The sequence below is a fragment of the Streptomyces megasporus genome (assembly GCF_000718985.1).
Lineage (GTDB): Bacteria > Actinomycetota > Actinomycetes > Streptomycetales > Streptomycetaceae > Streptomyces > Streptomyces megasporus.
In genome coordinates, this window is record NZ_JODL01000024.1 from 1 (window position 1) to 55,631 (window position 55,631).

Sequence of the window (55,631 nt, forward strand, 5' to 3'; positions counted from 1 at the left end):
GTGACGATGTCGGGGACGATGCCGGCCTCCTCGAAGGAGAAGAAGGCGCCGGTGCGGCCACAGCCCATCTGGATGTCGTCCACGATCAGCAGCATGTCCCAGCGCCGGCACAGCTCGGCCAGGGCGCGCAGCCACTCGGGGCGGGCCACGTTGATGCCGCCCTCGCCCTGCACGGTCTCCACGATCACCGCGGCCGGTCGACCGAGCCCGGACCCGCGGTCGCCCAACAACCGCTCGAACCAGAGGAAGTCCTCGACCTTGCCGTCGAAGTAGTTGTCGAAGGGCATCGGGGTGCTGTGCACCAGAGGGATGCCGGCGCCGGCCCGCTTGAAGGCGTTGCCGGTGACCGCCAGCGCGCCCAGCGACATGCCGTGGAAGGCGTTGGTGAACGACACCACCGTCTCGCGGCCCTTGACCTTGCGGGCCAGCTTCAGGGCCGCCTCGACGGCGTTGGCCCCGGTCGGGCCGGTGAACATCACCTTGTGGTCCAGCCCGCGCGGCACCAGGACCAGGTCGCGGAAGGTCTCCAGGAAGGCCCGCTTGGCCGTGGTGGACATGTCCAGACCGTGGACGACGCCGTCGCGCTCCAGGTAGTCCAGGAGCGCGCGTTTGAGGACCGCGTTGTTGTGGCCGTAGTTCAGCGATCCGGCGCCCGCGAAGAAGTCCAGGTAGACGTGGCCGTCCTCGTCGTACATGCGGCTGCCCTGGGCCCGGTCGAAGACGGTGGGCCAGCCGCGGCAGTAGCTGCGCACCTCCGACTCCAGGGCTTCGAAGACGGACGTCTCGGCTGGGATGGTGGTCATGGCGTGTCCTCCTCGGTGGGGGAGATCCCCTCCCGGACGGGTGGATCGCTCGCGGCCGTGGCACGGATCAGGGAAGCGGACCGATCCGATACAGCACCTCCGGGTCGTGGACGTCGGGGAAGAGCCCGCCGTCGAACAGCACCTCACGCCTCAGCGTGGCGCCCTGCCGGCGGGCGAAGACGGTGAACAGCCGGTCGGAGGCGGTGTTCATCGGCGTCACGGTGGTCTCCAGGTGCCGCACTCCCCGGGGCCGCAGCCGGACGACCAGGTGGTCCAGCATGGCCCCGGCCAGCCCCTGCCCCCGCCGGCTCTCGTCCACGGCGATCTGCCAGACGACGAGCGTGTCGGGACGTTCGGGCCGGACGTAGCCGGTGGTGAAGGCGACCGGATCGCCGCCGGCGCCGCGCGCCACCACGGAGGTGGCGGCGAAATCCCGGAACCACAGCAGATAGCTGTAGGAGGAGTTCAGGTCGAGGGCCCGGGAATCACGGGCGATGCGCCAGACGGCGGCGCCGTCCTCCACCCCGGGCGGTTCCAACATGATGTCCGTCTGCGTGGCCACGGAATTCACCTCCGCCGCGCTCGATGAACCGGTGTCCCGGCTCTTGTGCCGGGGCCGCCGGGCCGACCTTCCGGGGACGGGGATCGCGGTGGGGATCCCCACGCCGAACGGTCGGCCGTACGGGCGGACGCGGTGCTCTTCCCGTACGCCCGTGACGTTCTCGAACGAAGGTACGTTCGCCCTTTTCGGGCGGCCACCGGAAGGGTTTTCCTCACCGGCGGCGAGAACGGGAGAAATCCCGGAAACCGCTCCCGCTCCGGCCCTCTCCGTCCTCCTCGGGGATTCACCCGGACGGCGGACCTCCCGGCGCCGGGAGGTCCGGCCCGACGGAGTTCCCGCCGCTCTCGGGGGTACCCGCCCGGACCGCCCCGCACGGAGAGGACGAACCCCTCATGTCCGACCAGCCCGACCAGCCCGACCGGCCGGAGAACGACACCACTCGGAAACAGGACCGGAAACAGGACCGGAAGCGGACGCCGGCGAGGCCGATGGAGGAGGACCCGGCGGTGGAGCGGGCCTTCACCGACGACACCACCGCCACGCCCCTCACCACCGAGGACGAGGACGACCGCGGCCCCCTGGCGCCGAGCTTCCGGGAACCGGACGAGTCCGCCGGCCGGGACGAGCGGGACGGCGAGGACGACCGGGACGACCGGGGCTCGTCACGCTGAACGGCCCAAGACGGCCTGAGAAGCGCCGAGTTCGACGGCCACGGAGCCGGGAACACGGAACGCGTACACCTGTTCCCGTCGACGATCGAGGAGAGCCGCATGGCCGTCACGTTCCGCAAGAGCATCCGGATTCTGCCCGGGGTCCGGCTGAACCTCGCCCGCCGCTCCTGGTCGGTCACCCTGGGCGGCGGCAGGGGACCGCGTCGCACGATCAGTTCCACCGGCCGCCGCACCACCTCCATGAACCTCCCCGGCCCCTTCGGCTACCGGCGCAGCAGGAGCCGCAAGCGGCGGTGACGGGCTCGCCCCCAGCCCCCGGCCCCGCCGGTCGCGCGGCACTCTCAGGCGCCGACGGGCACGCGCAGGACCTGCCCGGGGACGAGCAAATCGGGGTCGTGGAGCTGCGGATTGGCCCGCACGAGCCACTCGTACAACCCGGCGTTGCCGTAGTGGAACCTGGCGACGGCCGACAGGGTCTCGCCGCGCGCCACCGTGTGCTCGCGGTAGCCGACGTAGCCCGGCACGATCCGCGGCCCGTGGATCACGGGGACGCTCACCACGTTGATCTCGCTGCCGTCCCCGGGGCTGACCTCGAAGATCTGCACGACGAGCCGGTCCAGTCGGAACGCCGCGCCACCGAGGTCCACCCGGACCTGGAACTGGGTGTGCTCGCCGGTCCCGCCCCCGATGTCGAATGCCCCGCCCACCTCGTCGTGGCCGTCCCCGACGCGGTACCGCAGATCGGCCTCGAACCCGGCTCCGACGCCGGCCACCAGCAGCGGATCGCCGACCAGGTCGAAGGCCCGTGGCTGGTCGATGCGGTTGGTCACGGAAACCTCCCGGAGGGACGTGCACGCCTCCCCTCACCCTGGGAGGCCGGGGACCGGCGGTCAAACGCACCGCCCCGAAGCGGGTGAAAACCCGCCGAACGCCTCCGGTCAGGCCCGTCCGGGCGGCCGAGCCGGCGCGCCGGGCGCCGGGGGAGGAGACTCCAGACCGGGCAGCGCCTCCTGCGCCACCTCCCAGCCCGTCGTCCTCGGAGCGGACCGCACCGCGAGCTTCCCGCGGCACTCCGGCCCCAGACCCCACAACCTGGCCTGCCGGTCCCGCAGCGGCCGGCCGCACAGCCGGCACCGGACGGGCGGGCGCTCCCTCGCCGGGGGTTCGGGACTGTCGGGCAGGGGAGAGGGCTCGGCCATGGCCACCAGGATGCCGGCGCGCCGAACACCACGAGAAGGACACCGCGAGAGGAACACGGACGTCGGGACCGCCGACTCCGCGCGGAACGGCCGTCGGCCGCGCCCACCCCACGGCGCGGCCGACGGCCCGCGGACGGCCCGGGCGGGCGTCCGCTGTGACCCGTGGCGATCTCAGAGGTCGAAGTACAGCTCGAACTCGTGCGGGTGCGGACGGAGCTGGATCGGGGCGATCTCGTTGGTGCGCTTGTAGTCGATCCAGGTCTCGATCAGGTCCTCGGTGAAGACGCCGCCCGCCTGCAGGTACTCGTTGTCCTCCTCCAGGGCGTCGAGGACGGCCGGGAGCGAGGTCGGCACCTGCTGAACGTTCGCGTGCTCCTCCGGGGCCAGCTCGTAGAGGTCCTTGTCGATCGGCTCGGCCGGCTCGATCTTGTTCTTGATGCCGTCCAGGCCGGCCATCAGCAGCGCGGAGAAGGCCAGGTACGGGTTGGAGGACGGGTCCGGGGCGCGGAACTCGACGCGCTTGGCCTTCGGGTTCGAGCCGGTGATCGGGATGCGCATCGCGGCGGAGCGGTTGCGCTGCGAGTACACCAGGTTCACCGGGGCCTCGAAGCCGGGCACCAGGCGGTGGTAGGAGTTCACCGTCGGGTTGGTGAAGGCCAGCAGCGACGGGGCGTGCCGGAGGATGCCGCCGATGTAGTACCGGGCGGTGTCCGACAGGCCCGCGTAGCCCTGCTCGTCGTAGAACAGCGGCTCGCCGCCCTGCCACAGCGACTGGTGGACGTGCATGCCCGAACCGTTGTCACCGAAGATCGGCTTCGGCATGAAGGTCGCGGTCTTGCCGTTGCGCCAGGCGACGTTCTTGATGATGTACTTGAACAGCATCAGGTCGTCGGCGGCGGCCAGCAGCGTGTTGAACTTGTAGTTGATCTCCGCCTGACCGGCGGTGCCGACCTCGTGGTGCTGGCGCTCGACCCGCAGACCGGCCCGCTCCAGCTCCAGCGACATCTCGGCGCGCAGGTCGGCGAAGTGGTCGACCGGCGGGGCCGGGAAGTAGCCGCCCTTGTAGCGGACCTTGTAGCCGCGGTTGTGCTCCACCGCGCCGGTGTTCCAGGCGCCCGCCTCGGAGTCGATGTGGTAGAAGGACTGGTTCGCACCGGTCTCGAAGCGGACGCTGTCGAAGACGTAGAACTCGGCCTCGGGGCCGAAGTAGGCGGTGTCGGCGATGCCGGAGGAGGTGAGGTACGCCTCGGCCTTCTTCGCCACGTTGCGCGGGTCGCGGCTGTACTGCTCGCCGGTGATCGGGTCGTGGATGAAGAAGTTGATGTTGAGCGTCTTGTCGCGCCGGAACGGGTCCAGACGGGCGGTGGACAGGTCCGGCAGCAGCGCCATGTCGGACTCGTGGATCGCCTGGAAGCCGCGGATCGAGGAACCGTCAAAGGCCTGCATCTCGTCCGGCTCGAAGGACGAGGCCGGGATCGTGAAGTGCTGCATGACGCCCGGCAGGTCGCAGAAGCGGATGTCGACGAATTTGACGTCGTTGTCCGCGATGTATTTCTTTGCCTCGTCGGCGTTCTGGAACATCCAAGTCCTCCTAGTCCCGCCGCGAGGGGACGGGTGGCAGCTCGAGTGGCGGTCCGGTGCGGTGTCCCACCGCGCTCGACGATAGGTTTGCCGGATTTCTCGGCCATGACCCGTTCGTTTCGGCGATGTTAACCAGGCGGACGCGAGGGGGAGGCCCGGCGGCGGGACGGGCACGTCCTCGCGCGGTCCGCCAACCCACCCGGATACCCCGCGCGGGCGCGCGTTACCGTGGTCGAGTGGACAACAGGCAAGCAATCGGATCGTGGCTCTCCGGCCCCCGCGCGGCGGCCGAGCAGATGGGCGCGGACTTCGGTTACCGCGGTGAGCGGCTGGGCCTGCCCGAGGAGGGGCCCGGTTCGATCGCCCCGCCCGGCCGGAGGATCGCCGCGATCTGCGTCGACTGGGGTCTGTGCCTCCTGATCGCCTACGGCCTGCTCACGGGCGGTGACTTCCGCTCGGCCGGGAACTGGGCGCTGCTGGTCTTCGTGGTGCTCGGCGTCCTCACCGTCGGCACGGTGGGGTTCACCCCGGGCAAGCGGCTGATGGGCCTGCGCGTGGTCTCGGTGAACGGGGGCCGGCTCACCCTGCCCCGGGCGGTCCTGCGCACGCTTCTGCTGGCGCTCGCCGTCCCGGCCCCGGCCCGGAACCCCTCGGTTCCGGGCCGCACGCCGTTCGTCGTGTACGCCTCAGCGGCGCGTCGGTCCCTTCGGCATCCGCATGCCCTTGGGCATCGGACCCTTGGGGATCGGCAGGTTGTTCATCAGGTCGCCCAGGGCCCGCAGCCGGTCGTTGACCTCCGTGACCTCGTGGCCCTGGAGCACGCGGGGCAGCTTGAGCAGCTTGGTGCGGAGCTTCTTCAGCTCCGTCTGCCCTTCGCCGGTGCCCACGATCACCTCGTGGACCGGGGCGCTGCCGACGATGCGCGCCATGCGCTTCTTCTCGGACGCCATCAGGCCGCGCAGCCGGTTGGAGTTGCCCTCGCCGACGAGCACGATGCCCGCCTTGCCGACCGCCCGGTGGATGACGTCCTGCTGGCGGTTCACGGCCACCGCCGGGGTGACCGTCCAGCCGCGGCCGATGTTCTCCAGCACGGCCGCCGCGGCCCCCGGCTGGCCCTCCATCTGGCTGAAAGCCGCCCGCTCGGCACGGCGCCCGAAGATGATCGCCATCGCGAGGAAGGCCAGGAGGAAGCCCAGGATGCCCAGGTAGATCGGGTGACCGATCCAGAAGCCGATCGCGAGGAGAACACCGAAGGTGACGATGCCCACGCCCGCGATGACGAAGCCGACCTTCTTGTCGACGCGCCGGGTCATCTTGTAGGTCAGGGCGATCTGCTTGAGCCGCCCTGGGGAATTCTCGGTAGTTTCCTTCCTCGCCATACGGCGAAGTCTACGTCGCCCGCCGCGGCCGGGTCGCCGCGGCCTCCAGCACGGCCGCGGCCTCGCCGCGCGCCCGTGCCCGGCGGCGATCCTCCAGGACCGCCGCCCAGGCGTTGCGGCGTGCCGTCCGCTGCCCACCGGGCAGCAGCAGCCTTTCCAGTCTCTCCAGAACCCGCAGAGTCGTGTTCATCGAGGATTCCCTTGGGGTGACGGGCCTCGTGTGGCGTCCGATGTGAGCGATCCGCGCTCACATCGTCACCGTTCGGTGTTACCGAAGGATGACACAACGGTCAAAGGCATCGGAAAGATCCGGCCGCGGGAGAGTGAACGGATGGAGAGTCCACGTCAGGCCGCGGTGGCGCCCCGGCGCTCGATCGCCTGCTGGTACAGCCGGCCGGCGCGGTAGGAGGAACGGACCAGCGGGCCGGACATGACGCCGGCGAAGCCGATCTCCTCCGCCTCCTCCTTCAGCTCCACGAACTCCTGCGGCTTCACCCAGCGCTCCACCGGGTGGTGCCGGGGCGAGGGCCGCAGGTACTGGGTGATGGTGATCAGCTCGCAACCCGCCTCGTGGAGGTCGAGCAGGGCCTGGCTCACCTCCTCGCGGGTCTCGCCCATCCCCAGGATCAGGTTGGACTTGGTGACCAGACCGGCCTCGCGGGCCCGGGTGATCACCTCCAGGGAGCGCTCGTAGCGGAAGGCCGGGCGGATGCGCTTGAAGATCCGCGGGACCGTCTCGACGTTGTGCGCCAACACCTCGGGGCGCGAGGAGAAGACCTCGGCGAGCTGCTCGGGCACCGCGTTGAAGTCGGGGATCAGCAGCTCGACGCCCGTGCCGGGCACCGCGGCGTGGATCTGGCGGACGGTCTCGGCGTACAGCCAGGCGCCGCCGTCGGGCAGGTCGTCACGGGCGACGCCGGTGATCGTGGCGTACCGCAGCTCCATCTGCTTCACGGACTCGGCCACGCGGCGCGGCTCGTCGCGGTCGAGCTCGGCGGGCTTGCCGGTGTCGATCTGGCAGAAGTCGCAGCGCCGGGTGCACTGCTCGCCCCCGATGAGGAAGGTCGCCTCGCGGTCCTCCCAGCACTCGAAGATGTTGGGGCAGCCCGCCTCCTGGCAGACCGTGTGCAGTCCCTCGCGCTTGACCAGTGACTGCAGAGCGTTGTACTCGGGGCCCATTTTCGCCCGGGTCTTGATCCACTCGGGCTTGCGCTCGATGGGGGTCTGGCTGTTCCGGACCTCCAGGCGCAGCAGCTTCCTACCGTCGGGTGCGACAGCGGACACGTCCGGCACTCCCCTTTTGTTGGTCATGGCCTTCGATTCCTCGGCACGCACAAGCGTACGCCTCCGCTTGTCCGGATCAGACGGCGCGGGGGAGCGGCTCCGCGGACTCCAGCACCGCGCGCAGGTGCTTCTCCATCACGGGCAGCACCTCCGCGACCGTCACCGTCCTGCCCAACTCCCGCGAGAGCGAGGTGACACCGGCGTCCCGGATGCCGCACGGCACGATGCGGTCGAACCAGGTGGTGTCCGAGTCGCAGGTGAGGGCGAAGCCGTGCATGGTGACGCCCTTGGCGACGCGGATGCCGATGGCGCCGAGCTTGCGGTCCTCGCCGCGCAGACCGGCGTTGGAGGGGGCGTACTCCGGGCCCCTCAGCCGCGGGTCGTACTCCTCGTCCTCGTCCTCCGGCGAGGAGGGGGCCCGGCCGTGGAGTCCGGGGGCCAGGTCCAGGTCCAGCGCGCCCAGGTCGGGCCGCTCCACCGGGTCCCCCAGCACCCACACCCCGCTGCGGCCCTCGATCCGGGTCGTCTCCAGGCCGAACTCGGCGCAGGTGCGGATCATGGCCTCCTCCAGCCGCCGCACGTGGGCGATGACGTCCACCGGTTGCGGCAGCTTGAGGATCGGGTAGCCGACGAGCTGGCCGGGACCGTGCCAGGTGATCTTGCCGCCGCGGTCCACGTCCACCACGGGCGTGCCGTCCAGCGGACGCTCGCTGTCCTCGGTGCGGCGTCCGGCGGTGTAGACCGGCCGGTGCTCCAGCAGCAGACAGGTGTCGGGGATCTCGTCGGCCAGACGAGCCGCGTGGACCTCGCGCTGCCTCCGCCACGCCTCCAGATACTCCACGGCGTCGTCGCCGAAGCCCAGATGCACAAAGCGCAGCTCGCTCACGCGGCCCCTCCTCGGGTCGGCGCGGGTCTCTCCCACGTCCCGGCAGCCACTGTACGGCGCGGTGGGGCGGGAGCGACGGACGGCCGGGTTCCGCTTCCGCCTCACACGTACGGATGAAACCTGGGCGCAGACCCGCGGAGGAGCCGTCCGGCCCGCTACATTCGCGCCGTTCCGGCAGGGCGCCCCGGCGTCTGTCGTAGGGAAAGCCGTGAGGCAGGAGACCGCAAAGCCGATGTCGACGGAACGACCTGGGAAGGCTTCCCAGCGCACCCCCAACCGCCAGCTCGCAGCCCTCATCGCCGAGGCCGGGTTCTCCAACGCCGGTCTCGCCCGACGGGTCGACCAACTCGGGTTGGAGCACGGGCTGGACCTCCGCTACGACAAGACCTCGGTGACGCGCTGGCTGCGCGGCCAGCAGCCGCGCGGCACGACCCCCGCGCTGATCGCCGAGGTCTTCACCCGTCGCCTGGGCCGCAGATTCACCGCCCAGGACCTGGGGCTGGACGCCTGCGCCCCGGTGTACGCCGGGCTGGAGTTCGCGGCCACCCCCGGCGAGGCGGTGGACATCGTCGGCGGGCTGTGGCGCAAGGACACCGGCAGCCACGCCGAACTGCGGAAGATCGCCTTCACCCCCGCCGGGCTGGTCGTGCCCAGCCGGGACTGGCTGATCGGCCGCCCCGACGAGCGCGTCGCGCGCGGCGAGCCCGCGCCGGATACCCCGCGGGTGCCCCCACAGGGCCGGGGGCCCGCCGCCGTGCCGCCGCCCCGCTCGGGTCGGACGGCCCGAGCCGAGCGGGTCGAGCGCGGCCCCGGCCAGAGGGTGACCGCCGGGGACGTCGCCGCGCTGCGTTCGGTCGGCGAACTGTTCCGCACGCTCGACCACGCCTACGGCGGCGGGCACGCCCGGCAGGCGCTGGTGCGCTACCTGGAGCACGAGGCCGAGCCGATGCTGCGCGGGACGTACGGGGAGCAGACCGGGCGCCGGCTGTTCGCGGCGGTGGCCGACCTGACCCGCCTGGCGGGATGGACGGCGTACGACATCGCGGCGCACGGGCTGGCGCAGCGCTACTTCGTCCAGGCGCTGCGGCTGTCCCAGGCCGCGGGCGACCGGGCGTACGGCAGCTACGTCCTGGCGACGATGAGCCGGCAGGCGGTGTACCTGGGGCACGGCCGGGAGGCGGTGCAACTGGCTCGGGTCGCCCAGCAGGGCGTGGGCTCCACGGTGCCCCCGGTCGTCCAGGCGCTGCTCCACGCGGTGGAGGCGCGCGGACACGGCGTGCTGGGGGAGGTGCGGGCCTGCACGGCGTCGCTGGCCCGCGCCGAGAGGGCGCTGGAGCAGGCGAGGCCGGGCGACGAGGCGCCGCACTGGGCGCGGTTCTTCGACGAGGCGCAGCTCGCCGACGAGTTCGGCCACTGCCACCGGGACCTCCAGCAGTACCGTTCGGCGGCCCAGCACGCGGAGCGCTCCCTGCAACTGCGGGGCGCGGGCTACGTCCGCAGCCGGCTGTTCTGCAGGGTGGTGCTGGCCACGGCCCGGCTGGGGCTGGGCGACGTGGAGCAGGCGTGCGCCCTGGCCGCGGAGGCGGCGCAGCAGGCGGCGGAGATGCGGTCGGTGCGGGCGCACGAGTACGTCAAGGACTTCGAGCGCCGGCTGGAGCCCTACCGGGACGCGATGCCGGTGCGCGCCTACCGGGAGCGTGTGGCCGCCCTGAGCTGACCGCGTCCGACCGCGCCGCCGCGCGGGGTCACGCGGGGTCAGGCGGGGTCAGGCGACGGCGGGCAGCGCGCGGCCCTCGTCCTCCGGGAACGGGCTGATGCCGAAGTCGCGGCGGATCGCGTCCGCGGCGCGACGGGCCGAGCGCAGGGCGCCGGGCGGTCCGGAGGTGTCGCGGTGGTCGCCGCAGACGTACAGGCCGTCCAGGACGCGCACGGGACGCCACGGATCGTGCGGGGCGGGCATCGCGGGGACGGCTCGCGCGTCGTGGTGGGCGCCCAGCAGCCCCCAACGTCGGGTGGGGACCCCGTACAACACGGCGAGCTGGGCACGGGCCGCCCGGTCCAGCTCGCCGACCGGTTCGGCCGCGGCGGCACCGAGCACCACCGAGGTGACCAGCGTGCCGCCCGGTCGGGCACGCGAGGGATCGACGGCACTGGTGACCATGGTGTAGGCCACCGGACCGCGTCGGTCGGCGTCGATCAGCAGGTGGGGCAGCGGTTGGGGGTCGGTCGCCGGGGTCCGTCCGTCCACCGCGTGGTGCAGCACGGTGACCGGGTGGAAGTCCGGCACCCGCAGGCCCGGCAGCAGCTCCGCGGCGTCGTGCGCGCCGGTGGCGATGAGCACCGCGCGGCAGCGGACCGTTCCGTGGTCGCGCGTCACCACGGCGTTCGTGGCCACCGAGACCGCGCGCACCCCGGTGCGGACGGTGCCCGGCGGCAGGCTCGCGGCCAGCAGTTCGGGCACCGTCGCCGCGCCGCCCGCCGGCAGGCACAGGCCGCCGCGGGCGAAGCCGCGCAGCACCAGGTCGCCGACCCGGCTGGAGGTCGTCAGGCCCGGATCGCACAGGAGCGCGCCGAGCAGGGGCCGCAGCAGGCCCTCGACCGTGCGGGACGGGACGCCGCGGGCGCTCAGGGCCTGGGCGACGGACAGCTCGGGCCGGGCCCGCAGCCGTTCCACGGGGGTCGCGGCGAGCCGGGCGAGCTGCGCGCGCAGCCGCGCCAGGTCCAGGGTGTCGCTCAGGGGACGCCGGGCACCGGCCAGGGCGCTCGCCGCGGCACGGGCGCCCGTTCCCGCGCCCGCCCTTCCGCCCCGAATGTTCCGCGGCGCGCGGGGTGGCCCGATCCGCAGCCCGCGGTCGCCGCTGTGGATCAGCACCCCGGAGGTGAAGGGACGCAGGGAGAGCCGCTCCAGGCCGGGGCAGCGGCCCGCCTCGGGCCAGTCGGAGAGGAGCGGCCGGCCGCCCCGGTCCAGCCGGTAGCCGTCCACCTCCTCGGTGGCCATCCGGCCGCCGACCGCCTCGGCCGCCTCCAGGACGGTGACCCGCAGCCCGACGGCGGTCAGGTGGTGCGCGGCGGCCAGCCCCGCCAGGCCCGCTCCGATGACGGCGACGTCGGCGGTGTCCCGGCCGGGACTCGGACGGAGTGCGCTGCCGAGCATGGGCCCTCCCCATGGTTGACGCGTCGGCGCGAGGTGCGCGTCCGGGAGGTTCCTGCCCGCCGAGGGCGCCTTCGATTCGCGCACCGGTTCGACAGTAGGGGGCCTTGAGAGCGCCGGCAGCGCGCATGGACCGGGCGTGGTCGCACAACGGGCGCACAGGGAGGCGCGTGGGGCGCGTGGCGGTTGTGCACGGGCGTGTGCCGGGCGTACGCGCCGCCCGCCGGATGTGGCGCGGGCCGGATGCGGCGCGGGGCCGGGATCAGCGCAGGGCCGCCCGGATGGCGTCCTCGATACCGGGGAAGGCGAACGTGAACCCGGACTCCAGCAGCCGCCGCGGCAGCACCCGTTGACTGCCGAGCACGTCCACGGAGAACTCGCCGAGCACCGTTCGCAGCACGGGCGCGGGCACCGTGAGGAGCGCCGGGCGGTGCAGCACCCGCCCCATCGCGGCGGCCACCTCGCGCTGGGTGACCGGCTCGGGCGCGGTGAGGTTGACGGGCCCGGACAACTCCTCGGTCTCCAACAGGTGCCGCAGCGCGGCGATGTGGTCGTGCAGCGCGATGTGGCTCCAGTACTGGCGACCGCTGCCCAGCCGCCCGCCGAGCCCGGCCTTGAAGACGGGGAACAGCCGCCCCCACGCGCCGCCGTGCCGGGCCACCACCAGACCGGTGCGGGCGTACACCGTCCGGATTCCCGCCTCCTCGGCCGCCGCGGCGGCCTCCTCCCACTCCTGGCAGACGTCCGCGAGGAAACCGTCGCCGGGCGGGGCGCTCTCGTCCACGGCACGGTCGCCGGTGTCGCCGTAGTACCCGACGGCGGTGCCGACCACCAGCGTCCGCGGCCGGGTGTCGAGCGACGCGACGGCCTCGGCGATCGCCGCCGTGCCCAGGACCCGGCTGTCGCGGATCGTCCGCTTGTACTCCCGCGTCCACCGTCTGTCCCCGACGCCCGCGCCCGCCAGGTGCACCACGGCCTCGCAGCCGACGAGCCCGGCGGTGTCCACGTACTGCCGTACCGGATCCCACTCCACCTCGTCGCCGGCGCGGGCCGGACGGCGTACCAGGCGTACGACGTCGTGGCCGTACGCGCGCAGGGAGGTGACGAGGGCCCGGCCGATGAGACCGGACGAACCGGTGACAGCGATGCGCATGGGGCCATCCTGATGGACGCCGCGCCCGATGGCGAGGCACAGTGACCGCATGTCAGCACAGCCCGTCATACGAGCCGCCACGGTCGACGACGGAGCGGCCCTGGGGGAGCTCGACCGGCGCGTCTGGTCGCCGCTGCACGCGGTGACCCCCCGACCCCGGCCGCCCTACGACCCGTTCTTCGACTCCACCCACCGTCCCTGGCAGTTCCTCGTCGCCGAACTGGACGGAGAGCTCGTGGGCTACGTCCGACTGGTGCGGCCCACCCCGCTCGCCTGCAACGCCCACGTCCGCCAGATCCAGGGACTCGCGGTGGACGACCGGGCGCGCGGCAGGGGAGTGGGCCGGGCGCTGCTGCGGGCGGCGATGGACGAGGCGCGACGGCAGGGAGCCTCCCGGATCACCCTGCGGGTACTGGGCCGCAACGCGCCCGCGCGGGCCCTCTACGCCTCGGAGGGCTTCGCGGTGGAGGGCGTGCTGCCCGGGGAGTTCCTGCTGGAGGACGGTTACGCGGACGACGTCCTGATGGGGCGCTCCCTGACGCCCCTCACCCCTCCGGCTCCCTGACCCGCCGCGCGGCGGCCCGGTGGGAACCCCGCCCGGGGCCGGCCGGGAAACCCGTCCGGCCGTCCGGAAACCCGCCGGAAAACCCGACAGAGGATGTCGGGTATCGCCGGCAGCGTGCCCGTCGTACCGATCCGAAGGAGGAGCACGCACGTGAGCACAGCACCGGCGGGAACGGACCTGACGGGCAGGGTGGCCCTGGTGGCGGGGGCGACGCGGGGCGCGGGCCGGGCGATCGCCGTGGAACTGGGGCGGGCGGGCGCGACGGTGTACGTCACCGGCCGCACCACCCGGGAGAGCGTCAGCGAGGTGAACCGCCCGACCGAGACCATCGAGGAGACCGCCGAACTGGTCACGGCGGCCGGGGGCACCGGCGTCGCCGTGCCGACCGACCACCTCGAACCGGAGCGGGTACGCGCCCTGGTGGAGCGGATCGACCGCGACCACGGCCGGCTCGACGTCCTGGTCAACGACGTTTGGGGCGGCGACCACCTGCTCGACTTCGACACCAAGGTGTGGGAGGTGGAGCTGGAGAAGGGGCTGCGGATGCTGCGCCTCGGTGTCGAGACCCACCTCGTCACCAGCCACTTCGCGCTGCCCCTGCTGATCCGGCGGCCGGGCGGCCTGGTGGTGGAGGTCACCGACGGCACCGCCGAGTACAACGGTCCCCGGTACCGCGGCAACCTCTTCTTCGACCTGACCAAGAACGCCCCGATCCGGATGGCCTTCGGCCTCGCCGAGGAACTGCGGGAGCACGGCTGCTCGGCGGTCTGTGTCTCGCCGGGCTTCCTGCGGTCGGAGGAGATGCTCGACCACTTCGGGGTGACCGAGGAGAACTGGCGCGACGCCGTCGCCAAGGAGCCGCACTTCGCCATCGCCGAGTCGCCCGTCTACATCGGTCGGGCGGTCGCGGCGCTGGCCCGCGACCCCGAACGGGCGCGCTGGAACGGGCAGTCGCTCTCCAGCGGGCAACTCGCACACGAGTACGGCTTCACGGACGCGGACGGTTCGCGGCCCGACGGCTGGCGCTACTTCATCGAGGTCGTCCACGGCGGCAAGCGGGCGAGCGTCGAGGAGTACCGCTAGGGCCGGTGGGCCCGCCGGGTCACCGGTAGAGAGCTGCCGTGCGCTCGGCCGCCTCCGCCATGCGCTCCCGCAGCTCCGGCGGGCCCAGCACCTCGCACTCCGGGCCGAGGGAGAGCAGTTGGGTGTAGGCGACGTCCCACGACTCCACGGGCAGGGTGACGGTGGTCCGCCCCTGCCCGTCGGTCTCCCCCCGCGCCAGCGCCTCCTCGGCCGCCGCCCGGTCGGTGACGTACCGCAGCGCGCGCGTCCCGGCCTCCGTCAGCCGCAGTACCACGCTCTCCCGCAGGATCGAGCGGGCGAAGGCGGCGGAGCGCTCTTCCCAGAAACCGGGCAGGTCGAAGCCCTCGTCCCGCGTGAAGCCCTGGTCGAGGGGGACGACCGAGACGAAGCGGTCCACCCGGTAGACGCGGTGGTCGTCCCCCGCGCGGGCCACGAGGTACCAGACGCCCGCCTTGAGGACCAGGCCGTACGGCTCCAGCGTCCGCTCCACCTCGCCGTCCCGGCGGCGGTAGCGCACGGCCAGGCACCGGTCGTCCCACACGGCGTCGGCGATCGCCGGCAGTTCCTCCGGGGTCGTGGGCGGCTGCCACCAGCCGGGGGCGTCCAGGTGGAAGCGCTGTGCCGCGCTGTGCGGGGCGTCGGCCAGCTCGGGCGTGAGCGCCGCCGCCACCTTCAGCCGGGCCGCCGACGCCGCGTCCTCCAATCCCATGTCGCGCAGCGCGGCCGGCACCCCGGACAGGAACAGCGCCTCCGCCTCGTCGCGTCCGAGCCCCGTCAACCGGGTGCGGTAGCCGCCGACCAGCCGGTACCCGCCGGTCCGGCCGCGGTCCGCGTAGACGGGGATGCCGGCCTCCGACAGGGCCAGCACGTCACGGGCCACCGTCCGCTCGGAGACCTCCAACCGCTCCGCCAGCTCGGCGGCGGTCATCGACCGCCGGTTCTGGAGCAGGAGCACCATCTTGATCAGCCGCGCGGCGCGCATGGGAGCGTCCTCCTGGTTGACCGGACGATGTGAGGGAACTCACATCCCGGTAGGGGTGCACGGTGTCGGGCGCTGTTACCGTGCTGTCCATTTGCAAGAAAGCAAGTCAAGGACTGTTGCATATGGCCACTCAACCCCGCGCCCGCGAACAGTGGGGGACCCGTGCGGGTTTCCTGATGGCGGCGATCGGTTCAGCCATCGGGCTCGGCAACATCTGGCGCTTCCCATCCGAAGCGTACAAAAACGGTGGCGGAGCGTTTCTGCTGCCGTATCTGATCGCCTTGCTGACGGCGGGGCTCCCGCTGCTGATCCTCGAATACACCATCGGCCGCCGGTACCGTAAATCGCCGCCGGCCGCCTACCGCCGGATGTCCGGCCCGGCGCAGGTGATCGGCTGGTGGCAGGTGGCGATCTGCTTCGTCATCGCCACCTACTACGCCGTGATCCTGGCCTGGGCCGTCCGGTACGTGGGGTTCTCCGTCGGTGAACAGTGGGGGGACGATCCGGACGCCTTCTTCTTCGGCGACTTCCTGCGCGCCGCCGAGCAGCCGGGCTGGATCTCCTCCTACGTCGGCGGGGTCTTCTGGCCGCTGGTGCTCATCTGGATCGCCGTGCTGGCGATCCTGGCCCTCGGTGTGCGGCGCGGCATCGAGGTGGCGAACAAGATCTTCATCCCGCTGCTCGTGGTGTTCTTCGCCGCCCTGGTGATCCGGGCGGTCACCCTGGAGGGCGCCGCCACCGGTCTGAACGCCCTGTTCACGCCCGACTGGGGCGCCCTGACCCAGGGCAGTGTCTGGGTCGCGGCCTACGGGCAGATCTTCTTCTCCCTCTCGATCGGCTTCGGCATCATGATCACGTACGCGTCGTACCTGCGGCGCCGCGCCGATCTCACCGGCTCCGCGCTGGTGGCCGGTTTCGCCAACAGCTCCTTCGAGATCCTGGCGGGCATCGGCGTCTTCGCCACGCTCGGCTTCCTCTCGGTGAGCAGCGGAACCCCGGTGGAGGAGACCGTCACCAGCGGTATCGGGCTGGCCTTCGTGGCCTTCCCGGCGGTCATCTCCAGCATGCCGCTGGGCGGCCTGTTCGGAGTGCTGTTCTTCGGCTCCCTGGTGATCGCCGGTCTGACCTCGCTCATCAGCATCGTGGAGGTGGTGGTCGCCGCGGTGCAGGACCGTACCGGCATCGGGCGCGTCCCGGTGGTGCTCGGGGTCGGCGGGCTGGTGGCCCTGGTCTCCATCCTGGTCTACCCGACCGACGGCGGACTGTACCTGCTGGACGCCGCCGACCACTTCATCAACCAGTACGGCATCGCGCTGGCGGCCCTGGTCGCCCTGATCGTCGTGGTGTGGGTGCTGCGCAAGCTGCCCGTGCTCCAGAAGGACGCGGACGCCACCTCGGCGATCCGGCTGGGCGCGTGGTGGCGGGTGGCCCTCGGTGTGGTCACCCCGCTGGTGCTGGGCTGGATGATGATCGACAGTCTGCGCACGGAGTTCGACGAGAACTACGCGGGCTACTCGACCGGGTTCGTGTTCTGGGCGGGATGGGCGGTGGCCCTGGGCGCACTGGCCTTCGGTGTGCTGGCCTCCCTGATCCCCTGGAAGCGCGACGCGGAGCTGGTCGGCGTGGAACCCGAGGCGGCGCCCGACGCACCGGTTGAAGGGAAGCACTGATGTCCACGAGTGCCATCGTGATGATGATCATTTCCATCGTCGTCGTGTGGGGCGGCATGGTCGCGGCGATCCTCAAGCTCCGCGGCCACCCCGACCCCGACGTGCCGGAGTCCGGCCCCGTGGCGGGGGAGGGCCACTGACACCACCGATCGGTCGCTGACGCGCCGCCGGCCGGAACCGCCGGGTGCGCCCACCTGTGAACCCTGTGAACGAGGTGGGCACACCCGGCGGTGTCGTCGGAGCGGGACTCAGAGCAGCCCGTAGCGCTCCGCCGCCTCACGCACCGTCTCCCGCTTGACCTCGCCGCGCCGGGCCAGTCGGTCCAGCGCCGCGACCGTGATCGCCTCGGCGTCCACGCCGAAGTGGCGACGGGCGGCCTCACGGGTGTCCGACAGGCCGAAGCCGTCGGTGCCCAGCGAGAACCAGTCCTGCTCGACCCACTGGCTGATCTGGTCCGGGACGGCCCGCATCCAGTCGCTCACGGCGAGGACCGGGCCGGGCGCGCCGTGCAGGGCGCGGGTGACGTACGGGGTCCGGTCCTCGCCCCTGAGCTGCGCCGCGTCGCAGGACAGGGCATCGCGGCGCAGCTCGCTCCAGGAGGTGGCGGACCACACGTCGGCGATCACGCCCCACTCGTCGGCGAGCCTGCGCTGGGCGTCCAGCGCCCAGTGGATCGCCGTTCCGGAGGCCAGCAGTTGGACGCGCGGGGCGTCGCCGTCGGGCGAGGAGGCGGGCGCGGTGCCCTCGCGGAAGCGGTACAGCCCCCGCACGATGCCCTCCTCGACGCCCTCGGGCATCGGCGGCTGGACCTTCGGCTCGTTGTAGACGGTCAGGTAGTAGAAGACGTCCTCGTGCTCGGCCGGGTCCGGGCCGTACATCCGCCGCAGACCGTCCCGCACGATCACGGCCACCTCGTACGCGAAGGCCGGGTCGTACGCGAGCGCCGCCGGGTTGGTGGAGGCGATCAGCGGGGAGTGGCCGTCGGCGTGCTGGAGACCCTCGCCGGTCATGGTGGTGCGGCCCGCGGTGGCGCCGATGAGGAAGCCGCGGCCGAGCTGGTCGGCGAGCGCCCACATCTGGTCGGCCGTCCGCTGCCAGCCGAACATCGAGTAGAAGATGTAGAACGGGATCATCGGCTCGCCGTGCGTGGCGTACGCGGTGGCGGCGGCCGTGAACTCGGCCATCGAACCGGCCTCGGTGATCCCCTCGTTGAGGATCTGACCGTCGACGGCCTCCTTGTAGTACAGGAGTTGGTCGCGGTCCACGGGGTCGTAGGTCTGGCCGACGGGCGAGTAGATCCCGGCCGTCGGGAACAGCGACTCCATGCCGAAGGTGCGCGCCTCGTCCGGGACGATCGGCACCCAGCGCGGGCCCGTCCCCTTCTCCCGCAGCAGGTCCTTCACCAGCCGGACGAACGCCATCGTGGTGGCGATCTCCTGCTTGCCGGACCCCTTGGCCAGGGCCTGGAACGGCCTCTCGGAGGGCGCGGGCAGCCCGACCGCGTGGAACCGGCGCTCCGGAGCCGGGCCGCCCAGCGCGGCGCGGCGCTCCTTCAGGTACCGCACCTCGGGGGAGTCGGGGCCGGGGTGGGCGTAGGGCACCAGCTCCTCGCCCAGGGCGCTGTCGGGGATGGGGAGTTCCAGCCGGTCGCGCATCGCGCGGAACTCCTGACCGGTCAGCTTCTTCATCTGGTGGTTGGCGTTGCGCGACTCGAAGCCCGGACCGAGGGTGTGGCCCTTGACGGTCTGGACGAGGATCACGGTCGGGGCGCCGGAGTGCTCCACGGCCGCGCGGTAGGCGGCGTACACCTTGCGCGGCTCGTGGCCCGCCCGCGAGGAGCCGAAGCACTCGACGATCCGCTCGTCGGTCAGCGACTCGGCCATCCTCCGCAGCGCCGGGTCGGCGCCGAAGAAGTGCTCGCGGACGTAGCCGGCGTCACGGGTGGCGTACGTCTGGAACTGCGCGTCGGGGACCTCGCGCAGCCGCCGCAGCAGCGCGCCCTCGGTGTCCCTGCCCAGCAGGTCGTCCCAGGCGGTGCCCCACAGGGACTTGACCACGTTCCAACCGGCCGCGCGGAACCGGGCCTCCAGCTCCTGCACGATCTTGAAGTTGGCGCGGACCGGGCCGTCCAGCCGCTGGAGGTTGCAGTTGACGACGAAGGTCAGGTTGTCCAGGCCCTCGCGTCCGGCCAGCGACAGCGCGGCGGTCGACTCCGGCTCGTCCATCTCGCCGTCGCCGAGGAACGCCCACACCCGGCTGCCCGAGGTGTCCTTGACGCCGCGGTGGTGGAGGTAGCGGTTGAAGCGGGCCTGGTGGATCGCGGCGAGCGGGCCCAGCCCCATGGAGACGGTCGGGAACTCCCACAGCCAGGGCAGCCGGCGCGGGTGCGGATAGGAGGGCAGACCGTTGCCGTCCACCTCCTGCCGGAAGTTGTCCAGGTGCTCCTCGGTCAGCCGCCCCTCCAGGAAGGCGCGGGCGTAGATGCCGGGGGAGGCGTGGCCCTGGATGTAGAGCTGGTCGCCGGAGCCGGGGGCCTCGGGGGCGTCCTTGCCGCGGAAGAAGTGCTGGAAGCCGATCTCGTAGAGCCAGGCGGCCGAGGCGTAGGTGGCGATGTGGCCGCCCAGGCCCCAGCGGCTGCCGCGGGTGACCATGGCGGCGGCGTTCCAGCGGTTCCAGGCGGTGATCCGCCGCTCCAGCTCCTCGTCGCCGGGGAAGGCCGGCTCGGCGGCGGTGGGGATGGTGTTGACGTACTCCGTCTCCAGCAGCGAGGGCAGGGCGATCCCGGCGCGCTCGGCGTGCTCCAGGGTGCGTCGCATCAGGTACGCGGCTCGCTGCGGACCGGCCGCGCGGGTGACGGCGTCGAGGGACGCGGCCCACTCGGCGGTCTCCTCGGGGTCGCGGTCCGGGAGCTGGTCCAGCTCGCTCGGACGGCGTTCGGCACTGGTCATGGTGGCCGCCTTCCGGACAACAGACAGGTCGTGGAACGGGGGCGGGGGTGGCGCCCCGACGGCACTGTACGCTCACGATCGATGATCGATCAAAGAAAAGGACGTAAAAGGGCGGCAGAGAAGAGAAATTGGCATCCAGTGCCACTAACTAGACACGCGGTGCACACCCCAGGACGTGCTCCTTGACCAGCTCGCCCACCCGCGGGTCGCGCCGGCGGAACGCCTCGACGACCGCCTCGTGCTCCTCGGCGTACGACTGCTGCCGGGTGCCCAGCCAGCGGATGGCGAGCGTGGTCCACACCCCGATGCCCAGCGACTCCCAGGTGTGCAGCAGCACGCTGTTGCCGGCCGCCCGGACCAACTCCCGGTGGAAGGCCACGGTGTGCCGCACCTGCGCCTCCGAGTCCCCGACGCGGTCGGCCTCGTGGAGCAGCGCCACATGCGGCTCCAGCGCCGAGACGTCCTCGGCGAGGCGGGGGGCGGCCAGCTCGGCGGCGATCTGTTCCAGCCCGGCCCGCACCGGATAGATCTCCTCCAGGTCGGCCGCGGTCAGGTTCCGCACCCGCACGCCCTTGTTGGGGGCCGACTCGATCAGCCGCAGCGCCTCCAACTCGCGCAGCGCCTCCCGCACAGGGGTCTGACTGACGGCCAGCTCCACGGCGATCCGCCGCTCCACGATGCGCTCGCCCGGCTTCCAGCGTCCGCTGACGATCCCCTCCACGATGTGCTCGCGGATCTGCTCGCGGAGGGAGTGGACGACGGGAAGGGTCATGGGTGCTGCTCCTTGGGGTCGGGACCATCGACGATACGGCGACCACGCGGGCGCCGGGACCTTGCGGAAGGGAGGAGCCGTGACGAGGAACCGCGGACGGGCCGCGGGAGGACGGCGGAAGGCCGTGGGTTCGGGTCGTGAAAGACCGCGAAAGGCGGTGCCCCCGCCCGGAGAACTCCGGACGGGGGCACCGACGACGTGGGACGGACCGCTCAGAGTCCCAGTTCGCCCTCGAACTCGCCTGCCTCCAGACGGGCCTTGACGTCCGTCAGGTAGCGGGCGGCGTCCGCGCCGTCGACCAACTGGTGGTCGTAGGACAGGGTCAGGTAGACCATGTCCCGGATGGCGATGGTCTCGCCCAGCTCCGGGTGGTCGATCACGACCGGGCGGCGCACGGTGGCGCCGATGCCCAGCTCGGCCACCTGCGGGTAGTTCACGATGATGGTGTCGAACAGCGCACCGCGCGAGCCGGTGTTGCTGATCGTGAACGTGCCGCCGGACATGTCGTCCGGGCTGAGCTTGCCGGTGCGGACCTTGTTCGCCAGCTCCGCCGTCTTCTTGGCGATGCCGGCGATGCTCAGGTCGCCCGCGCCCTTGATGACCGGGACCATCAGGCCCTTCTCCGAGTCCACCGCGATGCCGATGTTCTCGACGTCGTGGTAGGTCACGGTGCCGTCGTCGTTGATCTTGGCGTTGATCGACGGGTGGGCCTTCAGCGCCTCGGCGGCGGCCTTGACGAAGAACGGCATCGGGGAGAGCTTGACGCCCTCGCGGGCCAGGAAGTCCTCCTTGGCCCGGGCCCGCAGCCGCATGACCTTCGTGACGTCGACCTCGATCACGGTGGAGAGCTGCGCCTGGTTGTGCAGCGCCCTCATCATGTTCTCGGCGATGACCTTGCGGATGCGGGTCATCGGGACCGTCTGGCCACGCAGCGGCGACGGCGTGACCGGAGCCCGGCCGGCCGACGGAGCGGCCTGCGCGGGAGCCGGGGCCGGGGCCTGGGCGGCCTTGGCCTTGGCGGCCTCGGCGGCGGCGACGACGTCCTGCTTGCGGATGCGGCCACCGACGCCGGTGCCCTTGACGGTGGAGAGGTCGACGCCGTTCTCGGCGGCGAGCTTGCGCACCAACGGGGTCACGTAGGCGCCCTCGCCGCCGGCGGGCTGGGCGGGCTGCGGTGCCGGAGCCGGGGCCGGGGCCGGGGCCGGGGCCTCGGCCTGCGGGGCCGGTGCGGCCGGGGCCGGCGCGGGCGCCGGGGTGGGCTCGGGAGCGGGAGCCGGAGCCGGGGCGGGTGCCTCGGCCTGCGGGGCCGGGGCCGGCGCGGGCGCCGGGGTGGGCTCGGGCTGCGGAGCCGGGGCGGGCTCGGGTGCCGGGGCGGGAGCCTCGGCCTGCGGGGCCGGGGCGGCACCCGGGGCGCCGATGACGGCCAGCTTGGCGCCGACCTCCGCCGTCTCGTCCTCGGCCACCAGGATCTCCAGCAGGGTGCCGGAGGCGGGGGCGGGGATCTCGGTGTCGACCTTGTCGGTCGAGACCTCCAGCAGCGGCTCGTCGGCCTCCACCTCCTCGCCGACCGACTTCAGCCAGCGGGTGACGGTGCCCTCGGTGACGGACTCGCCGAGCGCCGGCAGCACCACGTCGGTGCCCTGGGCCGCACCACCCTGCGGAGCGGCGGCCGGAGCGGGCTCGGGTGCCGGCGCGGGGGCCTCGGCCTGCGGGGCCGGGGCGGGCTGGGCCTGCGGCTCGGGCTGCGGAGCCGGAGCCGGAGCCGGGGCCGGGGCCTCGGCCTGCGGGGCCGGTGCGGCCTCGGCGGCCGGGGCCTGCGCCGGGGCGGGAGCGCCCGAACCGTCGTCGATGACGGCCAGCTCGGCGCCGACCTCCACCGTCTCGTCCTCGGCCACCTTGATGGCGGACAGGACGCCGGAGGCGGGGGCGGGGATCTCGGTGTCGACCTTGTCGGTCGAGACCTCCAGCAGAGGCTCGTCGGCCTCGACGCGCTCACCCTCGGCCTTCAGCCAGCGGGTGACGGTGCCCTCGGTGACGCTCTCGCCGAGCGCCGGCAGGGTTACGGAAACCGCCATGGTTTCGGTTGCTCCTAACGAAAAGTACGGACGTCGTGGTCGTGCTGCTGTCGCGCCCGGGAAGTTCAGTCGTGGGAGTGCAGCGGCTTGCCGGCCAAGGCCAGGTGGGCCTCGCCGAGGGCCTCGTTCTGCGTCGGGTGCGCGTGGATGAGCTGCGCGACCTCGGCGGGCAGGGCCTCCCAGTTGTAGATCAGCTGGGCCTCGCCGACCTGCTCGCCCATCCGGTCGCCGACCATGTGGACGCCGACCACGGCGCCGTCGCGGACCTGGACGAGCTTGATCTCGCCCTGCGTCTTGAGGATCTTGCTCCGGCCGTTGCCGCCGAGGTTGTACTTCAGCGTCACGACCTTGTCCGCGCCGTACTTCTCCTTGGCCTTGGCCTCGGTGAGGCCCACGGAGGCGACCTCCGGGTGGCTGTACGTCACACGCGGCACACCGTCGTAGTCGATCGGCACGACGTTCAGCCCGGCGAGCCGCTCGGCCACCAGGATGCCCTCGGCGAAACCGACGTGCGCGAGCTGGAGGGTGGGGACCAGGTCACCGACGGCCGAGATGGTCGGCACGTTGGTGCGGCAGTACTCGTCGACGAGGACGTAGCCGCGGTCCATGGCGACGCCGGCCTCCTCGTAGCCCAGCCCCTGCGAGACCGGGCCGCGGCCGATCGCGACGAGCAGCAGCTCCGCCTCGAACTCCTTGCCGTTGGCGAGGGTGACCTTGACGCCGTTGTCGGTGTACTCGGCCTTCTCGAAGAAGGTGCCGAGCGAGAACTTGATGCCGCGCTTGCGGAAGGCGCGCTCCAGCAGCTTGGAGCTGTTCTCGTCCTCGGCCGGCACCAGGTGGGGCAGGCCCTCGACGATGGTGACGTCGGTGCCGAAGGACTTCCAGGCGGAGGCGAACTCGCAACCGATCACACCGCCGCCGAGGATGACGGCGGACTGCGGCACGCGGTCCAGGGTCAGGGCGTGCTCGGAGGTGATGATCCGGTTTCCGTCGATCTCCAGCCCCGGGAGCGACTTGGGCGTGGAACCGGTGGCGAGCAGGATGTGACGGCCCTCGTAGCGCTGCCCGTTCACGTCCACCGAGGTCGGGGACGACAGGCGGCCCGCGCCCTCGACATAGGTGATCTTGCGGGAGGCGATCAGCCCCTGCAGACCCTTGTACAGGCCGGAGACCACGCCGTCCTTGTACTTGTGCACGGCCGCCATGTCGATGCCCTCGAAGGTGGCCTTGACGCCGAAGTCGGCGCTCTCGCGGGCCTGGTCCGCGATCTCGCCCGCGTGCAGCAGAGCCTTCGTGGGGATGCAGCCGTAGTGCAGACAGGTACCGCCGACCTTGTCCTTCTCGATCAGGGCGACGTCCAGACCCAGCTGCGAAGCGCGAAGGGCAGCGGCATAACCGCCGCTACCGCCTCCGAGGATCACTAGGTCGAAAACGGTGCTGGCGTCGTTCGCCACGTCACGTCCTCCATGCATGGGTACGCCGGAGCCGGTCCGTCGGAGACCGGGCGGCTGTATGTTCGGCCGCTTTCTGCTCGGCCCTGTGGGTTAAGCGGGCCCTGTCCTGCCGAGACAACATCTTTGCACTTGTTGGCGGGCGATGAGACGCGGGGCCGGCGCCCGGACCGCTCATACCGTCCTGAACAGGAGGATTGCGAGTCGCCACGCGTGTCTACCGGAGAGTAGCCCATCCATGATCGCTCTGGGCGAACACCGTCGGGTGTGACACGGGACGCGGCCGGGCACAAGGACCGCCGTCGACCCGGCGGCGAACGTGCGAGCGGGACCGCTCCGTCCCGGGCACCCGCGGCGCCCGGGACGGAGCGGACGACGGAGCGGACGACGGCCCCGTTACAGCGCGTCGCCGCTCGCCGTGCGCTCGACGAGGCGGACCAGGGTGCGCACCGCGGAGCCGGTGCCGCCCTTGGGGGTGTAGCCGAAGGGACCGGACTCGTTGAAGGCCGGACCCGCGATGTCCAGGTGGGCCCAGGGGGTGCCCTCGGCGACGAACTCCTTCAGGAACAGACCGGCGACGAGACCGCCGCCCATCCGCTCGCCCATGTTGGAGATGTCGGCGATGGAGGAGTCCAGGCCCTTGCGCAGGTGCGTGGGGAGCGGCATCGGCCAGGACTGCTCGCCCGCCTCCTCGGCCGTCTCGTGCACGGTGGTGCGGAAGGCGTCGTCGTTGGCCATGACGCCGAAGGTGCGACCGCCCAGGGCCAGCATCATCGCGCCGGTCAGGGTGGCCACGTCCACCACCGCGTCCGGCTTCTCCTCGCACGCGCGGGTCAGGGCGTCGGCCAGGACCAGGCGGCCCTCGGCGTCGGTGTTGAGCACCTCGACCGTCTTGCCGCCGTACATGGTGAGGACGTCGCCCGGCCGGGTCGCGGTGCCCGAGGGCATGTTCTCCGCCAGCGCCAGCCAGCCGGTGACGTTCACCGCCAGGCCGAGCCGGGCCGCGGCGACCACGGCGGCGAAGACGGCGGCGGCGCCGCTCATGTCGCACTTCATGGTCTCGTTGTGGCCGGCGGGCTTGAGGGAGATGCCGCCCGAGTCGTAGGTGATGCCCTTGCCGACCAGGGCCAGGGTCTTCTTCGCCTTGGAGGGCCGGTACGCGACCCGCACCAGGCGCGGCGGGTTGGCCGACCCCCTGCCGACGCCGAGGATGCCGCCGTAGCCGCCCTTGGCGAGGGCCTTCTCGTCGAGCACCTCCACCTCCAGTCCGTGCTCCTTGGCGGCGGACTGGACGGCGGCGGCGAAGGACTTCGGGTGGAGGTCGTTGGCGGGGGTGTTGACCAGGTCGCGGGCGCGGTTGACCTCGGCGGCGACGACCTCGGCACGCTCGGCGGCGGCCTTGTGCGCCTTGTCGCGCGGCTTGGCGCCGAGCACGATGACCTCGGCGAGCGGGGTGCCGGCGTCCGCGCCGTCCTTCTTTCCGCCCTTCTTGCCCTTCCCCTTGGCCTTGTCGTCCTTGCCGCGGTAGGCGGTGAAGGCGTACGCGCCCAGCAGCGCGCCCTCGCAGACGGCGGCCACCGACGCGCCGTCCTCGGCGGGCAGCGCGAAGCCGGCCTTCTTCCGGCCGGACAGCGCGCGGGCGGCCGCACCGGCGGCGCGGCGCAGCGCCTCCGGCTCGTACGAGCCGTCCTTCGCCGGGGCGTCGCCGAGCCCGACCGCCAGCACCAGATCCGCCTTCACGCCGTCGGGCGCGGGCAGCTTGGTGACCTCGCCCTCGCCGCCCGAGGCGCCGAGGGTCTCCAGGACGGCGGCCAGTTTGCCGCCGAACGCCTGGTCGACGGTCTCGCCGCCCGGAACGACCACGGGGCCCTCGGGGCCCTTGGCGACACCGACGACAACGGCGTCCGCGCGCAGCGTCGCGGCGGACGAGGTACTGAGAGTCAGAACAGACACGGTGGTGGGAATCCCTCTTCCGGTTGGAAAGCCGAGTGAATGTGCACGGCTTCGGGCACGAGCCGAGCCTACGTCCGTCGCGGCCCGTGCGGTCGTGGTGGTGGCTCCGGGCGGACGCGGGGCCGCTCGCCGAGCGGGAACGAGGCGGGGTACGGGTCGTCCGTTCCGGAATTCTCCGAGGGGCGCTAACCCAGCGCAAGCACCACCAGGGTCGTGGTGAGGGCGGTCTCGGCCAGCGCGCCGAAGACGTCGCCGGTCACCCCGCCCAGACGGCGACGGCAGCGGACCAGCAGCGCCTCCGCGGCGCCGAGCGCCAGGACGACCGCCGAGGCGTACGACACCGCGCGGTACGGACCCTCCGACACGCCCGCGACGACCGCCGCGAGCATCACCACCGCCGCGCCGACCACGGCCGCGGACCGGACCGGCACCACACCGGCGACCGCCGCCCCCAACCCCTCGGGGCGGGCCGCCGGAACGCCCTTCCGGGAGGCGAGCGTCATCGCCGTCCGGGCCGTCACCGCCGCCACGGCCACCGCGAGGGCGCCGTGCGCGAGGCCGCCCACGTACAACTCCGCGACGGCCGCGACCTGCGCGAGCAGGACCAGCAGGAGGGCGACCACCCCGAAGGGGCCGATGTCGGAACGCCGCATCACGGCCAACGCGCCCTCGGCGGGCTTCCCGCTGCCCAGCCCGTCGGCGACGTCCGCCAGCCCGTCCAGGTGCAGCGCCCGGGTCAGGACGGCGGGCACGGCGACGGTGACGATCGCGGCCGACAGCGGCGAGAGACCGAGGAGCAGGGCGACGGCGCCGGCCGCCGCCGCGCACGCCCCGACCACCGCCCCGGCCAGCGGGGCCCACTCCATGCCGCGCCGGGCGGCGGCCCGGTCCCAGCGGGCGCCGCGCACCGGCAGCACGGTGAGCGTGCCGAAGGCGAAGCGCACGCCGTCCGACACCGTGGCGGGCGGCGGGGAAGCGGGCGGGTCCTGGGGCGGCTGCGGGGTGGTGTCCATCGCGGGCAGGCTACCCGGCGGGCGCGGAACGGGCCCCGGCGACCGGAGAGCGGCCGGGCCGCACGCGCCCACCGGCGCGCCGACGTGACGGGCCGTCAGGTGACGTCGAGTATCTCCGGGGCGCCCGCCGCCCCCGCGGGACCCTCACCACCGGCGGTCTCCTCCGGCTCCCCCGGACGCACCGGAAGCTCCGCGGCCAGGGCCGCGGCGGCCTGGACCAGCGGGAGGGCGAGCAGGGCGCCGGTGCCCTCGCCCGCGGTGACGCCGTGGTCCAGCAGCGGGTCGAGCGCCATCCGGTCCAGCGCCTTGGCCTGCGCCGGTTCGCCGCTCGCCTGCCCGGCCAGCCACCAGTCCGGCGCCCGGAACGCCACGCGCTGGGCGACCAGCGCGCACGCGGCGGAGACCACGCCGTCGAGGATCACGGGAGTGCGGCGCACGGCCGACTGGAGCAGGAAGCCGGTGATCGCGGTCAGATCCGCCCCGGCCACGGTCCCCAGAAGCCTCAACTGGTCGCCCAGCACGGGCCGGGCCCGACGCAGCCCGTCGCGGATGGCCGCGCACTTGCGCATCCAGGCGAGGTCGTCGATGCGTCCCCCGCCCCGCCCGGTGACCACGGAGGCGTCGGTGCCGCACAGGGCGGCGACGAGCACCCCGGCCGCGGTGGTGCCGCCGACGGAGATGTCGCCCAGGACCACCAGGTCGGTCCCGGAGTCGGCCTCCTCGTCGGCGACCGCCATCCCCGCCCGGAAGGCGCGCTCGGCCTCCTCGGGGGTGAGGGAGTCCTCGACGTCGAGCCGGCCGCCGGAGCGCCGCACACGGTGCCGGACGACCTCCTCGGGCAGCTCGGCCGGGTCGCAGTCCAGCGACATGTCGACGACCCGCAGCGGCACCCCGAACCGGCGCGCCAGCACCGCCACCGGGCTCGTTCCCTCCAGCGCGGCCCGCACCAGGGCGTGCGCGCCGCCCGCGGGTCGGGCGGAGACGCCCAGTTCGGCCACTCCGTGGTCCCCGGCGAACAGCACGACCTTCGGCCGCGCGACGGGCCCGACGGGGACACGGGCCTGCGCCGCGGCCAGCCACTCGCCCAGCTCGTCCAGCCGCCCCAGGGCCCCGGCCGGCAACCCCGTCCGGGCCCGCCGCTCCTCGGCGTCCCGGCGGACACCGCTGTCGGGGCGTTCGATGAGGTCCCCGAAGTCGTCGAGATTCAGGCTGCCGTCGCTCATGGGGTGTGACATTACCGTCCCGCGCCCGGCCCCCGACCGGGACTCAACCGCGCAGGGGCAGGGCCGTGCCCGCCACGACCAGCAGGACGTGTTCGCACTCCGCCGCCACCGCCGCGTTCAACCGCCCCAGCTCGTCGCGGAAGCGGCGTCCGGAGGCCGTGGCGGGCACGACGCCCGAGCCGACCTCGTTGCTGACCGCGACCACCGTCCGGCCGGCGGAGCGGAAGGCAGCCGCCAGGGCGTCGACGCGCTCGGCGAGGGCCCGCCGGGCCTCGCCGGACCGCCACCGGTCGTCGTCCCAGGCGCCGACGGCGTCCATCGCGTCGGTCAACCACAGGGACAGGCAGTCGATCAGCACCGGCGGGGCGTCGGGCTCGGTCAGCAGCGGGACCAGATCGCAGGTCTCGGCCGTGCGCCAGGAGGCCGGGCGGCTCTCGCGGTGGGCCGCCACCCGGGCCGCCCACTCCGCGTCGCCCTCCCGGGCGCCGCCCGTCGCGACGTACAGCACCTCGGGGAAGGCGGCCAGCCGGCGCTCGGCCTCGGCGGACTTCCCCGAACGGGCGCCGCCCAGGACCAGCGTGCGCCGGGGCAGGTCGGGGACGGCCCGGTAGTCGCCGACCACCAACGTGGTGCCGTCCGGCACGGTGCGCGCCCCCGCCGCGGCCAACCGGCGGTGCAGCTCGGGGCCGGGCGGCACGTCGTGGTCGATGTGGACGGCCAGCACGTCCGTGGTCGGGCCGACGGCCCCGGCCGCCCGCAGCCGGGCGAGCGCGTCGGGACGGCCCAGGACGTCCATGAGCACCAGGGCGTACGGCACGGGCGTCGCCGTCCGCCGCAGCGGCCCGGCGCCCCGGTCCGGGCCGGCGGGCCCGCCGGACCCGACGGGGAGGCTCGCGGGTCCCGCGCCCGGCGGCAGGTACAGCAGGCGTTCGCCGTCCGGCCCGCCGACCTCGTACCCGGTGCCCGGGGAGTCCAGCGCCACCGCGCGCACCCGGTGGCCGTCGAGCAGCGCCAGCTCCCGGCCGTCGGGCACCCGGGCCGGCGCGGGCAGCCCGGCCGGGATCTCGGGGGCGGGCCCGTCGTGCGGGTGCGAGAGCAGCACCTGCCGCACCCCGTGCAGGGTGCGGCCCGCGCGGGCGGCGGCCAGGGCGGGGCCGGGGGTCAGGTCGAGCAGCAGGACGCCGTCCACGAGCAGCGCGGTCGCCGCTCGCGCGTCCGCGCCGACGGCGGTCGCGCAGGCCGCGCAGGGGCAGCCGGGACGGGGGAGGCCGGCGGGCGCGCCGGTGCCGAGCAGAGTGAGTTCCACGCCACGATCGTCTCGTGTCCGGTGGTGGTGTGCGCGAGGGGCACTAGTCTGCGGACAGTTGGACAGGATCATGGGAACACGGCAACCGGGACACAGGCACAGGGGAGGCGCACATGGCGTGGACGTGGCGGTTCGAGAAGGCCGACGGCACGGAGACGGAACCGGCCGTCCGGCCCGAGGAGTTCTCCACTCAGGGCGACGCGGAGAGCTGGCTCGGCGAGACGTGGCGGGAGCTGCTGGAGGGCGGGGTCGAGCAGGTGACGCTCTTCGAGGACGGCACCAGGATCTACGGCCCCATGAGCCTGAGCGCGGCCGAGGAGGGCTGACCGTCCGGCCGCGCCGTGCCGTGTCCGGACCGCCGCGGTCCGGACACGGCACGCGCCCCGCTTCGACACCCGACCCGGGCGTTCGACCCCGGCGTTCGGTGCCGGGCTCGGCTCAGCGTTCGCCGAGGGTGAGCGTCACGGTCCGCTCCTCGCCGCCGCGCCGGAAGACGACCTCCACCTTGTCGCCCGGCTCGTGGGAGGCCAGCGCCTCCGCCAGCCCGGTCGTGTCCAAGGTCTCGACCCCGCCCAGCTCGACGATCACGTCGCCCGGCCGGAGCCCGGCGTCGGCCGCCGCGCCGCCCTCCTCCGGCTCCACCACGGTGACGCCGGCGGGCAGGTAGTCGTCGCCGAGCACGGTCCGCACCGTCGCCTCGATCGCCGCCTCGTCGGAGTCGATCACCTTGCCGTGCTCGATCATCTGGTCCGCCAGGTGACGGACGGTGTCGGAGGGGATGGCGAAGCCCAGGCCCGGTGCCGTGCCCCCGTCCCCGCCGGGGGAACGGGCGGCCAGGGTGGGGACGCCGATGACCCGGCCGGACAGGTCGACCAGGGCGCCCCCGCTGTTGCCCGGGTTGATCGGGGCCGAGGTCTGGATCAGGTCGCCGATGGTGGCCTCGGCGCTGCCCTCGCTGATCGAGCGGTCGGTGGCCGAGACGATGCCGTCGGTGACGCTGGAGGACAGCCCGAGCGGATTGCCCATGGCCAGCACGATCTGGCCGACGTCCACCTCGTCGGACTCGCCGAAGGTCGCCGGGCGCAGGTTGTCCGGCGGGTCGACGAGCCGCACGACGGCCAGATCCTCGTCCGGATAGCTGGCGACCAGCTCCGCCGTCCGGTCCTCCCGTCCGGTGGCGAGGGTGATCCGGAACCGTTCGGCGTCGCCCACCACGTGGGCGTTGGTGACGATGTGGCCCCGGTCGTCGTAGACCACGCCCGAGCCCAGCCCGTCGGTGGTGGTGATCTGGACGACGGACGGCAGGACCTGGTCCACCACCTTCTGGTACGCCTCCTGCAACTCCCCGGCGCCCCCGGGAACGGGCACGGAGGCGGTGGGGGAGGGCGAGCCGTCGGAACCTCGGGGCGAGTCCGAGCCGGTGCACCCGGCGAACAGGGCCGCCGCCGCGCACAGGGCGACGGCTCCCGCGCGGCGTCCGCCGCGCGTGTGGGAGCGGGTCATGGCAGCGTGTCCCCTTTCGCCGGCTCCGGTGCTGGGCGACCGCCGACGGCATCGGCGCCCCGCCGGGACGTCACGCCGTCGGGGCGTCCGCGTTCCCCACCGGGGCCGCCAGAAACTGCGTGGCCGCCAGCTCGCCGTAGAGCGGGTCGCCGGCCACCAGCTCCTCGTGGGTGCCCACCGCCCGCACCCGCCCGGCCTCCAGCACCACGATCCGGTCCGCGAGCGTCACCGTGGACAGCCGGTGGGCGACGACCAGCACCGTCGTGGTCCGGGCCGCCTCCGCCACCGCGTCGCGCAGCGCCAGCTCGTTGACCGCGTCCAACTGCGAGGTCGCCTCGTCCAGCAGCAGCAGACGAGGACGGCGCAGCAGTGCCCGCGCTATCGCCACCCGCTGCCGCTCCCCGCCGGACAGCTTGCTCCCCCGGTGCCCGACGACCGTCTCCAACCCGTCCGGCAGCCGCTCCACCAGCTCGGTCAGCCGGGTGCGCGCCAACACCTCGCGCACCTCCTCCTCGTCGACGTCCCCGACGGCGAACAGCAGGTTCTCGCGGAGCGTCCCGGAGAGCACGGGCGCGTCCTGCTCCACGTAGCCGATCGCCGCGCGCAGCTCGTGCAGCGGCCAGTCGCGCACATCGCGCCCGTCGACCAGCACCCGGCCGCCGCTCACCTCGTGGAAGCGCTCGATCAGCGAGAACACCGTGGACTTGCCCGCCCCCGACGGGCCGACGAACGCGGTCATCCCGCCGCCGGGCACGGAGAAGGAGACCCCGTGGTGGACGTTCGGCAGCTCGGGGCGGTAACGGAAGACGACACGGTCGAAGACGACCGAGGCGGGCGGCCCCTGCACCACCGGCGGCGGGCCGTCGCCGGCGGGCTCGGTCTCCATCCGTTCGGCCTCGGCGATGCGGGCGATCGCCGCCGATCCCACCTGGTACTGGGCGACCGCGTCGACCAACCGGGAGACCGGGTCGATCAGGTAGAAGAGCAGGAGCAGGAAGGCGACCAGCGTCGAGACCGAGACGGCGCCCGAGGCCACCCGCGCCCCGCCGACGCCCAGCACCGCCAGGAACGACACCTGGACGGCCAGGCCGGTCGTCGTCCCGGCCACCGCGTGCCATCCGGCGGCCCGCACGCCGTGCCGCCAGGCCGTCCGCGCCGCCTCCTCCACGACGCGCGTCTCCCGTGCCTCCGCGCCCGACGCCTTGACCGTGCGGAAGGCGCCGAAGACGCGCTCCAGGGCCGAGGCGATCTCCCCGACCGACTCCTGCGCCCGCTTCGCGGCCTTCGAGATCCGCGGCATCACCAGCGCCAGCGAGCCGCCGATCAGCACGATCACCCCGAGGGTGACGCCCAGCAGCACCGGGTCCAGCCGGGCCATCAGCACGAGCGTCGCCACCAGGGTGAGGGAACCGGTGACGGCCGAGACCATGGAGGTGGTCGCGACCTGCCGCAGCAGCGTGGTGTCCGAGGTGACCCGGGACAGCAGGTCACCCGGTTGGATCCGCTCCACCTCCGGTATCCGCAGCCGCAGCAGCCGGGCGGCGAGCCGGCTGCGCGCGGCCAGCACCACGGACTCGGCGGTGCGGTTGAGGAGGTAGGAGCCGAGCGCCTCGATCGCCGTGCCCAGCACCACCAGCGCGGTGAGGAGCAGCAGGACCGAGGTGATCGACCCGCCGCCGCCCAGCCGGTCCACCAGCTCCTTGGCCGCCAGCGGCTGCGCGAGCCCGGTGACGGCGCCGACCAGCGACAGCAGGGCGCCGAGCGCGATCGGAGCCCGGTGGGGACGTATGTGGGCGTACAGCGCGCGCCACGTCTCCCGGGCGGGGAGCCGATCACCGGCGGGGGAGGGCGGTGCGGGACGCGCGGAGGTGGTGGACACGGGGACCTTCCTGTTCGCGGCCCGCCGGCACGGGCCTGTTCACACGGGCCGCTCGCGGGGCCGGCCGGACCATCGGGGCCGTCGTGGTGGGGGACGCGAAACCGCCCCCGGACACCTGAGCGCCCGGTCGGCCGCGCGGTCGGCGGCCGACCGACGGTCGGTGGTCGGGCGGCGGTGGTCGGTGGACGGTCGGGCGGCGGTGGTCGGTGGACGGTCGGGCGGCGGTCAGTCGCGCACGGCGCACAGGTGCAGCGCGGCGGCCACCCCGCGGTAGGGGTCGGTGCGCCCGGCGCGCTCCTCGGCGGCCAACAGCGACTCGCCCTCCGCGCCCTCGGGCAGGACGGCGTCGTCGTCGGTGAAGACCTGCACCCCGTACCACCGGTGCAGCGGGATGCTCATCCCGGTGAGGGCGGCGCTCAGCGCGTCCGGGCGCAGGGCGCGGTCGCCGGGGTCGTCGGTGGGGGCGAGGTGGGTCAGGGCGCCCTCCCAGTCGCCGGCCAACCCCGGTCGCATGGCCCGCGCCTCGGTGTTGGGCACCAGCAGCGACAGCAGCCCGCCGGGGGCCAGCACCCGGCCCAGCCCGGCCAGCAGCGGGCCCGGTTCGTCGCCGGGCGCCAACACCCCGTGGCAGAGCACCACGTCGAAGGAGCCGGGCAGGAAGTGGGCGCCGGTGCTGCGGCTGTCGCCGGAGACGACGTGCGTCCGCTCCCGGATGCCCTCGGGCTCGTCCGCCAGGACCCGGCGGATCGCGGCGACCAGGTCGGGGTCGGACTCCAGCCCGGTCACCTCGTGCCCGGCCCGGGCCAGCCGCAGCGCCTGGTGGCCGTCGCGCAGCGCCACGTCCAGGACCTTCAGCCGCCGGCCCACGGGAAAGCGGGCCGTGACCTGCTCCTCCAGTTGCCGGGCCACCAGGGCCTGTCGTATGGAGTCGTCCATCGATGAATGGTTCGTCGGCGGTCTCTCGCGTTCCCTCAGCGGCGCGGCGCCTCGCCCCGGGCGACCTGCGGCTTGGGCAGCCGCATGCGGCGCATCTGGAGGGTGCGCATCAGCGCGTACGCCACGGCGCCGCGCCGGTTCTCGTCGGGGAAGCGCTCGCGCAGGGCACGCCTCAGCCTGAAGCCGGTGACGAACGAGTCGACGACGATCATCACGATGACGCCCAGCCACACCAGCAGGGAGACGTTCTGGAGCGAGGGCACCATGCTCATGACCAGGATGGCCACGGCCAGCGGCAGGAAGAACTCCGCCACGTGCCACTTGGCGTCCACGAAGTCGCGCGCGTAGCGCCGCACGGGACCCCGGTCGCGCAGCGGGAGGTAGCGCTCGTCCCCGCCGGCCAGGGCCTCACGCTGCCGGGCCAGCTCGGCGCGGCGGGCCTCACGGGCGCGCTTGGCCGCCTCCTTGCGGTTCGCCGGCGGCTTGACCGCGGCGCGGCGAAGCGCCTCGGCCTCGCTGCGCTTGGGCGTGGGGCGGCCCTTGGGCGCCTGGGGGTCGCGGCGCTGCTTGGTCAGGTTCACGGTCTCCTGGGGAGCCGCGGTCTGCTCATCACGAGAACGGCTTCGGAACACACCGCCAAGAGTACGGGGCCGCCAGGTGTGGACCGAACCCCCACGGGGAACGATCCGGCAACGGCGGGTTGCCGGGCTCCCTACTTCCTGGGCGGGAGAAGGCCGAGCGCCGATCGTCCTGGAGGAGGAGCACATCGGGGTCCTGACAGTGCGGTAATGGAGACGGGGCCCGTAGGGTGGGACCTGTCGATGTGCGAGGCCAGTCCGTTGAGAAGGGGGCGCGCGAGGCCCATGAGCGGTGTCATGAAGCGTATGGGGATGATCTTCCGCGCGAAGGCCAACAAGGCCCTGGACCGGGCCGAGGACCCGCGCGAGACGCTGGACTACTCCTACCAGAAGCAGCTCGAACTGCTGCAGAAGGTGCGCCGTGGGGTCGCCGACGTGGCGACCTCCCGCAAGCGTCTGGAACTCCAGCTCAACCAGCTCCAGTCGCAGTCCGCCAAGCTGGAGGACCAGGGGCGCAAGGCGCTGGCGCTCGGCCGCGAGGACCTGGCGCGCGAGGCGCTGACCCGCCGCGCCGCGCTCCAGCAGCAGGTGACGGACCTGGAGCAGCAGCACCAGACCCTCCAGGGCGAGGAGGAGAAGCTCACCCTGGCGGCCCAGCGCCTCCAGGCGAAGGTGGACGCCTTCCGCACCAAGAAGGAGACCATCAAGGCCACCTACACCGCCGCCCAGGCCCAGACCCGCATCGGCGAGGCCTTCTCCGGCATCTCCGAGGAGATGGGCGACGTGGGCCTGGCCATCCAGCGGGCCGAGGACAAGACCGCCCAGATGCAGGCCCGTGCCGGGGCGATCGACGAACTGCTGGCCTCCGGCGCGCTCGACGACCCCAGCGGTCTGGCCAAGGACGACATCGCGGCCGAGCTGGACCGGATCTCCGGCGGTTCGGACGTCGAGTTGGAGCTCCAGCGGATGAAGGCCGAACTGGCGGGCGGCACCGGCGGCGACCGCCAGGCCATCGAGGGCGGCCAGGGGCAGGCGCAGCAGCCGCAGGCCCAGGAGCAGCCCCAGCGGGACACCCCCCGGTTCGACAAGCAGTAGGCCCGACCGACGGGCGGCCGACGACGGGTGCGCCGGGCGTGCGCCGGCGCACCGGCCGCGGGAAGCTGGGACACGGACCCCGGCACGCCGCCCACCGGGCCCTTCGGAAGGAGAGCGCCGTGATCGTACGGATCATGGGGGAGGGGCAGGTCAGGCTGGACGACAGCCACCTGCCCGGCCTGAACAGGCTGGACGACGAACTGCTCGCCGAGATGGAGAACGGCGACGGGACGGGCTTCCGCCGCACCCTGGCCGCCCTCCTGGACGCCGTGCGGACGCTGGGCACACCCCTGCCGGACGACTCCCTGGAGCCCTCGGACCTCATCCTGCCCGCGCCCGAGGCCACCCTCGACGAGGTGCGCTCCATGCTCGGCGAGGACGGGCTGTTCCCCACCGACATCCCCACCGACGCCGACGCTTCCAGCGACGCCGACACTCCCACCGACACCCCCGCCGGTCCTCGCTGACCTCGCGTCCCGCGGGGACGGGCACGGCCGGGGACGCCCTCAGGGGAGGGCGTCGGAGGGCACGTACGGCGACGGCGGGCGCATGCCGCGCAGACCGAGCCAGTCCCCGGGGGCGAGCTCCAACCCGGCGGCCAACCCGACGTCCACGGCCCACTGCTGCTCGGCGGTCAGGTTGTCGATCCGCACGGGACGTCCCTCGCCGACGGCGCCCAGGGCGGCGGTCAGCAGCCGGCGGGCCAGCCGCCGGGTGGTGGCGGCCAGCGTCTCCACCCGGTCCTCGCGCACGTAGCAGTAGCCGCTGCCGGTGAAGTCGTCGGTCACCAGCAGCCGGCAGTGGCGCAGCAACTCCTCGTGGTCCGGCCCGTGGGCGCCGCCGCGCAGCCGCCGGTCCACCGAGTCCATCAGGTCCCGGTCCCCCGGCCCGCCCTCGGCCACCACACCGTCCGGGGCGGCGAGACGCGCCAGGGAGACCGTCCCGGACAGCCGCATCGTCGGGTGCAGGTCGAGCCTCGCCCGCCGGTGGACGCGGGCGGCGGCCGGGTGCCGCGAGCCGCGGGCGATCCCGCGCAGACAGCCCCGGCCGTACGCCGCGGCGTGCCGCAGCAGCTCCGTGCCCACCCCGCGGCCCTGCGCCTCGGGGAGGACGGCCAGCAGGGACAGACTCCAGGTGCCCTCCCGCCGGGAGGACAGCACGACCCCGATCGGGCGGCCGGTGGCGTCCTCGGCCAGCCGGCAGCCCTCCGGGTCGGTGCGGGCCAGATGGCGGGCGGGGTGGAGACGCCGTTCCGCCGGGGCCGGCAGCGGAATGTCCGGCCCCGGCGGGGAGCCGGGAGGTCCGGGCGGGAATCCGGCGAAGGCGGCGTCGGCGACGGACCGCACCGCCTCGGCGTCCTCGTCACCGTCGCGTACCGGGCGCAGCAGCATGCCGACCATCCTGGCCGAACGGGCCGCGCCCGGTCACCCTCCCTCGGGCGTGCGCCCGGATCACGGCAGGGCGAGCATCCGCTCCAGGGCCAGCTTGGCGAACTTCTCGGTCTCCGGGTCGACCTGGATGCGGTTGACGACCTTGCCGTCCACCAGGGACTCCAGGGCCCAGACCAGATGGGGCAGGTCGATCCGGTTCATGGTCGAGCAGAAGCAGACCGTCCGGTCGAGGAAGACGACCTCCTTGCCCTCGGGGGCGAAACGGTTCGCCAGGCGGCGCACCAGGTTCAGCTCGGTGCCGATCGCCCACTTCGAGCCGGCCGGGGCGGCCTCCAGGGTCTTGATGATGTACTCGGTGGAGCCCACGTGGTCGGCGGCGGCGACGACCTCGTGGCGGCACTCGGGGTGCACCAGCACGTTGATGCCGGGGACGCGCTCGCGCACGTCGTTCACCGAGTCCAGCGTGAAGCGGCCGTGCACCGAGCAGTGGCCGCGCCACAGGATCATCTTCGCGGCCCGCAGCTCCTCGGCGGTCAGCCCGCCGTTCGGCTTGTGCGGGTTGTAGACGACGCAGTCCTCCAGGGACATCCCCATGTCCCGCACGGCGGTGTTCCGCCCCAGGTGCTGGTCGGGCAGGAACAGCACCTTCTCCCCCTGGGAGAACGCCCAGTCCAGCGCCCGCTTGGCGTTGGAGGACGTGCAGATGGTGCCGCCGTGCCGGCCGGTGAAGGCCTTGATGTCGGCCGAGGAGTTCATGTACGAGACCGGGACGGTGACGTCGGCGACGCCCGCCTCGGTGAGCACGTCCCAGCACTCGGCGACCTGCTCGGCGGTGGCCATGTCGGCCATCGAGCACCCGGCGGCCAGGTCGGGCAGGACGACCTGCTGCCGGTCGGAGGTGAGGATGTCGGCGGACTCGGCCATGAAGTGCACGCCGCAGAAGACGATGTACTCCGCCTCCGGGCGGGCCGCGGCGTCCCGCGCCAGCTTGAAGGAGTCGCCGGTGACGTCGGCGAACTGGATGACCTCGTCGCGCTGGTAGTGGTGGCCGAGGACGAAGACCCGCTCCCCGAGCTTCTCCTTGGCCGCGCGGGCGCGCTCGACCAGGTCCGGGTCCGACGGGGCGGGCAGGTCGCCGGGACACTCCACACCGCGCTCGCTCCTGGGGTCGGCCTCGCGACCGAGGAGGAGCAGGGCGAGCGGCGTCGGCTGGACGTCGTCCGGGTGGAGGGCGGCAGAGGGCTGGGCGGTGTTCACGGCACGCACCCTTTCGTCGGATTCAGCGGGCCTTTTCGTCGGATTGACGCTATTCATCATAGCTGCTTCACGTCACCTTGACGATGCCCATCGCGTCAGTGTGACGCATCACCGTCCGCACGCCGCGGAGTGACCTCGGGGCGCGGGTGTGCGAGCATGAAAACCGCAAGAACGTGCCCGGCCTGGAATGAAACCGGGAGGCCGCTTGTTTGCCAGGCGGCAGAGCAGTCCGTACAACCCGGGAGAGAAGCAGATGTCCGTATCGGACCAGACCGCCGTGACGACCGATGGAATCATCCTGTCCGATGCCGCCGCGGCGAAGGTCAAGAGCCTGCTCGAACAGGAGGGCCGCGACGACCTGGCCCTGCGCGTCGCCGTCCAGCCCGGCGGCTGCTCCGGCCTGCGGTACCAGCTCTTCTTCGACGAGCGGTCGCTCGACGGCGACGTCGTCAAGGAGTTCGACGGTGTCCGCGTCGTCACCGACCGGATGAGCGCCCCGTACCTCAACGGCGCCTCCATCGACTTCGTCGACACCATCGAGAAGCAGGGCTTCACCATCGACAACCCGAACGCCACGGGCTCCTGCGCCTGCGGCGACTCCTTCAGCTGATCCGCCCCGCCCCGCCGCCCCGGCGCGGCGACGGCGGTGACACGACGGAAGGGCGGCTCCCGGTGTTCGGGAGCCGCCCTTCCGTCGTGTTCCGTCGCGCTATTCGCGCGGCCTCCCGTCCTCGTGCGGGCCCTCGGGCAGCCGCTCGCCGTCCTCGTTCAGAATCTTCCGGTCGCCGACCGGCTTCCCCAGCGTCACCTTCGCCGTCATCTCCTTGGCGACGAGGATGCACGCCCTGCCCGGGTCCTTCGCCTTCCCGGAGATCCGGATCGTCACGGCTTTCGCGCTCTCCTCCGCCTCGGCGGCGTGGTCGTCGCACACACCGCCCCAGAAGTGGACGGTGAGCATGCGGTCCTCGGGCCCGTACTCGTCGACGTGGGTCACCGTCCGCACCCGCTCCTCGGCGGACCGGCCCGGATCGGCCGGCGCGGACGTGGGGTCGTCGCCGCCGCCGGCGGGCGGCGCCAGGTACCGCGGTTCCACCGCCGGGTGGGCCACGGCGTACCCCTCCCCGCCGCCGGCCGCCACCTCGAACAGCCAGGACGGCACCAGCAGTTCACGTCCCTCGGACAGGTACGTCGAGAGCCCGAACGACGCGCCCGTCACCTCCAGGACCTCCCGCTTCCCCGCGGGGCCGCAGGGCACGGCGTCCCCCGGGTCGCCGTCCGCGGGCGGAACGAGGTCCGGCTTCCCGGCGCCGGGCTTGCCGACCCCCGGGCCGGCGTCCCCCGGCTCCGCGGCACCCCCGTCCGAGGGCTTCGAGCACAGGACGCCCGGCTCCATCCGGCCGCTGCGCTCGTTGAGCGCCGCGAGGGTGTCCTCGGCGCTCAGCACCGGGTACTTCGGGCCGTCGACCTTCTCGAGCCCGCCCAGCTTCCCGTTCCCGTTCGCGAGCGCTCCCCGGTGGCCGACCCCGACCTCGGTCGTCCACCCGTTCACGGGCAGCCCGTCCTGCCGCGGTTCGACGCGGACGATCCGCAGCCCGTCCCGCGTCCGTCCGGCGTCCACCTCGGCGTCCTCCAGGCCGAGGGCCTCGACGACGGGCGCGACCGCCTCCTTCGCCTCCTTCTCGGAGACGCCGCCGGCCTTCAGCGGGATCGCCCCGGTGAACGACCACACGCCCGTGGCGCCGTCCACCGTGAGCGACCTGCCCTTCCCCTCGTCGCCGCCGCCGACCGTCCAGGTGCCGTTCTCCTCGCGGACCTCGCCGGGGACCTCCAGCGCCTCCGCCAGACCGGCCACCTCCTCCCGGTCGACGTCGACGGCGGGCCGGTAGGCCGGGGCCGACGCGGGCCCCTTCGGCAGCGGCTCCGCCGCCTTGTACACAGGACCCCCGCCGGGAGCGGGCTCGCCGGGCGCGATCCCGCGGTCCGCCGCCTCGGTCCCCTGGCCGTAACCGTCCAGGACCAGTGGGGACGGCCTTCCGTCCGGGCCGCTCTGGGCCGCGTCCGCCGCCCCGTCGTCGGAGGCGGACCCGGCCCAGTACGCACCACCGCCCCCGGCCAACAGGACGGCGAGGGCCACCGAGACGGTCGTCAGCCCGCGCCGTCGCGGTCGGGCGGGCTCCGGGGTGTGATCGGCGCTCACCGCATCGCTCCTTCGGTTCCGTGTACCTGGTGCTGTCCGGGTACTCGCTGTTCCCTGTCCTGCGTCGTGGCGCGTCCCTCACGCCCGTCCTTTGCCCCGCACGGGAGGCGGACGGGCGAGGAGACGACGCCGATGGGACGGGGCCGGGGCGCGGACGGTTCCCGCCCGTGCGGCGCGACTCGCGCGGGCCCGTGGGGAACGGCCGTACGCGGACGCCGCGCACCGGCCGGACGCGCCGAGGGAGTAGCGTGGTGCTGTTTGCCCGCCTCACCTCTCCCAGGAGCAGTCACCCGTGCGTATCGCTGTCAGCGGCTCCATCGCCACCGACCACCTGATGACCTTCCCCGGCCGGTTCTCCGACCAGCTCGTCGGCGACCGGCTCCACACGGTCTCGCTGTCCTTCCTGGTGGACACCCTCAACGTCCGGCGCGGCGGGGTCGGCGCGAACATCTGCTTCGGCATGGGCCAGCTCGGGGTGCGCCCGATCCTCGTCGGCGCGGCGGGCGCCGACTTCGAGGAGTACCGCGCCTGGCTGGAGCGGCACGGTGTGGACACCGACTCGGTGCGCATCTCCGAGGTCCTCCACACCGCGCGTTTCGTGTGCACCACCGACGCCGACCACAACCAGATCGGCTCCTTCTACACCGGCGCGATGAGCGAGGCCCGGCTGATCGAACTGAAGGCCGTCGCCGACCGGGTGGGCGGACTGGACCTGGTGCACATCGGCGCGGACGACCCCGAGGCGATGATGCGTCACACCGAGGAGTGCCGCGCCCGCGGCATCCCCTTCGCCGCCGACTACTCCCAGCAGCTCGCCCGGATGGAGGGGGAGGAGATCCGCGGCCTGACCGAGGGCGCGGCCTACCTGTTCACCAACGAGTACGAGGCGGGCCTGGTCGAGAGCAAGACCGGCTGGAGCGCGGAGGAGATCCTCGGGCGCGTCGGCGTCCGTGTCACCACGCTGGGCTCCAAGGGCGTGCGCATCGAGCGGGCGGGCGAGGAGACGATCACCGTCCCCTGCCCCCAGGAGGAGGCCAAGGTCGACCCGACGGGTGTCGGCGACGCCTTCCGCGCCGGCTTCCTGTCGGGCCTGGCCTGGAAGTTGGGCCTGGAGCGGTCGGCCCAGCTCGGCTGCATGCTCGCCACGCTGGTGATCGAGACGCTGGGCACCCAGGAGTACGAGCTGCGGCGCAGCCACTTCCTGGAGCGCTTCACCAAGGCGTACGGCCACGACGCGGCGGCCGAGGTCCGGGCCTGCCTGGCCTGAACCCCGCCCCGTGCGGACGGACGGGGCGGACGGGGGGGACTGCGGGGGACGGCCGGGGGAGGGTCAGGCGCGGCGGCGCACGCGGTACGTGTGGCCCTCCGAACCCAGGTACTCGTGACCGCGCATCTCGCACCAGGCCGGGACGTCCAGGCGGGCGGCCTCGTCGTCGGCGAGCAGCACGACCGTGCCGCCCACCGGCACCCGGTCGATCACCTTCGCCAGTTCGATGACCGGGATCGGACACAGCTTGCCGCGGGAGTCGACGGTGAGCGAGGGCGCCCCGGCGTCCTCCGCCCGTCCCCGCTCCGGCTCCGGCCCGAGATCCGCCGCCCCGGGCTCCGCTCCGGACTCCCGCGGCACCTCGGGCGCGTCGGGCGCGTCGAGGTGGGCGCGCACCCGCCGCACCGCGTCCGGGAGCACCGACAGGAAGGCGTCGACGTCCTCCTCCGCCGTGCCCGGCGGCAGCGAGACGCGGATGTTGCCCTCCGAGAGCACCCCCATCGCGCGCAGCACATGGCTGGGGGCCAGCGTGTCGGAGGTGCAGGAGGAGCCGGACGAGACGGAGAAGCCCGCCCGGTCCAGGGCGTGGAGCAGGGCCTCGCCGTCCACGTACAGGCAGGAGAAGGTCACCAGGTGCGGCAGCCGCCGCACCGGATCGCCCACCACCTCCACGTCCGGGACGAGTTCGGGCACCCGCGCGCGGACCCGGTCCACCAGGGCGCGCAACCGGGCGGCCTCGGCGTCCGCCTCCTCGCGCACCGCCCGCAGCGAGGCCGCCGCCGCCACGATCGCGGGGAGGTCGGCGAAGCCGGGGGAGCGTCCCGACTCCCGCTCGTCCACCGGGGGCGGCGGGGCGAACCGCACCCCCTTGCGCACCGCCAGCAGCCCGACCCCGCCCGGACCGCCCCACTTGTGCGCGCTGGCCGCCAGCAGCGACCATCCGTCGGCGGGCCGCTCCCACCCCAGCGACTGGGCGGCGTCCACCAACAACGGGACCCCGGCCTCCGCGCAGACCTCCGCTGCCTCGGCCACCGGCTGCTCGGTGCCCACCTCGTGGTTCGCCGACTGCAGACAGGCCAGCGCGGTGTCCTCGCGCAGGGCGGCGCGGAAGTCGTCCACGCCCACCCGTCCCGCACGGTCCACGGGAACCTCCTCCACCGCGCCGCCGTTCGCCTCGTGGGCCCGCGCCGCGTGGAGCACGGCGGAGTGCTCCACCGCGGAGACCACCAGACGCCGGCCGACCCGTCGCCGCCCGGCGAGGGCGCCCGCGATGCCGGTGTACAGGGCCCGCGTGCCGGAGGAGGTGAAGGAGAGTTCGTCCGGCCGGCACCCCACCGCCTCGGCCGCGGCCTCGCGCGCGGCGTCCAGCAGGAGCCGGGCCCGCCGTCCCTCCCGGTGCAGCCGGGCGGGATCGGCCCACCCCTCGTCCAGGGCGGCGAGCAGCGCCTGCCGGGCGACGGGGTGCGGGGGGAGCGAGGAGGCGGCGTCGAAGTAGGGCACACGGGCACGCTAGCGCGCCCGTGCCGACGCGCCCGGAGGGGGCGGTCGTCGTGGGCGCGTCAGGGAGCCGGGCAGGCCACCCCATCGGAGGGCCGCGCGGCGCGTTGGGCACCCTCCCGGTGTGGCCCCGGAAGGCGTCGAGTAGGGTTTGGTCCGCATAAACATCCAAACCCCTGCCCGCGCCAGGGCCGGCGCCCGACCTCAACGGCCGAGCCCGGGCCGAGCGGGCGAGACTCTCGGGAAGGCGCTACGTGAGTCCCAACGGCTCCGACCGCTCGTCGCGGCGCCCGATGCGGCGGAAGCTGCCGCAGGCGCTGGCTGCGGGCCTGGTCCTGGCGACCGCTACCGGTTGCACATACGAGGACTTCCCTCGCCTCGGTATGCCCACCCCGATCACGGAGGAGGCGCCGCGGATCCTCTCCCTGTGGCAGGGCTCGTGGGCGGCCGCGCTCGCCGTGGGTGTCCTGGTGTGGGGGCTGATCATCTGGTGCGTCATCGTCTACCGACGCACCAGAACCAAGGTCGAGGTCCCCCCGCAGACCCGGTACAACATGCCCATCGAGGCCCTGTACACAGTGGTCCCGCTCATCATCATCTCGGTGCTCTTCTACTTCACGGCTCGTGACGAGACGAAGATCCTGGAGCTCTCCGAGAAGCCCGACCACGTGATCAACGTGGTGGGCTACCAATGGAGTTGGGGCTTCAACTACATCGCGGACGTGGACGGAGACGCGTCCACCTCCAACCTGGATGCCGCGGAACTGGCCGATCTCCCCGACAACATGCTCGAGGCCGCCCCCGCGGGCGCCGAGGGCGTCCACGTGGTCGGCACGCCGGCGGACAAGAACCCGCAGAACGGCAACCCCGGCCCCACGCTGTGGCTGCCGAAGGGCGAGAAGGTCCGCTTCATCCTGTCCTCCAGGGATGTCATCCACTCCTTCTGGGTGGTGCCGTTCCTGTTCAAGCAGGACGTCATCCCGGGCCACGTCAACCAGTTCGAGGTGACCCCCACCAAGGAGGGCACCTACTTCGGCAAGTGCGCCGAGCTGTGCGGCGTGGACCACGCCCGGATGCTGTTCAACGTGAAGGTCGTCTCCCCGGAGCGCTACCAGCAGTATCTGGAGGACCTGGCGGAGAAGGGCCAGACCGGCTACATCCCGGCGGGCGGCGACGCTCGCCCAGAACGCGAGGGCCAGTAACCCGTGAGCATCCTCAATGAACCCCAGGGTGCCGTCGCCTCGACGGACGGGCCGGCGGCGACTCCCGCACCGCTGCGCTCCAAGGAGCGCGGCAATCGTGTGATCCCGTGGCTGACCACCACCGATCACAAGACGATCGGCACGATGTACCTGGTCACATCGTTCCTGTTCTTCTGCATCGGCGGTGTCATGGCGCTCTTCATGCGCGCCGAACTGGCCCGTCCGGGACTGCAGATCATGTCGAACGGGCAGTTCAACCAGGCGCTGGGCCTGAGCGGCTTCGGCACCATCCTGGGCTCGGTCAACTTCATCACCACGATCATCTGCATGCGCGCGCCGGGCATGACGATGTTCCGCATGCCGATCTTCACCTGGAACGTCCTGCTGACCGGTCTGCTGGTCCTGCTGGCCTTCCCGGTGCTGGCCGCCGCGCTCTTCGCGCTGGAGTACGACCGCAAGTTCGGCGGTCACATCTTCTCTTCTCCCGCAAGCCGATCTTCGGCTACGTGGGTCTGGTGGCCGCGACGATCGCGATCGCCGGTCTGTCGATCACGGTCTGGGCGCACCACATGTACGTCACCGGTGGTGTGCTGCTGCCGTTCTTCGCCTTCATGACCTTCCTGATCGCGGTGCCCACGGGCGTGAAGTTCTTCAACTGGCTGGGCACGATGTGGCGGGGCTCGCTCTCCTTCGAGACGCCGATGCTCTGGTCGGTCGGGTTCCTGGTCACGTTCCTCTTCGGCGGTCTGACCGGCGTCATCCTGGCCTCCCCGCCGCTGGACTTCCACGTGTCGGACTCGTACTTCGTGGTGGCGCACTTCCACTACGTGGTCTTCGGCACCGTGGTGTTCGCGATGTTCGCCGGCTTCCACTTCTGGTGGCCGAAGTTCACCGGCAAGATGCTCGACGAGGTTCCTGCTCGGAGCCTCGCTCCTGCCGTTCTTCTACAACGTCTGGAAGACGGCCCGGTACGCGCCGAAGATCGAGGTGGACGACCCCTGGGGCTACGGCCGCTCCCTGGAGTGGGCGACCACCTCCTGCCCGCCGCCCCGGCACAACTTCCTCTCCCTGCCGCGGATCCGCTCCGAATCCCCGGCGTTCGACCTCCACCACCCCGAGGTCGCGGCGCTGGAGACGGCGCGGAACGACTCCGACCGGAAGAAGGCCACTCCCGCCGGTGGCACCGGAGCCCGCTAGACACACCCCTCGGGAAAGGACCGACCGACATGCCTCCCACCTGGCAGGAGATCGACGACGGCATCAACCGCATCGAGGGGTACCTGCTCGTACAGGCCGAGCGGAGCAACGCCCACCGGGATGCCGAGGCCCTCGCCCGGCGCATGCCCTGGCTGACCGCGTCCCAACACGACGAGTTCGTCCGCCTGTACAGCGAGGACCGGCTCCGCCTCACCGAACGGTCGCTGCGTCGGATCGCCGACCGGACGGCCGAGCTGCGCGCCGAGTACGGCTCCCGCTACCGCCGGCTGTTCCTGATCACCTGGTGCATCGCCACGCTGGTCTCGGTCTTCATCGGCGCGTTGGGGGCGGTGCTCGCCCCGTGGTGACCGAGCGGTGACCGACGGCCGACGGAAGTGAGTGAGTGTGGGGCCCGTGTCCGGTTCCGGACACGGGCCCCACACTCACTCCAGGTCCAGGAGGAGTTCGCGCAGCAGGCCGGCCAGCTCGTCACGCTGCTCGTGGGCGAGGGCCTTGAGCAGACCGGCCTCGAAGGCGTAGTGCTCCGGCAGGTCGCGGTCGAGGTCCTCGACCCCCTCGGGAGTCAGCCGCACCACGATGGAGCGCCGGTCGTCGGCGGAGGAACTGCGGGTGATCCACCCCTGCGCCTCCAGGCGCTTGAGCCGCCCGCTCAGTCCCGCCGAGGAGACCAGCATCGCCTGCCGGAGCCGACCGGGCGTCAGGGCGTAGGGTGGTCCCGAGCGGCGCAGGGCCCTCAGCACGTCGAAGTCGCCCAGGTTCGACACCTCCCGCCCCGGGCGCCGCCGCAGTCGGCGGTTCAGCGTCTCCTCCACGACCTGACCGAGCCGCAGGGCCCTGGCCAGTACGTCCCCCGGGCTGGTGTCCAGGTCCGGCCAGGCGGCGGCCCACTCCTCGTTCGCCGCGTCGACAGCGTCGCCCACCTGAACTCGTTTCTCGCGCACCCGAAATCCTGCGGCACCAGGATAAGCCGGTCGCGTTCCGGTCGAGCCGGCCGGGACGGGCGGACCGCCTGTCACCGGCGCGGGGTCATCGGCCATACTGCCCGCCGTGGAGCAGCGCATAGGTTCGATCACCCCGCCCCCCGCCGGAACCGACCCGGCCTACATCCCCGGCCTCACTCCCCCGGCCCCGGCCGAAGCGGAGGAGAAGGCCCCGAAGAAGGAGACGCAGCAGCCGCCTCCCGAGGAGGTCGTCCTGGACGGGACGGACGACGCGGAGGGGGAGCCCGAGGAGACGGCGGAGGAAGGCGCGGAGGACGACGGTGCCGACGGGCCCGCCTTCGAGGTCTCCGACCACCGCGGCTCGATCGCCGCCGACCGCACGGGCGTCACGCTCCGGCTGGACGGAGAGGAGGCCTCCTTCCCCTGGAAGGAGATCGGCGCGGTCCAGATCGACCTCCCCCTCCTCGGACGCCGATTCTCCGTCACCGTCCACACCACCGCCCGCCGCTGGTACGACGCCGATGTCCAGGCGCCGTCCAGGAAGCTGCTCAAGCAGTGGTCGGACGAGTTGGACGCGGTCCTGGACGCCTACTTCGAGGACGCGGACGCGGACGCGAAGCAGGCCGAGGAGACGACCTCCGGAGACGACGCGCGGTAGCCGCGCCCGGGGACGACCGTGTGCCGGGTCCGCCCCGGACGGCCGAAGAAGCCGTCCGGGGCGGGCCCGGCAGGGCTTCGCTCGGGGGGTGACGGGGACTTTCCGCCGCGGGCGCGCGGCAGCCGACGGAAGGCGTCGACCGCCGCCCGAAGCGGAACGGCTCCGTTCCCGCTCTCCCTCTGGTCGAATTCCTCCCGAAGCGTCATTTTCATTGACAAATTATGCTTTCTTCCATGAGCGCGGCGCGGGCGCGCGGGTCGACCGGGCATCGGAGGGAGCACAACCATGCGGGCGTGGCAGTTCACCGAGGTCGGAGCGCCTCTCACCCTCCGTGAGATCCCGGAGGCCGAGCCGAAGGAGGACGAGATCGTCGTCGAGGTGAAGGCGGCGGGGCTGTGCCACAGCGACATCGGTTACCTCGACGGCACCCTGACCCCTCTCCTCCCGTTCAGCCCGATCACCCTGGGGCACGAGATCGCGGGCGTGGTGGCGGCGACCGGTTCCGGCGCGACCCGGTTCTCGGTGGGCGACAAGGTCGTGGTGCCGGCCGCGATCGAGGGGCCGGGGACGTCCTCCAACGGCGGATTCCAGCACCGGGTGCCGGTCCGCGAGTCCCTGGTCGTCCCGCTGCCGGACGGCATCCCCTGGGACCAGGCCGCCGCCGCCACCGACGCCGGCATGACCTCCTACCGCGCGGTCACCACCCAGGGGCGCGTGCGTGAGGGGATGAAGGTCGGCATCACCGGACTCGGCGGCCTCGGCTCTCTCGGCGCCCAGGTGGCCCGCGGTCTCGGTGCCGAGGTCTATGTGGCGGAGACGAACGAGGCGGTGCACGACTTCGCCCGCGAGTTGGGCGCGGCGGGCGTCGACACGAGCATCAAGGCCTTCGCCGACAAGGGCTTGGACGTGGTCGTCGACTTCGCCGGCTTCGGGGTGACCACCTCCGAGGCGGTGGAGACCGTGCGCCGCGGCGGGCGCGTGGTGCAGGTCGGTCTCGGGGTCGCCGAGGGAACCGTCAACCTGCAGGCCCTCACCCTCAACGAGATCGAACTCGTCGGATCGCAGGCCGGCACCCCCGAGGAGTGCGCGGAGGTCCTGCGGCTCATCGCGGAGGGCAAGGTCGCGTCGAGGATCACCCGCATCGACTTCGACGAGATCGGTGACGGCATCGGCAGGCTGGAGCGGGGCGAGGTCGTCGGGCGGCTGGTCGCCCTCTACTGACGGCCGCCCCTGCCGGCGACCGCCGCGGCCCACCGCTTCCCATTCGGCGGTGGGCGGTCCAGCATTCCTCCATGAGCAGCCTTGCGAACCGAGTGACCGCGGCCGTCGTCCAGGTGGGAGCCCGTCTCTTCGACACCCCCGCCAACCTCTCCCGAGCCCGGGAGTTCATCCGCCGGGCCGCCGGGCAGGGCGCGGAGATCATCGTGCTCCCGGAGGCGTTCCTGGGCGGGTACCCCAAGGGCCTGGACTTCGGGGTGACCGTCGGCAGCCGCACGGACGAGGGACGGGACCTCTTCCACCGCCACCACCGGTCCGCGATCGAGGTGCCCGGCCCCGAGACGGAGGAACTGGCCTCTCTCACTCGCGAGTTGGGCTGCCATGTGGTGATCGGGGCGGTCGAGCGGTCCGGCTCCACCCTGTACTGCGTCGCGCTGTTCTTCGGTCCTGCCGGCTACCTGGGCAAGCACCGCAAGCTCGTGCCCACCGCGGCCGAGCGGTTCCTCTGGGGCCGGGGCGACGGCTCCACCATGCCCGTGGTGGACACCGGGGCGGCCCGGCTGGGCTCGGCCATCTGCTGGGAGAACTACATGCCGCTGTTCCGCGCGGCCATGTACGCCAAGGGGGTGGACGTCTGGTGCGCCCCCACCGTGGACGACCGCGAGAACTGGCAGGCGACCATGCGGCACATCGCCGTGGAGGGCCGCTGCTTCGTGCTGAGCGCCAACCAGTACCTGCTCCGCGGAGACCTGCCCGCCGACGTCCACCCCGTCCAGGGCGACGCTCCGGACACGGTGCTCATCGGCGGCGGCAGCACGATCGTCTCGCCCCTCGGCGACGTCCTCGCCGGTCCGCTGCGCGGCGGCGAGGGCATCCTCACGGCCGAACTCGACCTGGGGGACATCGCGCGCGGCCGTTTCGACCTCGACGTCACCGGTCACTACGCCCGGCCCGACGTCTTCGCCCTCCACGTCGACGAGACGCCCCGGGCGAGTGTCGACCGACGGTCGGCGCCCGCGGCGGACTGACGCAGACGTCGGGGAGTTCAGGCGGGCGCGCCTTCCGCGGCGCCCTTGAAAGGCGCGACGTCGCCCAGTGCGTGGGCGACCGCCGCCTCCTCGGAGGCCACGTGGGCGAGCAGGCCGCCGGTGTCCGCGATGGTCCCGTCCGGGCCCGTGACGCGCCAACCGCGCAGGACGGCCACGGGCCTGCCGGTGCGCAGGGCGAGGGCGATCTCGCTCATCGTCCCCCAGCCGCCGCCCACGGCGACCAGCCCGTCGCACGACCGGACCAGCAGCCCGTTGCGCAACTGCCCCAGGCCCGTGGCCAGGGCGACGGTGAGGTGCTCGTTGCCGGCGCCGCGGTCGTCGCCGGGCAACAGGCCCACGACGGTGCCGCCCTCGCTCGTCGCGCCCTCGGCGCACGCCTCCATCACACCGCCCAGGCCGCCGCAGACCACGATCGCGCCGCGTCGGGCCGCCAGGGCGCCGACCGCCCGGGCGTGCGCGCGTTCCTCCTCGTCGGCGTCGCCGGGTCCCACCACGCCCACGTACGGGCGGGCCCGCCCGGCTCGACGGTCCGTCGACGGCATGGGGCTCCTTCCTCGCCGTGTGTTCGCCCTCGGTGTTCGCCCTCGCCCGGCGCGGGGATGTCAGGTCCGTCGGATGACGGCACCGTCCAGGAGCGGGGCGAGTTCCCGCGCCACCGTCGTCAGGGCGCGAACGTCCCGCTCGGCCCGGGCGATCAGGATCGCTCCCTCCAGCGCGCTGATCATGAGCGTCGCGAGCGGCTCGGCGCGCTCGGCCGGTACGCCCATTCCGGTCAGCGCCCGGGCCACCGGGCGGCTCCAGCCGGCGAACGCGTCCGCGGCGGCGGCCCTGGTGGACTCGGTGGAGTCCGCCCAGTCCACCGTCGCCGCGACGACGGGGCAGCCCGACGTGAAGCCGACCGTCTCGAACTCGTCGGTCCACTGGCGCACCATCGCGGCGAACAGGCGGCTCGGGGACGGCTCGGACATCTCGGCGAGGAACCGGTCGACGCGCTTGGCCGCGTAGCGACCCGCCCAGGCCACGGCCTCGTTGACGAGCTGTTCCTTGCCGCCCGGGAAGTAGTGCCCGAGCGATCCGCGCGGCGCGCCCGCGTGCGCGGCGACGTCGCGCAGCCCCGTCGCGGTGACCCCGTCGCGTCGGATGAGTTGGGCCGCGCTGAAGACCATCCGCTCGCGTGGTCCCCGTTCGGAAACCGCCATCACCGACCTCCCGCCGACCGACGCCCGGACGCCGACCGCCCCGCGTCCAGCCGTGCCAGTTTGACATCCTCCCGGCCGGTCACGGCGGCCGGAACGCACGCGCACCGTGCCGGCCGACCCCGACGGCTCTACTATGACGGCTGTCATAATCGACGAGGCCGGTGGCTTCCACGAGCGCACCGGCCGGAGACGGCGGCGGAGATGGATGTCGGTTTCATCGGCCTCGGCGTCATGGGGCTGCCCATGGCGCTCAATCTGACCAGGGCCGGGACGCCGCTCGTGGTCTGGAACCGCACCGCGACCAGGAGCGAGCCGTTGCGCGCCGCCGGCGCGAAGGTGGCGGCGGAGCCGGCGGAGGTCTTCGAGCGGGCCCGCGTGGTGATCCTCATGTTGGCCGACGACGCCGCGATCGACTCCGTCCTGGGCCGCGGCACGCCCGCCCTCGCCCGCAACGTCGCGGGGCGCGTGATCGTCCATATGGGGACGACGTCGCCCGACCACTCGCGCGGGCTCGAGGCCGACGTCCGCGCGGCCGGCGGCGATTACGTCGAGGCTCCCGTCTCGGGTTCGCGCGAGCCCGCGGAGGCGGGCCGGCTCGTGGCGATGCTGGCCGGGGAGGACGCGGCGGTGGAGGAGGTCCGCCCGCTGCTCGCGCCCCTGTGTCACCGGACCTTCGACTGCGGCCCGGTCCCCGGCGCGTTGCTGACGAAGCTCTCGGTGAACCTGTTCCTGATCACCATGGTCACCGGTCTCACCGAGGCGTTCCACTTCGCCGACCGGCACGGACTGGACAAGGATCTGTTCATGGACGTGCTCGCGGCGGGCCCGATGTCCAGCGGCGTCTCCCGTATGAAGGCGCCCAAGCTGGCGGACCGCGACTTCACCGTCCAGGCCGCCGTCTCGGACGTGCTGAAGAACAACCGGCTGATCGCCGAGGCGGCCAGGGCCGCCGGCCTGGCCTCGCCCCTGCTCGACGTCTGCCACGCCCTCTTCGGCGAGACCGTGGCGCTGGGTCACGGCCGGTCCGACATGGTGGCCGTCCTCCACGCGATCGAGGCGCGGACCGACCACGATCGGCGCCACTGACCCATCCGGGCCGTCAGCCGGGGGAAGCGTTCGACAAACCGGTGAAACACGGCTCCTCCCCGCACGCGCGTGCCGTTCCCGGGTACCTCTCGCGCATGGCCGGCATCGATCTTCGGAGCACCGCGTTCGACGACGGTGCCTTCATCCCCCGCCGTCACTCGAAGGAGGGAGAGAACGTCTCCCCACCGTTGAGCTGGTCCGGCGTTCCCGACGGAACGGCGGAACTCCTGCTGGTGTGCGAGGACCCCGACGCGCCGTCGGGCACCTTCCTCCACTGGCTGGTCACCGGCATCGACCCGACGAGCGACGGTGTGGAGGCCGGGCGGACGCCCCGTGGCGGAACGCCCATGACGAACGGTTACGGCGAGCGGGGCTGGGGCGGCCCGCTCCCTCCCCCCGGCGACAAGGCCCACCGCTACTTCTTCCGTCTCCACGCCCTTCCCGAACCCGTCTCCCTCGAGGACGGCGCGGGCGCCGACGCGGTGCGCGCCGCGGTGGCGGACCGCCGGCTCGCGAGCGGCACGCTCCAGGGGCTCTACCAGCGCTGAGGTCCGTGCCCGTGGCCGGCCCCCGGCCACGGGCACGACTCGGTAACGGGGGGCGACGGTCGCGCCTTCGGCCTTCCCCGACCGGTGGTTTCCGGTGTGGGCTGGTCCCATGCGCCCCACCACGCCGCGCCGCCGCGCGTTCGCCGCCCTGCTCGCCGCCGTCACGGTGGGGACGTCGCTCGCCGGGTGCGCCGGCGCCGGGACGGACGGCGCCGGGGGCGGCGGCTCCACGCCCACGGCGCGCACCGGCGGGCCGTTCGTCTCCCCGAGCGCCTCCCGCCCCGTGCCGCGCGGGGAGGGGAGCGAGGACCCGGACGACGTCAACGGGGACGGGTACCGGGACCTGCTGCTGCCGGTGTTCTCCGGCGAGGACGGCGCCCACCGGCGGATCGTGGTCGTGTACGGGTCGGCCAAGGGACCGGACCCGGCGACCCGCACCGTCCACGGGCGCCGCGACCTCGGTCTCCCCGCCCCCGTCGAGCACGCCGGGGAGCGGGACCCCGACCACCTGGACGCCGACTCCGTCCTCAGCGCCGACCTGGACGGCGACGGCTTCCCCGAACTGGTCTCCTCCGTCGCCCGACGGGTGTCCGGCACAGGCGACCCGTACGCGATCGAGCCCGGTGTGTGGGTGTCCTGGGGCGGCCCCGAGGGCCCGCGGCGCGGCGCCGGGGCGACGCGGATCGAGGCCGCGGACGGGCTGGGGGGCACGGTGCGCGGCGACTTCGACGGCGACGGACACCACGACCTGGCGGCCCTGCGGCAGGAGCGCCGTCAGGTGGTGCTGCTGTACGGCCCGTTCACCCGGTCCGGTGTCCCGGCCCGCACCGACACGCTCCCCGGGGTCCAGGGCTGGTTGGCGGCCGACGCGATCGACCCGACCGGAAAGCCCCGTGCCACCGCACTGCTGGTGCACGACGGCGACGACGGCGAGCAGACCGCCGCCACGCTCCACCCCGCGCGGGTCGGCTCCGGCCCGGACCGCGAGGGCGTCCGGCTGCGCAGGGGGAACGCGGTGGCCTTCGGCGACTTCGACGGCGACGGCGCCCGCGACGTGGCCATCGGCGACGACGGCAGCCGCAACGACGAACCGGGGTACGAGAGCGAGGCCCCGGAGGTGGACGGCTCGTTCACGATCCACCCCGGCGACGGCGGCGCGCCCCGCACGTACCGGATTCCCCGTGGCGAGAACCCCTACGGGTCCGGCGGCTACCACGCCGCCGACCCGGACGGGGACGGCCGCGACGCGCTGGTGGTCGGCACGGACGGCGGCGCGCTGTTGATCGACACGGGCGCCGGCGGGGCCGGTGGGACGCGGACGGAGCTCTCCCGCACCGTGCCCGCCCGCGTGGACGGGGGAAAGCCGTCCGAGGGCACGCGGAACGCACGGCCCTACGGCGCGGGGGACTTCGACGGCGACGGCGCGGACGAGTTGGTCTTCGGGTGGGGCGCGAGCCGGCTCTTCGAGTTCTACGGGGAGCGGCCCACCCACTGGTGGATCACCGACGGCGCCTCCGCCCGCGACGAGGTCGCCTTCAGCACCGTCCCCTACGCCCCGGCGCGGGGATAGGTCGCTCCGTCCGAGCGGCCCGCGCGTGGTCTGGGCCGCACGCGGGCGGGGGAACGCCCCGTCCGGGCCGTCGGTCAGGGGCGGCGCAGGCGGGCGACCTCGTCGCGGATCACGGGCAGGAGGTCGTACAGGGCCTGGCCGGGACAGTCGGTCTGGTGACTGTCGCGGTGGCCGGAGACGACGTGGAACGTCGCCGCCTCGCCCTTGTCGTAGCGGCTCTCGTCGTTCGTCGAGACCAGCCGCACCGTGCCGCGCGGGTCGGTTCCGGGGCGGAGTTTCCACGCCGCGACCTTGGCTATCCCCTCGATGAGGGCCCGCGGCACCTCCACTCCCTCGCCGTAGGTGCCCAGTGCGGCCACCCCGACGCTGTTGCGGTTGAACCCCTTGGTGTGCGCCCCGTACACGGGTCGCCCGATGCCGCCCGCCCGGCCCTCGTAGATGGTGCCGCAGCGGTCCACGACGAAGTTGTAGCCGATGTCGTCCCACCCCTCGCCCTTGACGTGCTCCACCTCCAGAGCCCGCAGCATGGCGGGGACGTCGTCGCAGTCGTAGCCGTTGGGGTGGCCGGTGTGGTGGACGAAGACGGCGCTCGCCGGGCCCGTGTACCTGGCGCGCTCCCGGACCATGCTCTCGTCCGCGCGCCAGTCCGCCCGGCTGACGATCGCGGGGCGCGGCGCGCCGTGCGGGGGCGCGGAGTCGGTCGCTTCCGACTCCGACGTCCCCGGCAGCGACGCGGGAACGTCCCGCATCACCAGCAGGGCCAGGGGCAGGAGGGCGGCGCCCAACGCCAATCGTGGGGACCACATGCCCCCACCCTGCGCGCTCGGGCCGTCGATCTCGCGGCCGGCGGGACCGATCGGGTGACGCCGAACTCCCGCCTCGCGTGTCGTTCGCGCAGCTCACCGGCGTTTTTCGGGGACCGGGCGGACACGGTGGCGGCGGGCGCCTCGGCCCGTCACCTCGGCGCGGGCGCGCGCTCGTCGAGGAGCCCCTCGCCGCGCAGGTCGTCCCAGAGCCCCGCGGGAACGTCCGCCTCGAAGGCGGCGACGTCGCGCCGCACCTCCTCGGCGGAGCGCATGCCGAGCACGACGCCCGCGACCGCGGGGTGGTGCAGCGGGAACAGCATCGCCGCGCGGGGAAGCGGCACGCCGTGCGCCTCGCAGACGTCGGCGACGCGGTGCGCCCGCCGCAGCACCTCCGGCGGGACCGGCGCGTAGTCGAAGCGTGCCTCCTCGGTGGGCCGGTCCACGGCCAGCAGGCCGGAGTTGAAGACCGCCGCCGCCAGCACGGACACGCCGCGCTCGACGCACGCGGGCAGCAGGCCGTCCAGGGCGCTCTGGTCGAGCAGGGTGTACCGGCCGGCCAACATCACCACGTCGGCGTCGGTCTCCCGGACGAACCTGGTCAGCAGGTCGGTGTTCCGCATTCCCGCGCCGACGGCGCCCACCACGCCCTGGGAGCGCAGTTCGGCGAGCGCCGGCCAGCCTTCGCGCAGGGCGGCCTCGAAGCGGTCCTCCACGTCCGTGTCGTGGAGGAACAGCACGTCGACGCGGTCGACTCCCATCCGGGTGAGCGAGTCCTCGACGCTGCGCAGGACGCCGTCGCGGGAGAAGTCCCACACCCGGCGGTGCG

Annotated in this window: 52 protein-coding genes and 3 pseudogenes (1 of these 55 running past the window's edge); 22 read left to right on the forward strand and 33 right to left on the reverse strand. The window is 73.3% G+C overall.

What is annotated here, in order from left to right; translation table 11 throughout:
• Together IF47_RS0119280 and ectA are read right to left on the reverse strand one after the other, a co-directional pair.
• Positions 1–803, reverse strand: an 803-nt coding sequence (locus IF47_RS0119280) for a diaminobutyrate--2-oxoglutarate transaminase (RefSeq protein WP_031510107.1), incomplete at its 3' end; no start/stop codon positions are given.
• 67 nt (positions 804–870) lie between these two features.
• A complete protein-coding gene (gene ectA, locus IF47_RS0119285; protein WP_031510108.1) occupies positions 871–1,344 on the reverse strand; it encodes a diaminobutyrate acetyltransferase in 474 nt (157 codons plus the stop codon).
• Positions 1,345–1,757: 413 nt separating this feature from the next.
• On the opposite strand from ectA, the gene IF47_RS0119290 reads away from it, so the two are divergent.
• Positions 1,758–2,036: a hypothetical protein gene (locus tag IF47_RS0119290; RefSeq protein ID WP_031510109.1), complete on the forward strand. Its 279-nt coding sequence runs from the start codon at positions 1,758–1,760 to the stop codon at positions 2,034–2,036.
• Positions 2,037–2,135: 99 nt separating this feature from the next.
• Complete coding sequence (locus IF47_RS0119295) at positions 2,136–2,333, forward strand: DUF4236 domain-containing protein (RefSeq protein WP_031510110.1); 198 nt, start codon at positions 2,136–2,138, stop codon at positions 2,331–2,333.
• Between the two features lie 44 nt (positions 2,334–2,377).
• Here the strand turns inward: IF47_RS0119295 and IF47_RS0119300 are convergent, their stop codons facing one another.
• From IF47_RS0119300 to glnA, 3 genes are all read right to left on the reverse strand, one after another.
• Positions 2,378–2,866 (reverse strand): LysM peptidoglycan-binding domain-containing protein, encoded by a 489-nt coding sequence (locus tag IF47_RS0119300; RefSeq protein WP_031510111.1) that lies wholly within the window; start codon positions 2,864–2,866, stop codon positions 2,378–2,380.
• Positions 2,867–2,974: 108 nt separating this feature from the next.
• Positions 2,975–3,235, reverse strand: coding sequence for a DUF6011 domain-containing protein (locus IF47_RS29645; protein ID WP_078591991.1), 261 nt, complete (start codon positions 3,233–3,235; stop codon positions 2,975–2,977).
• A gap of 171 nt (positions 3,236–3,406) precedes the next feature.
• Positions 3,407–4,816: a type I glutamate--ammonia ligase gene (gene glnA / locus IF47_RS0119305; protein ID WP_031510112.1), complete on the reverse strand. Its 1,410-nt coding sequence runs from the start codon at positions 4,814–4,816 to the stop codon at positions 3,407–3,409.
• Between the two features lie 236 nt (positions 4,817–5,052).
• Between glnA and IF47_RS29650 the strand changes: the two are divergent.
• Positions 5,053–5,451: pseudogene (locus tag IF47_RS29650) on the forward strand (RDD family protein); the annotation flags it as partial.
• A 51-nt stretch (positions 5,452–5,502) separates the two neighbouring features.
• Here the strand turns inward: IF47_RS29650 and IF47_RS0119315 are convergent.
• From IF47_RS0119315 to lipB, 4 genes are all read right to left on the reverse strand, one after another.
• Positions 5,503–6,195 carry a DUF4191 domain-containing protein gene (locus tag IF47_RS0119315; protein ID WP_031510114.1) on the reverse strand — a complete coding sequence of 231 codons (693 nt, stop codon included), beginning with the start codon at positions 6,193–6,195 and terminating at the stop codon, positions 5,503–5,505.
• Between the two features lie 10 nt (positions 6,196–6,205).
• Positions 6,206–6,385: a hypothetical protein gene (locus IF47_RS0119320; protein ID WP_031510115.1), complete on the reverse strand. Its 180-nt coding sequence runs from the start codon at positions 6,383–6,385 to the stop codon at positions 6,206–6,208.
• Positions 6,386–6,540: 155 nt separating this feature from the next.
• Positions 6,541–7,479 carry a lipoyl synthase gene (gene lipA, locus IF47_RS0119325; protein WP_031510116.1) on the reverse strand — a complete coding sequence of 313 codons (939 nt, stop codon included), beginning with the start codon at positions 7,477–7,479 and terminating at the stop codon, positions 6,541–6,543.
• Positions 7,480–7,555: 76 nt separating this feature from the next.
• Positions 7,556–8,365: a lipoyl(octanoyl) transferase LipB gene (lipB, locus tag IF47_RS0119330; RefSeq protein WP_031510117.1), complete on the reverse strand. Its 810-nt coding sequence runs from the start codon at positions 8,363–8,365 to the stop codon at positions 7,556–7,558.
• 232 nt (positions 8,366–8,597) lie between these two features.
• On the opposite strand from lipB, the gene IF47_RS0119335 reads away from it, so the two are divergent.
• Positions 8,598–10,082: an NsdA family TPR-like regulatory protein gene (locus tag IF47_RS0119335; protein ID WP_031510118.1), complete on the forward strand. Its 1,485-nt coding sequence runs from the start codon at positions 8,598–8,600 to the stop codon at positions 10,080–10,082.
• A gap of 48 nt (positions 10,083–10,130) precedes the next feature.
• On the opposite strand, the gene IF47_RS0119340 is transcribed toward IF47_RS0119335, so the two are convergent.
• Both IF47_RS0119340 and IF47_RS0119345 read right to left on the reverse strand, forming a co-directional pair.
• The gene (locus IF47_RS0119340; RefSeq protein ID WP_031510119.1) at positions 10,131–11,519 is read right to left on the reverse strand and encodes an FAD-dependent oxidoreductase; all 1,389 of its coding nucleotides are present in this window, start codon (positions 11,517–11,519) and stop codon (positions 10,131–10,133) included.
• 259 nt (positions 11,520–11,778) lie between these two features.
• A complete protein-coding gene (locus IF47_RS0119345) occupies positions 11,779–12,669 on the reverse strand; it encodes a TIGR01777 family oxidoreductase (protein WP_031510121.1) in 891 nt (296 codons plus the stop codon).
• Positions 12,670–12,718: 49 nt separating this feature from the next.
• Between IF47_RS0119345 and IF47_RS0119350 the strand changes: the two genes are divergently transcribed.
• Positions 12,719–13,234 carry a GNAT family N-acetyltransferase gene (locus tag IF47_RS0119350; protein ID WP_031510122.1) on the forward strand — a complete coding sequence of 172 codons (516 nt, stop codon included), beginning with the start codon at positions 12,719–12,721 and terminating at the stop codon, positions 13,232–13,234.
• Positions 13,235–13,384: 150 nt separating this feature from the next.
• The gene (locus tag IF47_RS0119355; RefSeq protein ID WP_031510123.1) at positions 13,385–14,317 is read left to right on the forward strand and encodes an SDR family oxidoreductase; all 933 of its coding nucleotides are present in this window, start codon (positions 13,385–13,387) and stop codon (positions 14,315–14,317) included.
• A gap of 19 nt (positions 14,318–14,336) precedes the next feature.
• Here the strand turns inward: IF47_RS0119355 and IF47_RS0119360 are convergent, their stop codons facing one another.
• Positions 14,337–15,299 (reverse strand): helix-turn-helix transcriptional regulator, encoded by a 963-nt coding sequence (locus IF47_RS0119360; protein WP_031510124.1) that lies wholly within the window; start codon positions 15,297–15,299, stop codon positions 14,337–14,339.
• A gap of 122 nt (positions 15,300–15,421) precedes the next feature.
• On the opposite strand from IF47_RS0119360, the gene IF47_RS0119365 reads away from it, so the two are divergent.
• Positions 15,422–16,969, forward strand: coding sequence for a sodium-dependent transporter (locus tag IF47_RS0119365; protein ID WP_031510125.1), 1,548 nt, complete (start codon positions 15,422–15,424; stop codon positions 16,967–16,969).
• Positions 16,969–17,109 carry a methionine/alanine import family NSS transporter small subunit gene (locus IF47_RS29655; RefSeq protein WP_078591979.1) on the forward strand — a complete coding sequence of 47 codons (141 nt, stop codon included), beginning with the start codon at positions 16,969–16,971 and terminating at the stop codon, positions 17,107–17,109. The genes IF47_RS0119365 and IF47_RS29655 overlap by 1 nt, the downstream gene beginning before the upstream one ends.
• A 108-nt stretch (positions 17,110–17,217) precedes the next feature.
• On the opposite strand, the gene aceE is transcribed toward IF47_RS29655, so the two are convergent.
• The 8 genes from aceE to IF47_RS0119410 form a co-directional block, all read right to left on the reverse strand.
• The gene (gene aceE, locus IF47_RS0119375) at positions 17,218–19,917 is read right to left on the reverse strand and encodes a pyruvate dehydrogenase (acetyl-transferring), homodimeric type (protein WP_031510126.1); all 2,700 of its coding nucleotides are present in this window, start codon (positions 19,915–19,917) and stop codon (positions 17,218–17,220) included.
• A gap of 148 nt (positions 19,918–20,065) precedes the next feature.
• Positions 20,066–20,689 carry a GntR family transcriptional regulator gene (locus IF47_RS0119380; protein ID WP_031510127.1) on the reverse strand — a complete coding sequence of 208 codons (624 nt, stop codon included), beginning with the start codon at positions 20,687–20,689 and terminating at the stop codon, positions 20,066–20,068.
• A gap of 212 nt (positions 20,690–20,901) precedes the next feature.
• Positions 20,902–22,764, reverse strand: coding sequence for a 2-oxoglutarate dehydrogenase, E2 component, dihydrolipoamide succinyltransferase (sucB, locus tag IF47_RS0119385; protein WP_031510128.1), 1,863 nt, complete (start codon positions 22,762–22,764; stop codon positions 20,902–20,904).
• A 65-nt stretch (positions 22,765–22,829) separates the two neighbouring features.
• Positions 22,830–24,218: a dihydrolipoyl dehydrogenase gene (gene lpdA, locus IF47_RS0119390; protein WP_031510129.1), complete on the reverse strand. Its 1,389-nt coding sequence runs from the start codon at positions 24,216–24,218 to the stop codon at positions 22,830–22,832.
• Between the two features lie 393 nt (positions 24,219–24,611).
• Entirely contained in the window at positions 24,612–26,168 is a 1,557-nt protein-coding gene (locus tag IF47_RS0119395) for a leucyl aminopeptidase (RefSeq protein WP_031510130.1), read from the reverse strand.
• Between the two features lie 185 nt (positions 26,169–26,353).
• Positions 26,354–27,181 carry an adenosylcobinamide-GDP ribazoletransferase gene (locus tag IF47_RS0119400; protein ID WP_031510131.1) on the reverse strand — a complete coding sequence of 276 codons (828 nt, stop codon included), beginning with the start codon at positions 27,179–27,181 and terminating at the stop codon, positions 26,354–26,356.
• A gap of 95 nt (positions 27,182–27,276) precedes the next feature.
• The gene (locus IF47_RS0119405) at positions 27,277–28,404 is read right to left on the reverse strand and encodes a nicotinate-nucleotide--dimethylbenzimidazole phosphoribosyltransferase (protein WP_051717894.1); all 1,128 of its coding nucleotides are present in this window, start codon (positions 28,402–28,404) and stop codon (positions 27,277–27,279) included.
• 43 nt (positions 28,405–28,447) lie between these two features.
• Positions 28,448–29,710: a bifunctional adenosylcobinamide kinase/adenosylcobinamide-phosphate guanylyltransferase gene (locus IF47_RS0119410; protein ID WP_031510133.1), complete on the reverse strand. Its 1,263-nt coding sequence runs from the start codon at positions 29,708–29,710 to the stop codon at positions 28,448–28,450.
• A 113-nt stretch (positions 29,711–29,823) separates the two neighbouring features.
• Here IF47_RS0119410 and IF47_RS0119415 point away from each other — a divergent pair, with 113 nt between their 5' ends.
• Entirely contained in the window at positions 29,824–30,036 is a 213-nt protein-coding gene (locus IF47_RS0119415) for a hypothetical protein (protein ID WP_031510134.1), read from the forward strand.
• 112 nt (positions 30,037–30,148) lie between these two features.
• Here the strand turns inward: IF47_RS0119415 and IF47_RS0119420 are convergent, their stop codons facing one another.
• The 4 genes from IF47_RS0119420 to IF47_RS0119435 all read right to left on the reverse strand — a co-directional run bounded on the left by IF47_RS0119420 (position 30,149) and on the right by IF47_RS0119435 (position 34,609).
• Positions 30,149–31,213: a S1C family serine protease gene (locus IF47_RS0119420; RefSeq protein WP_051717896.1), complete on the reverse strand. Its 1,065-nt coding sequence runs from the start codon at positions 31,211–31,213 to the stop codon at positions 30,149–30,151.
• Between the two features lie 70 nt (positions 31,214–31,283).
• Complete coding sequence (locus tag IF47_RS0119425) at positions 31,284–33,092, reverse strand: ABC transporter ATP-binding protein (RefSeq protein ID WP_031510136.1); 1,809 nt, start codon at positions 33,090–33,092, stop codon at positions 31,284–31,286.
• Between the two features lie 225 nt (positions 33,093–33,317).
• Complete coding sequence (locus tag IF47_RS0119430; RefSeq protein WP_031510137.1) at positions 33,318–34,028, reverse strand: class I SAM-dependent methyltransferase; 711 nt, start codon at positions 34,026–34,028, stop codon at positions 33,318–33,320.
• 35 nt (positions 34,029–34,063) lie between these two features.
• Positions 34,064–34,609 (reverse strand): DUF3043 domain-containing protein, encoded by a 546-nt coding sequence (locus IF47_RS0119435; protein WP_245641173.1) that lies wholly within the window; start codon positions 34,607–34,609, stop codon positions 34,064–34,066.
• 294 nt (positions 34,610–34,903) lie between these two features.
• Here IF47_RS0119435 and IF47_RS0119440 point away from each other — a divergent pair, with 294 nt between their 5' ends.
• Both IF47_RS0119440 and pspAA read left to right on the forward strand, forming a co-directional pair.
• The gene (locus IF47_RS0119440) at positions 34,904–35,701 is read left to right on the forward strand and encodes a PspA/IM30 family protein (RefSeq protein WP_281179531.1); all 798 of its coding nucleotides are present in this window, start codon (positions 34,904–34,906) and stop codon (positions 35,699–35,701) included.
• Between the two features lie 119 nt (positions 35,702–35,820).
• A pseudogene (pspAA, locus tag IF47_RS0119445) lies at positions 35,821–36,093 on the forward strand (PspA-associated protein PspAA); the annotation flags it as partial.
• A 114-nt stretch (positions 36,094–36,207) separates the two neighbouring features.
• Here pspAA and IF47_RS0119450 read toward each other — a convergent pair.
• Together IF47_RS0119450 and nadA are read right to left on the reverse strand one after the other, a co-directional pair.
• Positions 36,208–37,092: a GNAT family N-acetyltransferase gene (locus IF47_RS0119450; RefSeq protein ID WP_031510141.1), complete on the reverse strand. Its 885-nt coding sequence runs from the start codon at positions 37,090–37,092 to the stop codon at positions 36,208–36,210.
• Between the two features lie 60 nt (positions 37,093–37,152).
• Positions 37,153–38,358, reverse strand: coding sequence for a quinolinate synthase NadA (gene nadA / locus IF47_RS0119455; RefSeq protein WP_031510142.1), 1,206 nt, complete (start codon positions 38,356–38,358; stop codon positions 37,153–37,155).
• A 244-nt stretch (positions 38,359–38,602) separates the two neighbouring features.
• Here nadA and erpA point away from each other — a divergent pair, with 244 nt between their 5' ends.
• Positions 38,603–38,959 (forward strand): iron-sulfur cluster insertion protein ErpA, encoded by a 357-nt coding sequence (gene erpA / locus IF47_RS0119460; RefSeq protein ID WP_031510144.1) that lies wholly within the window; start codon positions 38,603–38,605, stop codon positions 38,957–38,959.
• A gap of 99 nt (positions 38,960–39,058) precedes the next feature.
• Here the strand turns inward: erpA and IF47_RS0119465 are convergent, their stop codons facing one another.
• The gene (locus IF47_RS0119465) at positions 39,059–40,546 is read right to left on the reverse strand and encodes a hypothetical protein (protein ID WP_031510145.1); all 1,488 of its coding nucleotides are present in this window, start codon (positions 40,544–40,546) and stop codon (positions 39,059–39,061) included.
• Between the two features lie 292 nt (positions 40,547–40,838).
• Here IF47_RS0119465 and IF47_RS0119470 point away from each other — a divergent pair, with 292 nt between their 5' ends.
• Complete coding sequence (locus tag IF47_RS0119470) at positions 40,839–41,813, forward strand: carbohydrate kinase family protein (protein ID WP_031510146.1); 975 nt, start codon at positions 40,839–40,841, stop codon at positions 41,811–41,813.
• Between the two features lie 63 nt (positions 41,814–41,876).
• On the opposite strand, the gene IF47_RS0119475 is transcribed toward IF47_RS0119470, so the two are convergent.
• Entirely contained in the window at positions 41,877–43,313 is a 1,437-nt protein-coding gene (locus tag IF47_RS0119475; protein ID WP_031510147.1) for a cysteine desulfurase/sulfurtransferase TusA family protein, read from the reverse strand.
• Positions 43,314–43,564: 251 nt separating this feature from the next.
• Here IF47_RS0119475 and ctaC point away from each other — a divergent pair, with 251 nt between their 5' ends.
• The 3 genes and pseudogenes from ctaC (at position 43,565) to IF47_RS0119490 (ending at position 46,077) form a co-directional block, all read left to right on the forward strand.
• Positions 43,565–44,512, forward strand: a complete 948-nt coding sequence (gene ctaC, locus IF47_RS0119480; protein ID WP_031510148.1) for an aa3-type cytochrome oxidase subunit II — start codon at positions 43,565–43,567, stop codon at positions 44,510–44,512.
• 3 nt (positions 44,513–44,515) lie between these two features.
• Positions 44,516–45,709 (forward strand): annotated as a pseudogene (locus IF47_RS28010) (cytochrome c oxidase subunit I).
• Positions 45,710–45,738: 29 nt separating this feature from the next.
• Positions 45,739–46,077, forward strand: coding sequence for a hypothetical protein (locus tag IF47_RS0119490; protein ID WP_031510149.1), 339 nt, complete (start codon positions 45,739–45,741; stop codon positions 46,075–46,077).
• A gap of 75 nt (positions 46,078–46,152) precedes the next feature.
• On the opposite strand, the gene IF47_RS0119495 is transcribed toward IF47_RS0119490, so the two are convergent.
• On the reverse strand, positions 46,153–46,650 hold the full coding sequence (locus tag IF47_RS0119495; protein ID WP_031510150.1) for a MarR family winged helix-turn-helix transcriptional regulator: 498 nt from the start codon (positions 46,648–46,650) through the stop codon (positions 46,153–46,155).
• A gap of 127 nt (positions 46,651–46,777) precedes the next feature.
• On the opposite strand from IF47_RS0119495, the gene IF47_RS0119500 reads away from it, so the two are divergent.
• The 3 genes from IF47_RS0119500 to IF47_RS0119510 all read left to right on the forward strand — a co-directional run bounded on the left by IF47_RS0119500 (position 46,778) and on the right by IF47_RS0119510 (position 49,575).
• Positions 46,778–47,329, forward strand: a complete 552-nt coding sequence (locus IF47_RS0119500) for a hypothetical protein (protein WP_037732976.1) — start codon at positions 46,778–46,780, stop codon at positions 47,327–47,329.
• 285 nt (positions 47,330–47,614) lie between these two features.
• A complete protein-coding gene (locus IF47_RS0119505; protein ID WP_031510152.1) occupies positions 47,615–48,550 on the forward strand; it encodes a zinc-binding dehydrogenase in 936 nt (311 codons plus the stop codon).
• Positions 48,551–48,621: 71 nt separating this feature from the next.
• A complete protein-coding gene (locus IF47_RS0119510; RefSeq protein ID WP_031510153.1) occupies positions 48,622–49,575 on the forward strand; it encodes a nitrilase-related carbon-nitrogen hydrolase in 954 nt (317 codons plus the stop codon).
• Between the two features lie 17 nt (positions 49,576–49,592).
• Here IF47_RS0119510 and IF47_RS0119515 read toward each other — a convergent pair whose 3' ends face one another.
• Together IF47_RS0119515 and IF47_RS0119520 are read right to left on the reverse strand one after the other, a co-directional pair.
• Positions 49,593–50,138: a TIGR00725 family protein gene (locus tag IF47_RS0119515; protein ID WP_051717898.1), complete on the reverse strand. Its 546-nt coding sequence runs from the start codon at positions 50,136–50,138 to the stop codon at positions 49,593–49,595.
• Between the two features lie 60 nt (positions 50,139–50,198).
• Positions 50,199–50,795, reverse strand: a complete 597-nt coding sequence (locus IF47_RS0119520; protein ID WP_031510155.1) for a TetR/AcrR family transcriptional regulator — start codon at positions 50,793–50,795, stop codon at positions 50,199–50,201.
• 201 nt (positions 50,796–50,996) lie between these two features.
• On the opposite strand from IF47_RS0119520, the gene IF47_RS0119525 reads away from it, so the two are divergent.
• The 3 genes from IF47_RS0119525 to IF47_RS0119535 all read left to right on the forward strand — a co-directional run bounded on the left by IF47_RS0119525 (position 50,997) and on the right by IF47_RS0119535 (position 53,999).
• Positions 50,997–51,881 (forward strand): NAD(P)-dependent oxidoreductase, encoded by an 885-nt coding sequence (locus IF47_RS0119525; RefSeq protein WP_037732977.1) that lies wholly within the window; start codon positions 50,997–50,999, stop codon positions 51,879–51,881.
• 95 nt (positions 51,882–51,976) lie between these two features.
• Positions 51,977–52,429: a YbhB/YbcL family Raf kinase inhibitor-like protein gene (locus IF47_RS0119530; protein WP_031510157.1), complete on the forward strand. Its 453-nt coding sequence runs from the start codon at positions 51,977–51,979 to the stop codon at positions 52,427–52,429.
• Between the two features lie 109 nt (positions 52,430–52,538).
• A complete protein-coding gene (locus IF47_RS0119535) occupies positions 52,539–53,999 on the forward strand; it encodes a VCBS repeat-containing protein (protein WP_051717899.1) in 1,461 nt (486 codons plus the stop codon).
• A 74-nt stretch (positions 54,000–54,073) separates the two neighbouring features.
• Here IF47_RS0119535 and IF47_RS0119540 read toward each other — a convergent pair whose 3' ends face one another.
• Both IF47_RS0119540 and IF47_RS0119545 read right to left on the reverse strand, forming a co-directional pair.
• Entirely contained in the window at positions 54,074–54,805 is a 732-nt protein-coding gene (locus tag IF47_RS0119540; protein ID WP_031510159.1) for a peptidoglycan recognition protein family protein, read from the reverse strand.
• Between the two features lie 149 nt (positions 54,806–54,954).
• On the reverse strand, positions 54,955–55,631 hold the 3' portion of the coding sequence (locus IF47_RS0119545; RefSeq protein ID WP_031510160.1) for an aldo/keto reductase. It continues 313 nt past the right edge of the window; the window shows 677 of its 990 coding nt (coding positions 314–990); the start codon falls outside the window, past its right edge; it ends in the stop codon at positions 54,955–54,957.

Bases quoted from the DNA above. Each gene is read 5' to 3' on its own strand.
- IF47_RS0119530 (WP_031510157.1), top strand. From the start codon at position 51,977: ATGGCCGGCATCGATCTTCGGAGCACCGCGTTCGACGACGGTGCCTTC.
- IF47_RS0119415 (WP_031510134.1), top strand. From the start codon at position 29,824: ATGGCGTGGACGTGGCGGTTCGAGAAGGCCGACGGCACGGAGACGGAA.
- IF47_RS0119290 (WP_031510109.1), top strand. From the start codon at position 1,758: ATGTCCGACCAGCCCGACCAGCCCGACCGGCCGGAGAACGACACCACT.
- IF47_RS0119505 (WP_031510152.1), top strand. From the start codon at position 47,615: ATGCGGGCGTGGCAGTTCACCGAGGTCGGAGCGCCTCTCACCCTCCGT.
- sucB (WP_031510128.1), bottom strand. From the start codon at position 22,764: ATGGCGGTTTCCGTAACCCTGCCGGCGCTCGGCGAGAGCGTCACCGAG.
- IF47_RS0119535 (WP_051717899.1), top strand. From the start codon at position 52,539: ATGCGCCCCACCACGCCGCGCCGCCGCGCGTTCGCCGCCCTGCTCGCC.
- IF47_RS0119350 (WP_031510122.1), top strand. From the start codon at position 12,719: ATGTCAGCACAGCCCGTCATACGAGCCGCCACGGTCGACGACGGAGCG.
- IF47_RS0119510 (WP_031510153.1), top strand. From the start codon at position 48,622: ATGAGCAGCCTTGCGAACCGAGTGACCGCGGCCGTCGTCCAGGTGGGA.
- IF47_RS0119340 (WP_031510119.1), bottom strand. From the start codon at position 11,519: ATGCTCGGCAGCGCACTCCGTCCGAGTCCCGGCCGGGACACCGCCGAC.
- ectA (WP_031510108.1), bottom strand. From the start codon at position 1,344: ATGTTGGAACCGCCCGGGGTGGAGGACGGCGCCGCCGTCTGGCGCATC.
- IF47_RS29645 (WP_078591991.1), bottom strand. From the start codon at position 3,235: ATGGCCGAGCCCTCTCCCCTGCCCGACAGTCCCGAACCCCCGGCGAGG.
- erpA (WP_031510144.1), top strand. From the start codon at position 38,603: ATGTCCGTATCGGACCAGACCGCCGTGACGACCGATGGAATCATCCTG.
- aceE (WP_031510126.1), bottom strand. From the start codon at position 19,917: ATGACCAGTGCCGAACGCCGTCCGAGCGAGCTGGACCAGCTCCCGGAC.
- IF47_RS0119320 (WP_031510115.1), bottom strand. From the start codon at position 6,385: ATGAACACGACTCTGCGGGTTCTGGAGAGACTGGAAAGGCTGCTGCTG.
- IF47_RS0119345 (WP_031510121.1), bottom strand. From the start codon at position 12,669: ATGCGCATCGCTGTCACCGGTTCGTCCGGTCTCATCGGCCGGGCCCTC.
- IF47_RS0119430 (WP_031510137.1), bottom strand. From the start codon at position 34,028: ATGGACGACTCCATACGACAGGCCCTGGTGGCCCGGCAACTGGAGGAG.
- IF47_RS0119420 (WP_051717896.1), bottom strand. From the start codon at position 31,213: ATGACCCGCTCCCACACGCGCGGCGGACGCCGCGCGGGAGCCGTCGCC.
- glnA (WP_031510112.1), bottom strand. From the start codon at position 4,816: ATGTTCCAGAACGCCGACGAGGCAAAGAAATACATCGCGGACAACGAC.
- IF47_RS0119405 (WP_051717894.1), bottom strand. From the start codon at position 28,404: ATGAGCGACGGCAGCCTGAATCTCGACGACTTCGGGGACCTCATCGAA.
- IF47_RS0119380 (WP_031510127.1), bottom strand. From the start codon at position 20,689: ATGACCCTTCCCGTCGTCCACTCCCTCCGCGAGCAGATCCGCGAGCAC.
- IF47_RS0119450 (WP_031510141.1), bottom strand. From the start codon at position 37,092: ATGCTGCTGCGCCCGGTACGCGACGGTGACGAGGACGCCGAGGCGGTG.
- IF47_RS0119515 (WP_051717898.1), bottom strand. From the start codon at position 50,138: ATGCCGTCGACGGACCGTCGAGCCGGGCGGGCCCGCCCGTACGTGGGC.
- IF47_RS0119540 (WP_031510159.1), bottom strand. From the start codon at position 54,805: ATGTGGTCCCCACGATTGGCGTTGGGCGCCGCCCTCCTGCCCCTGGCC.
- IF47_RS29655 (WP_078591979.1), top strand. From the start codon at position 16,969: ATGTCCACGAGTGCCATCGTGATGATGATCATTTCCATCGTCGTCGTG.
- IF47_RS0119335 (WP_031510118.1), top strand. From the start codon at position 8,598: ATGTCGACGGAACGACCTGGGAAGGCTTCCCAGCGCACCCCCAACCGC.
- IF47_RS0119295 (WP_031510110.1), top strand. From the start codon at position 2,136: ATGGCCGTCACGTTCCGCAAGAGCATCCGGATTCTGCCCGGGGTCCGG.
- IF47_RS0119315 (WP_031510114.1), bottom strand. From the start codon at position 6,195: ATGGCGAGGAAGGAAACTACCGAGAATTCCCCAGGGCGGCTCAAGCAG.
- IF47_RS0119360 (WP_031510124.1), bottom strand. From the start codon at position 15,299: ATGCGCGCCGCGCGGCTGATCAAGATGGTGCTCCTGCTCCAGAACCGG.
- IF47_RS0119400 (WP_031510131.1), bottom strand. From the start codon at position 27,181: ATGGACACCACCCCGCAGCCGCCCCAGGACCCGCCCGCTTCCCCGCCG.
- IF47_RS0119525 (WP_037732977.1), top strand. From the start codon at position 50,997: ATGGATGTCGGTTTCATCGGCCTCGGCGTCATGGGGCTGCCCATGGCG.
- IF47_RS0119520 (WP_031510155.1), bottom strand. From the start codon at position 50,795: ATGGCGGTTTCCGAACGGGGACCACGCGAGCGGATGGTCTTCAGCGCG.
- IF47_RS0119490 (WP_031510149.1), top strand. From the start codon at position 45,739: ATGCCTCCCACCTGGCAGGAGATCGACGACGGCATCAACCGCATCGAG.
- IF47_RS0119440 (WP_281179531.1), top strand. From the start codon at position 34,904: ATGAAGCGTATGGGGATGATCTTCCGCGCGAAGGCCAACAAGGCCCTG.
- IF47_RS0119365 (WP_031510125.1), top strand. From the start codon at position 15,422: ATGGCCACTCAACCCCGCGCCCGCGAACAGTGGGGGACCCGTGCGGGT.